The sequence below is a fragment of the Pseudoalteromonas sp. P1-26 genome (assembly GCF_001401795.1).
In the GTDB taxonomy this organism is placed as follows: domain Bacteria; phylum Pseudomonadota; class Gammaproteobacteria; order Enterobacterales; family Alteromonadaceae; genus Pseudoalteromonas.
This window is the reverse complement of sequence record NZ_LKDX01000004.1, coordinates 57672-115342: the sequence shown is the minus strand read 5'-3', so window position 1 is coordinate 115342 and position 57671 is coordinate 57672. Positions and strand designations below refer to the sequence as shown.

Sequence of the window (57671 nt, the reverse complement as noted above, 5' to 3'; positions counted from 1 at the left end):
AGCAAATGGCAAGTACCCTCGCCCATTTGCATCAAAAACAAGTAAGCCATGGTGACATTTATGCCCATAACAGCATGATCAATTCACATGGCGAGTTATTATTTGGTGACTTTGGTGCGGCAACTGACTTATCAATGCTGACACCTAATCAACAGCAGCTATTAGAAGGCATTGAAGTACGCGCCCTTGGTTATTTCATCGATGATTTACTGACTGTAGTGAGTGAAGAAAACGACATTACCAACATGCTTACTGACATAGCTCAAGAGTGCTTAGTACTCAACTCTGACAAACGCCCTCGCTTTTCTGAGCTAGTTTCGCGATTATGAGTGTAGATAATTATAAATAAAGCCTCAGTGAGGCTTTATTTTTGCTTTTTAAACGGGAACACCTGCTGCTTTAACATTCCTTCGGGCATGTAATCGCCAACTACACCATATTTATCGGGCCACTCTGCTTGACCTTTTACAGCAGTACCAAATAGATAATCTAAAAAAGAAAAATGCGCGGCATAGTTACGGTCAATGGCCGCTTTATCAGATGAATGATGCCAATGATGAAACTGAGGCGTAACCAGCAAATACTTTAGCCAACCAAACTTCACCCGAACATTAGCGTGGTTAAACACAGCCTGAAAGCCAACAATAATGACATATAGGCTAATAACATCCGATGGAAAGCCGAGCACAAAAATAGGTGTGAGCACTAAGCTACGCGTCACGAGTATTACTAAAATATGCTGACGAGAGCCTGCAAGCCAATCCATTTCTTTTGCACTGTGATGCACAGCATGAAAACGCCAAAGCAGGGGTACTTCGTGATAAGCTCTATGCACAAAATACTGCATTAAATCGGCCACTAAAATAATTAAAAATAACTGCAGTACAAATGGCAGTTGAATAATAAAGCCTTGTACAGTATCAGACACAGCCCAGCCAAATGCGTGATGCACGAACTGATTGGTAGCCAGCAATACAAAACCAATAATTAAGTGATTAACAAAGAAATGGTTTAAATCACCCTGCCACTCAGAGCGGAGAATTTTTTGTTCTTTACGGTGCGGCAGGAGCTTCTCAATTAGAATAAAAATCAGTGTGGAGCCAAGTAAATCAAGAATGAACCAATCAAGCCCCAAGTACGGCGTATTATCTCTAAAATCACCCACTTCAACATTCGGCCCACCAAATGCAATAGCAAGTAAGATCAACACCCAAGCCGTTGCACCGAGCCGCTTATTAGTATTACGAACAAAGTTCAACAACCCTAAACTGCCTGAAATAATCAATGCCACAAACATCAGCTGGCGTAAAAACTCGACACTGTAATTTTGCCTGAGCTCTGGGGTCGTTAAGTACTCTGGAAAATGAAATGCTAATACCCCTAAACAGGATAAAATCGCTAAGAAGCAAGCAATGTAGCCACTGATATTGCCTTCACCCACTTGAAACTGCTCAGCCCTAAATAGCCGATGATAAAGACGTGCCATAATATAAAAATCCATTTATCAATTTTTTGCAGCTTAACACAGAAGAATTTAGGAACAAATATCCGCTAGACCATTACTATTATGTGTACATAACCAGTTATTAGCGAATAACTGTCTAAGATTATTGAATATCCATATCCCTATGAAACGATTTAGGCTTATAAAATAATAAGCCTTTAAACTATTATTGAAATGCTTTATCAAACTTATCTTGATCTAGGTATTTATCGAATGCACCTAGAGCATTACCCACACTTGGCTCAGCCATTAACTCTTGCATTGCAACTTCACCGACAATACCGAATGCGTTTTCCATTGCCCCCTGACCGCCGACTTCAATCGCAGCCTTTGCTTGCTTTGGGCAGTCTTCGGTTAATAAACGCGTAACTAATGCACCAACATAGCGATTAGTTTCATCTATATCTTGCTCTGTCACGTTCGAGAAAGGTTTAATAATACTATGCGTCGACATCCCCAGATAAATCCACTTAGCGAGATTTTTCCGCTCTTTGCCATTTAGTGAATCAGTTAAACACACTGCAAGTTGCTGAGCTTCTTCTGATGCTGAAGCATAACTAGGCAGTAACGACATTACAAAGAGTGAAGTAGTTAATAAGATTTTTTTCATTATTTTCCTCATAAAATGGGATTAACCATAGAATTCTACTTCAGTTTTTACACCAAATGGTAAAATGAATTCTCTAAATTCAGGGTCCCCTTGCTGAGCTTTTGGATATTTAAGGTTATACATATTCTTTTTAAACATATTTAAGAATTGCTTATTTTGCAGCTTATTATCTAATACACTGACTTTCACAACATCACCCGCTTGATTAACCATCATCATAAATAAAATTTTATCATCAGATCGTCTGAAATCGTCTTTTGCTTTTGATATCACATCTTTGGGAATATTAAAATCGGGTAGGTTTTTATCTTGTGTTGATGAGCAAGACACTAACAAGAGGCATAAAGGTATTAAAAATTTATTCATCATCTGTCCCTAAAAATGTTTAAAGACAAGATACTGTGAATAAATGCTTTTATCCAGCAAAAACCAAAAAAGCCACGATAAACGTGGCTTTGTTGGATAAAGCTTAAACTTTTACTGTTCTTTTATAAGAACTGACCTAGCGCTTTAACTTGGTCTAACATGCGGTTTGAGAAACCCCACTCGTTGTCGTACCAAGCCATCACTTTAACAAGCTTACCATCTACTTTAGTTTGGGTAGAATCGAAGATTGAAGACGCAGGGTTGTGGTTAAAGTCGATAGAAACAAGCGGTAATTCGTTGTATTCAAGAATACCTTGCATTGCACCTTCTGATGCTGCTTTAACGACTTCGTTGATTTCTGCTGCAGTTGTTTCACGCTTAGCAACAAACGTTAAATCTACTAAAGAAACGTTGATTGTTGGTACACGTACTGCCATACCGTCAAGTTTACCCGCAAGTTCAGGAAGTACTAAACCAACTGCTTTAGCTGCACCTGTTTTCGTTGGGATCATTGACTGAGTTGCACTACGTGCACGGTATAAGTCTGGGTGATAAACGTCAGATAAGTTTTGATCGTTTGTGTAGGCATGAATTGTCGTCATGCTACCTTGATCAATACCTACTGTATCGTTGATTGCTTTTGCAATTGGCGCTAAACAGTTTGTTGTACATGATGCATTTGAAATGATGTTGCTGTCAGCGTTTAATACTTCGCTGTTAACACCATGAACAACTGTTGCATCCATGTCCGTGCCAGGTGCAGAAACGATTACTTTTTTAGCACCCGCTTCAATGTGTTTAGCCGCAGCGTCACGTGAAGTGAATAAACCAGTACATTCTAAAACGATATCTACGTTTAGAGCTTTCCAAGGAAGGTTTGCTGGATCACGCTCTTGTGTAAGGGTAATTTCGTCATTACCAATTAGCATAGTGTTTTCAGCAAGTGTTACTTTTTGAGAAAATTGACCGTGTACTGAGTCAAATTGAGTTAAATGCGCGTTAACATTTGCTGGTGCTAAATCGTTGATTGCAACGATTTTGATTTCGTTGTTTTGAGCTGACTCATAAAGGGCACGTAATACGTTACGACCGATACGTCCATAGCCATTAATTGCAACATTAATCATTCTAATATCTCCCGTTAATTATTTTACTTCACTTGCTTGGCGAGCAAGCGCTTCAATGGCTTGCCAGTCTTTGTTTTCAATAAGTTGTTTATCTAGCATCCAAGTACCACCTACACAAATTACGTTTTTAAGTGCCAGGTAGTTAGGTGCTGTTTCAAGGCTAATGCCGCCTGTAGGGCAAAAAGTTACTTGTGGTAAAGGGCCACCAATTGATTTCAGCATTGCAGTGCCACCTGCTGCTTCTGCAGGAAAGAACTTTAAGAACTTAAAGCCATGGCTTGCTAATTTCATTACTTCACTCGGTGTTGCTGCACCTGGTAAAAATGGAATATCAGTGTCTTTAGCCAGTGCTAATAATTCGTCGTTAACACCTGGGCTAACCATGAAGTCAGCACCGGCTTCAACAGATGCATTAAATGTCGCTTTATCAACCACAGTACCTGTGCCAACGTATGCTTCTGGTACGGCTTCTTTCATTAGCTTTACAGCTTCTGCCGCAATAGGCGTACGTAAAGTAATTTCTAGTGCTTTTAAGCCACCGTTATAAAGCGCACGTGCAAGGGGTGCTGCATCTTCAAGTTTTTCGATAACAACAACCGGTACCACAGGTGCCGATGATAAAATTTTCTCAATGCTCATTGTTTGTTCCTCATAGCCCAGTAACGGCGTATTATTATTCTAAACCAAAGGCACTTGCGCCTAGGTCTGCACTACTTACTATATTTCTGAAACCTGCGAATAACTCTCGGCCTGTACCATATGTTTGGCTTGGTTGGCTAAGTTGTAATTCACGTTTTGCTAATTCTTCATCGCTTACGTGTACTTTCAATACACCCGCTGGTGCATCAAGCGTCACTAAATCACCTTCGTGAATTTTTGCGATTACACCACCTTCAACCGCTTCTGGTGCTAAGTGGATTGCAGCAGGAACTTTACCTGATGCACCCGACATACGGCCGTCAGTCACAATCGCCACTTTGTAGCCTTGGTCTTGTAGTGTTGCCATTACTGGCGTCAATTTGTGAAGCTCAGGCATGCCTTTCGCTTTTGGACCTTGCTCTTTAATTACAGCAATAAAGTCTGTGTTTAATTCACCACGGCTATACGCTTCTTGTAACTCACCTTGTGAGCTAAATACTTTAGCTGGTGCAGAAACAACTTGATGTGACTCAGCCACTGCCGATACTTTGATAACAGCTTTACCAAGGTTACCTGTAAGAAGCTGTAAACCACCCTGCTTGCTAAACGGGTTATCAATCGGACGTAACACTTCTTCATCGTGTGATTTTTCTGGACACGCTACCCATTTAACTTTGCTTGGGCCAGTGCTGTTAGTCATGATCACTGATGAATCTTTATCTAGCATTGGCTCTGTGGTGTATGCTTCTAAGCCATCACCCACAATCGTTTTCACGTCGTTATGTAAGTAACCTTTGCTAAGTAGTTGCTTCATTAAAAAGCCCATACCGCCGGCAGCTTGGAAGTGGTTCACATCGGCTGAGCCGTTCGGGTAAATACGTGTAAGAAGTGGCACAACTTCTGATAAGTCAGCCATGTCTTTCCAAGTAAGGATTACACCCGCTGCTTTTGCAATTGCTACTAGGTGGATTGCGTGGTTTGTTGAGCCGCCTGTTGATAACAAGCCAACTAAACCATTAATAATTGTTTTTTCACTTACTACGTCTGCAAGGCAGTTAGCATCTTTTGTTTCGATTAGCTGCTTTAACATGGTTTCTACAGCATGACCTGTTAAACCATCACGTAGTTCTGTGTAAGGGTTAATGAAAGAGCTACCTGGTAAATGTAGACCCATGATTTCCATTAACATTTGATTAGAGTTTGCTGTACCGTAGAAAGTACAGGTACCTGCACTGTGATACGATGCGCTTTCTGCTTCTAAAAGCTCTTCGCGACTTACTAAGCCTTGTGCAAACTTTTGACGAACACGGGCTTTTTCTTTATTTGGGATACCCGATTGCATTGGACCGGCTGGTAAGAAATACGTTGGTAAATGACCAAATGATAAGGCACCAATTAAAAGTCCTGGGACAATCTTGTCACATACACCTAAACAGAAAACACCGTCGAACACGTCATGCGATAAAGAAACCGCAGTAGACATTGCAATCACGTCACGCGAGAACAATGAAAGCTCCATGCCATCACGGCCTTGTGTAACACCATCACACATAGCAGGTACACCACCAGCAACCTGTGCTGTAGCATCAAACTTAGTGGCAAGGCTTTTGATAATTTCTGGATAGTCTTTGTAAGGAACATGCGCAGAAAGCATATCGTTATAAGCGTTGATGATAGCTAGATTTGGTTGCTCGTCTGCTTTTAAACGAGCTTTGTCATCGCTGCTACAAGCAGCCATAACGTGTGCAATATTACCACAGCCTAAACCAGCACGAACTCTTGTTTGTTTTTTTGCGTGCGCGATTCGCTCTAAATAGGCTTGGCGGGTCTCTTTACTGCGTTCGATAACGCGTTCGGTGACTTCTTGGATACGAGGATGCAACATATAAATTCGACTCATCTCTATAGTTAGAGGATAAAGGCTCAGTAACAATTACAGACTCCACGAAAATAATTGTACTGAGCAACTTTGATTTACCCGTTCAAAGGTACGCTGACAGGCTGTCTCTCACAACCAACCTGACACCGGTGTCACTGTATTAACTCATGACTGTGACACCGGTGTCAACCTTATCTGTTAAATTTAGTTTAATTTTTTTAAATGACCAAATAATGAACAATTTTATTTTAGTAGAATATGAGTAGAATTCATGTGAAGTGCCACTATTAAAGGCCTATAGGCAAGACAAGCTTTGGGGTTTGTTTTAATTAATACCAACCCGCAATAATACTTAATCATTTTGAGGGATTAAACCTGTCGCTAACTGTGTTAAAAATTTCTCATTTAGAACAAGTAAATAACGAAATTTTTGCCTTGTTATCAACGAGGTTTTATTGCCTCAAAATAGACTACTTAATTAAGCGGATTGGTATAAAAACAGTAACTTATAGCGTTTCATTAAGTTTTTAAGCTTGAAATAAAAAAGCCCGAGAACGCGTCACTCATTCTCGGGCTACTGTGAAAAAACAAGATGAAATTTATTTAATTGCTGCTGTCGACTCACGAGTAATGAGCTTTGCTTCAAGGGTTACTTGATAAGGCGACTCTTGTGGATCACCAATATGAGTGATCAATTGCTTAACTGCTTGCTGAGTCATTTCTTCAACTGGTTGTGCAATGGTCGTTAACCCTGGCCAAATATGACGTGCAATTGGGGCATTATCAAACCCAGCAATAGAAATATCATCTGGCACTCTTAACTGCATTTGCGTAGCAAGCTTTAATACCGCCGCTGCCATGTAATCATTTGAAGCAAATACCGCTGTTGGGCGAGGGTTCAAATCTAAGATTGTACGAGCACTGTCAACACCAGAGTGATAACTGAAGTTACCTTCTTCAACTAAGCGTTCATCAAACTCAATACCATTTGACGCAAGCGCTCTTCGATAACCTTTAAAACGCTGCTCTGTCGCACTGTGATCAGGGTGACCTTTGATGAAGGCGATTTCTTTATGGCCCAGCTTAATAAGATGCTCTGTTATTTCAAACGCTCCCTGCTCGTCATTACTTCTTACCGAAATAGAATCGTCTTCAAGTACCGCAGATGCGACACGGGCATAAGGGATCTTTTTCGACTTTAAAAAGCTTACAAGTTCAGGAAAATCAGAAAATGGTGGGGTCAGTACAATGCCGTCTAATCGTGAGGTTTGAATTAATTGCTCAATGTTACTAATTAATTCTTCGCCGCGTAATTCACATGGGTGGATCAATAAATTGTAGTTAAGCTCATGACATGCCGCTAAAGCACCGGTTTGTACACGGGTAATATAGCTTTTACTCGGATTGTCATACAAGCAACCAATAATAAAACTGCGGTTTTGTGCCAAGCCACGAGCGATTGGGTTTGGTGTGTAATCAAGCTCTTTAAATACTTTAAGTACTTTTTCGCGCGTTGCATCACTCACGTTAGGCTCATTGTTAAGCACGCGAGATACTGTTTTTTTCGATACACCGGCATAGCTGGCGACACTGTTGATGGTTACTTTCTTCATCCGCTCTACATCCAACTGCTAATTACGCGTTACTTTTAACATGTATACACGCAGCAGCACCAATGAATGGAATGTTGTCTTGTGTTACAAGCGTAACGGGGATCTGTGAAGTATATTGCGACATAATGCCTTTGTCTGCAAAACGCTCAACAAATCGACTAGATAATAGACGTTGTTGCATGCGAGGTAAAATACCACCGCCAATAAATACGCCACCTAATGCGCCAAATGTCAGGGCTAAGTCCCCTGCTACGCTGCCAATCCAATCACAAAATTGATTAAGTGTTGCATCACAGACTTCACACTGACCAGTGGTTGCAAGCTCGCTGATTTGTGCAGCATCTAAATTCTTCGCTTCAACGCCTTTTACCGCAGCCATAGCACCATATAAATGCGCAATACCAGGGCCTGAGAACACAGTCTCAACAGATACATGATTTAACTGCTTTTTAAGCTCAGTGATTAACAAGCGGTCTAACTCTGTCACTGCCGCAAGGGTAATGTGCCCTGCTTCGCAGCTAAGAACAGCGCTGCCTTGTGATGTGCGAACTAAACACGCAGCACCAAAACCTGTACCTGGCCCCATAACTGCGATATTCGCATTTTCATCAGCCTGGCCTGCTTTAACAGCCATATTTTGCGAATCATCTAAATAAGGTGCTGCATAGGCAAATGCTGCAAAGTCGTTGATTACTTCAAGTTGCTCAAATGAAAACTCAGCTTTTAAATCTGCAACGTTAAAGTGCCAGCCAAGGTTTGTTAAGTGAACTTGGCCTGCTTTGATCGGGCCAGCTACTGCTAAACATGCACGGCTTGGCTTTGGAAACGAAATTTGGCTGAAGTACTGGTTTATCGCACTTTCTAAAGAGCCAAAGTCAGCACTTGGAAAAGTTAAATTGTGCTCGATAACAAACTGGTTAGTTTGTGCATTAAAGTCAGTGATTAAAGCGAAACGAGCGTTAGTGCCGCCGATATCGGCAACAAGAATAGGAGCGAATTCTGTAGTTGTCTGTGTGTTCATGATGTTTTCTCTATTTGTCTAAGCTAGTTGCCGCTTATTTTTCTAGTTTTCAATGGCAAAGCCACTGTGTCTGCTAAACTTTGGGTCATTGCCTCAAAGAAGCTATCTTTTGTATTAAAAAAATGCTGCCCAAATGAATGGGCAGCCAAATACGTTTTGACAACAAAATGATAAAACAGTGACATTATGACACCGGTGTCAGATTAGGATCAATAAAAATTTTCATTATTTGTGCATGCATACGTATTTAATGGAAAAACCTGCGTATTAAGTATCGAAAAAGCATTTATATACGCATAAAAAATACCTAGCTGTGTACAGAACAGCCACACACACGCCGCTTGTCACAAATAGCTTGAAAAAAATATTAAATAGCCGAAAATGGCAATTACTACTTCTGTTATTTGGTAACCATATGAAAGGTAAGGCGACATCTTTTGACATTGCACATTATGCGGGTGTGTCGCAGTCAACCGTCTCTCGCGCGCTGCGAAATAGCCCTTTAGTCAACGAAGAAACGCGTCGACGTGTTCATGAGGTAGCAAAACAGCTCAACTATAAAGTTGATAAAAATGCCAGTAACTTAAGAACTCAACAAAGTAGCACCCTCGCCCTTTTATTATTTGAAGATCCCACTTCGGATGAATCACAAATAAACCCTTTCTTTTTGGCGATGCTAGGCAGTATTACAAGAGCTTGTGCAAAAGAAGGCTACGACTTACTGGTATCGTTTCAGTCGAGCAGCTCTGATTGGCAAGCCGATTACGAAGACAGCCACCGTGCAGATGGCTTAATACTGCTTGGTTATGGTGATTACCTCGATTACCAACCTAAATTTAAAACCTTAATTGACCAACATACTAAGTTTGTCTGTTGGGGTGCAAGCGTCGATAACCGCCCAGATTTAACAGTCAGCTGCGATAACTACGGCGGTGGTAAATTAGCAGCAGAACATTTACTCGCAACCGGTAGAACCGACTGTGCATTTATTGGTGATGCTTCTGATCATAGCCCTGAATTTTTTGCTCGCTACCAGGGTTTTAAAGATGCTTTCTTAGCCAAAGGCGTGGCTTTAAACGAACGTAAGATGGCAAATGCTATTTCAACTGAAGAATCAGGCTATCACGCGACTCGTTCCCTCATAGCAAATAACATTCGCTTTAACTCATTGTTTGCCGCCAGTGACCTTATTGCTATTGGTGCTATTCGCGCCTTGAAAGAAGCGAAAATCAAGGTTCCTGATGATGTACATGTTGTTGGCTTTGATAACATTGCTGTTGCCAGCTTTGTAAACCCACCACTTACCACCGTACAGCAAGACACCACCCTCGCCGGACAAATGTTGGTCGATAACCTACTCAAACTTATTCGTGGTGAAAATGTAGAGAATACCCTTTTACCACCACGTTTAATTATTCGTGGTTCGAGTGTTTAATTTTTAGCGATGACAGCTTTGTTATCGCCTCCTCCTTACCCAACCAGAAACTTATTGCATTAAAATCAGTTTTTTTTCGATTTACCCAAGACTATTACTTCGAAAAAGCAGATAATTACGCCTATTATGTTGAAAACGCTTATCTGGCAAACAAAGCTTTAGATAACAACGCGCACAAAGGTGGAATTTTTTAATGGAAATTAAAGTTAATTTTCTCGACAACCTCAGGCTTGAAGCCAAGTTTGATGATTTCTCTGTCATTGCAGACCAACCTATTCGCTATAAGGGTGATGGTACTGCACCAAGTCCATTCGATTACTTCTTAGCATCTTCTGCATTGTGTGCGGCTTACTTTATTAAAGTGTATTGTAATTCACGCGATATCCCGACAGATGGTATTCGTGTTGCACAAAACAATATCGTTGATCCAGAAGACCGCTATAACCAAATTTTTCAAATTCAGGTTGAGTTACCAGAAGGCCTTTCTGAGAAAGACCGCACGGGTATTTTACGTTCTGTTGAGCGTTGTACAGTAAAACGTGTTATTCAAACTGGCCCAGAGTTTAAAATCGATACTGTTGAAAGCATCGAAGCAGACGCGCAAGCAATGTTGATGGCAAAACCAGGTGATGACAGTAATACCTTTATTTTAGGTAAAGACTTACCCCTTGAAGAAACCATCGCAAATATGACGGGCATCCTTGAAGAGTTAGGGATGAAAATCGAAATCTCTTCTTGGCGTAATATTGTGCCAAATGTATGGTCACTTCATATTCGTGATGCAGCGTCGCCAATGTGTTTTACCAATGGTAAAGGTGCAACTAAAGAAAGCGCGCTATGCTCAGCTTTGGGCGAGTTTATTGAGCGCTTAAACTGTAACTTCTTCTATAACGATCAGTTCTTAGGCGAAGACATTGCCAATAGCGAGTTTGTTCATTACCCAAATGAAAAGTGGTTTGCTCTGACTGATGATGACTCTCTACCAGAGGGCATATTAGATGATTATACCCGTGAAATTTATAATCCAGATGGTGAGCTATGTGGCTCACACTTAATCGATACTAACTCTGGTAATAAAGAACGTGGTATTTGCTCTATTCCTTATGTTCGCCAGTCAGACGGTGAAACGGTTTACTTCCCTTCAAACCTAATTGAAAACTTATTCTTAAGTAATGGTATGAGTGCTGGTAACAACTTTGCCGAAGCAAAAGTACAGTGTTTATCTGAAATCTTTGAGCGTGCAGTTAAGCGCCAAATCATAGAACAAGAAATTGTTTTACCAGACGTTCCAGAGGACGTTTTAAATAAATACCCAGGTATTGTTGCGGGTATTAATGGTCTTGAAGAACAAGGTTTCCCTGTTGTAGTAAAAGATGCCTCGCTAGGTGGTCAGTTCCCAGTGATGTGCGTAACACTCATGAACCCTAAAACAGGCGGTGTATTTGCTTCTTTTGGTGCGCACCCAAGCTTTGAAGTTGCATTAGAGCGCAGCTTAACTGAGTTATTACAAGGCAGAAGCTTCGAAGGCTTAAACGATGTACCTAAGCCAACATTCAATAGTATGGCAGTTTCTGAACCGGAAAACTTTGTAGAGCACTTCATTGATTCAACTGGCGTGATCTCATGGCGCTTCTTCAGCGCTAAGCACGATTATGATTTTGTTGAATGGGATTTCTCAGGTAGCAATGAAGAAGAAACAGCGAGCTTATTCGGTATTTTAGAAAGCTTAGGTAAAGAAGCTTACATTGCTGAGTTCTCAGATCTTGGTACTGCATGTCGTATTTTAGTGCCTGATTACTCAGAAGTTTATCCTGTGGAAGACTTGATTTGGGACAATACCAATAAATCACTTAACTTCCGCGAGGATATCTTAAACCTGCATCGTTTATCAGAAGATCAACTTGCTGATTTAGTTGAGCGCTTAGAAGAAAGTGAACTAGATAACTACATAGATATCATCACCTTAATCGGTATTGAGTTTGATGAAAACACAGTGTGGGGTCAGCTAACGATTCTTGAGCTGAAGCTACTTATTTACTTAGCACTTGGTGATTTAGAAGCAGCAATGGAGCTTGTTGAAGCATTCTTACAGTATAACGACAATACCATTGTTGAACGCGGCCTATTCTACCAAGCAATGCATGCAACATTGGAAGTCGCACTCAGCGATGACCTAGAGATTGAAGATTACATTCATAGCTTCACCCGTATGTTTGGTCAAGAAACGATGGATGCAGTCGTTGGCTCAATCAACGGCGATGTTATGTTCTATGGTTTAACAGAAACCAGCATGAAGCTTGAGGGCTTAGACAGGCACCTTCGTTTAATCGAAAGCTATAAAAAGCTACACGCTGCTCGCGCTAAAAAAGCAGGGCTATAACGAAGAAATATCAAAGCCGCACGTTTTCGTAACCTGCGGCTTTTCAACTTTACTTAACCCGTTACTTAACGAAAACGAACACCTGTAATGTCGTATTCAGCAATGAAACGGCCACCATAAGTATCTACAAACATAAACTCCATCTCTATTTTTTCTCTTCGGCCTTTGTGCTCAAGTAATTCAACAATAAAGTATTTATTAGAATTAAGGTCATAAGAGCGACCTTGTGTTTCTCGGGTAATATTAAACTTTGTAGGGTTACCTATGCTATCAAAATACTCAAACAGCACGTTTAGACCGCGCGCATAAATTCCCGAGTCTCGCTGTGAGGAATTAGGTCTTTGCTGTGCCAACAACCATGTTTTGTCTTTTTGATTTACAGCCTTAATAAACTCACTTATTAATTGTTGGTGTTCAACAAGAGGCGGCATCTTTATTTCTTTTAGTGATTCTGTGAGTTTATCGCCCGCTCCCCCGGTTCTTGCTATGTAATTCTCAAAACCGGCGTCTATCGACATATAATTTAAATAGTCAGCAAGGCCATTATTATAAACCTGTTCAAATGTTCCGTATTCTTCCGAGAGGATACTTTCAAGGCGATTATATAAAGAAAAAGCGTGCGCTGAGTCTAATTTCTTCAGTTCAGAAGTGTCTACCAATTGACCAAAAAGTAGTGCATTTAAGTCAATTGTATTTGTTTTATCATCAAACGTAATGATTTCCTTAGCCCATTCTTTATCTGCTGTGGTAATTTGCAAATAGTAACGTTGAAAAGGCGCACCATGCTCATCGTTGATGGTTATTTTTTTGGTCGAAAAGTCATAAATTTTGGCATTTTTTGTAGGGCCAGTTCTAACACTTACCTTTAAGCCTTTTGACAGTTCGGTAAATTTATCTGACTTTTCAATCACAACTTCTTGAGCAGCAAAAATAGTCGTCGGAAGTAGCAACAATAAGCTGGCAATGCATTTACTAACATTTTTCATATAAATCCCTTTCAAGTTAAAATTAGCCCAAACCTAATACAGGTACAAGCGATATCTTAAATGTATATTAAAGTGGTAACTAATTGAAGCCTAATGTGAATGTTAGGGTTTATATCGGTAATGCCCTGTAATTTTGTAAGTGAATAACCTATCTTCCATTTTAGGACCCCAGCCTATGTTATGAACAATCAGAGCTCTTAATTTATCTTTCGATAGTTCATCTGTAAGCTACAAAATGCTACATGATTTTAGCAGCGGTAGTTTCAGCTTAACTGAGCAAAAATCTCTTTATTTCATTGTTTTAAAGTAAGAAATAGTCAGCAAGCTGATATGTAAAATTAATCACACTGCTTTGGCTCCAGCAACCATATTGTATTTATGAGTAGCCATTGCTAAATTACTCACCTCTTACCACATTATGTTTTAATAAATAGATTTATTACGTTTTTTATTTACCTTATTCGCTCTAATGAGTATTTCACTCAGTCATTCAATTTCCGCTAAAGTGCTTATTGGTGTATCAAGTGAAAATGGCGAGTCATTAAAGTACTCACGCAAACAATTTAACGGTGAATTAAAATCAGCCTATAGCTGCGTTATCAATCAACTTGATAGCAACTACGACGTAATCACTGTACCGCAAGCACGGCATATTAAAATGCTGCAAAACAATGAAGTAGATATTGCCATGCCTCTTTTATTGTTACCACAGAGAGATCTATTTGCGACTCGCTCAGCAACAATTTATCAAGTTGGATATGAGTTAATCAGCCACAGTACTAACCCAGACTTGAGTATCGAGAATTTACGCAGACAGGCAAACTAAAATGGTATCGTCTATAAACGCGGAACTGGGGCACGTACCTTAATGCTTAAATATTTAGGCATTGATAAAAATGAATCGATAAGCCATGAACATCAAGTCAGTACATGGCAACAAGACGTTGATTTTGTGGCTAAGAACAGAGCTGGTATAACAGCCCTTCCTGCTGTGATTGCAAAAGATATTGAGCCTCACCGCTTTAATGGTATTACACGCATTAAAATGCCCGACCATCAATTAGGTCTTTACATGTCATCAGATTTTTCCAAAAGCTCTGAAGCAACTGTGATCAACGATGCATCAAAAACCTGTAAAGAATTTAGATAGCTATAGGTTATTTAGTTTTAAGCTCAGCTAGACGACTTTCAACTTGTAAGCGCTCTTGCTCTGTTAGTTCACCATAAAGCTTAGGGTATGGCCAGCCATAACCCCAGCGAAAGCTAGTAGGTAAAAAAGGTGTTCCACCCACTCTAACACCGGCAAGCATCAATACTGCAATTTCTTGCTCACCTACTTGTGCAACACATGCTTTTAAATCTATATCAGCTTGCTCACGTTGCTTGAAAGTACCCCCTTGCCAATATGCAAGATCATGGGCTGTACAACACGCCAACCATAAGTTTTTATGTTCTATTGTTCCATCAGGAAAAGAGCTGCAACCATCTGTAGTGAAGGGTTTAAGTTCAGCACAACTGGTAATAGAAGCATGAAAAAGTAACATCAAACCTAGGATAGCGTTAGGATAATTCGCCACAGTCCAGACCTTAAGTAACGAGATGGAAATAGTAAAAGTTTTTAATATTCAACTTGGTACGCAAACCCTTCACAACTCAGCGCTTTTTGGCAATCAGTATCTGCATGAGCACTGATATAACACTGTCCAAATACAATCGCGTTGCCACCCCTTTGCTGTACTTTACTTTTAAGAGTGTCCTGGAGTTGACTTCTAGAACCATTAATATCATCAAACGGACCCGCTTGTGGTAAATGCATATCACTTTCTAATTGGCAATAATAGCTCGAAACCTGGCCAAGAAATGTTGCTCTGTGGCTCACTAATTGGCGTTCTGTAAATACTTCAACATTGTGACCTCGGACTGAAGTTTCAACATCACCAAGCACATACTCACCCACGTTTGTATTTATTGCACAAGAACACAATAAACCAACACCCAACAAAGTAGATAAAGCCTTGAACATATTTGTACCTTCCCTGAATTAATTGTTCAGCTACAAATTACACCAAATAGTAATGGCTTTTGTTTACTGAATTAAAGTTAAGCTATCTTAACGTACCCATATAAGGAAAGCACAATTAAATTGTAAAAAAGTGCAAAACAAAAAACCGCCGAGGTTAATTCGGCGGTTTAATTATTTAAGTAGCTATTTAAAAGAAGCTTACTTAGCTAATGTTTCGGCTGCTTTTTCTGCAAAAAGGTTACCTAGTCTTATATAGTAATTACTTTTATAGTGCCATTTATCTTCAATGAATTCGACAGGCTCATCAAAGGCAACTAAATGAGCATTAGCATTTGATTTAACGAACTTTTCCTGAGCATCCCATACACTCTCAATATATGGCATCATTCGTGTTTGGGGTGTTTTACCAGAGTCTTCTATTCTGCCAAGTATGATTGGTAACTCTATATTGCCAAAAGTCATCTTCATATCATTCATCAGACTTGTTAAATTAGCTAAATAAACCTTAGATGCTTGCTCATGATAGGCATCTGCCTCACCCTGCATCCAAATGATCCCTGCTGGGACTAAAGTATCGGCTTCACCATCACCATCTATATCATTGTTAGCTAACGCAGCTCTTACGGTAGTTTGAAAGTTATCCCATTGGTTAATCTTAGTGTTGTCAGCATAGTTCTGCCCCCATGTACCAAAGCCAGATGCCCCAAGCGCAATAGATGAGCCTCCACGTGCATATTTAATAATGGCTATTTTCTTATCTGTAAGCTCAGATAAGCGTTTACCAAAACTCAATTCAGGACCAAATCTTTCAGATAAAATAATTGAATGACCTGTCGATCTAGCGCCTGTTCCAAAGCCAGGCATTAAATTAGTCCAAACACCTTTACCACCATTTAATGCATCATCAGCAACAGGGTTACCAAAAAAGAGTAAGGTATTTTCAACTGGTTTTTTATACTGCGCAGGTAAATCTTTATTAAAGCCAAATCCTTCCATATTTGATTGGCCACCCATAAAGTAAAGCAAGTAATCATCCGCTTTACTTTGCGTACTTACTGCTAATAGAGCACATAAAGCCATCCTTTTTAACATTATTTTTCCTTTTGCCAAAAGCAACATGCCCAATAAATATTGGGCATGTTAAATAAGTTTTTACTTCAATGCGTCTTCAACAACTGGGTAATGGTCCCATACATGTTTATCGCTCACTGAACGGAGTAACTTAATGTATTCAGCGTGAGTCCAAGCCAGTGGTGTGGCTGAGTTTGTACCCTCACCTAGCTGATAGCCTGCTTTATTGTTGCCTACGCCATCCCAAACTTGTTCAGGTAACATCATGCCTTCATTGGCAAATGCTTCCATACCTTTTACATAAGTGTCTTTGATCGCTTGTTGCTTCATCGCATCAAGGCTGTTGGTTGCGTTTGCAGCGGCGATTTCATAGTGACCGCGTTCACCTGTAAAAAACGGCCATACACGACCACGTTGACCAGGGGTGTTATTGCCACCTTCGGCATAGTTATTACCTGTCACTTCATCTTCACCGTAACCATCGTTACCATAGCGGCGGTAGCCTGGGAATGAACCCGAGCCATCAGCAAAATTAAAGGTGTAACGCACTTGCAGATTATCGACTAAGGTTTCGTCATCGTACTCTGGTAATGTTTTTACAATGCTTGGCGCAAGTGCATCACGAACACCATAACGTACAAGCTCTAAGAATCCACCATCAAGGATTTGCTTTTTATCAAAGCCTTCACGCCCGTTATTGGCATTAAGTGTGGTTGATGAGTTTGGATCTTTGTCTTGACCGATACGAATGAAATATTCACCATCGCTGTTTTCAGACTTAAGGTTACCTTGAGTCGTAAACATCGTACTTTCAATTTCACTATTGAACGTTTTAGCCGTTGCTAGGTAACGCTCTGCATTTTTAGTGTCGCCTGCTTTTTTAGCAATATCTGCAGCCGTTACTAGGCCTGCAACAACCGCTGCAGTTGTTGATGGTGAAAAACCATTTTGTTCTTCCCAACGCTCTTGTTGCGTTGCTGGCGGTGTAATTTGCGTGTCGTTCCAAAGAATTTTCGCAAGGCCACCATCAACTAAGAAATCAGCAGCTGGTTTTAACATTTTGCCATACCAATCTGTCAGCTCTTGATCGCTAAGTACGCCAGCTTGATGTAGTTTCCACGCTAGCATAATTGGCATTGCTGTTTGGTCAAGCTGAACACCTACCCACTCAAGCTCACCATCAACGTGAGTCTTTTGTAAGAACCAACCAGTGTCACCACCATTGCCTGGTGTGTTATCTGTTACTTGTACTTTTTCTAGATATTCAAACGCTGTCTTGGCGGTACGTGCATCACCCATGGCCATAAATGCCATTGCTACTTGATAGAAATCACGTACCCAAACCGCTTTATAACCGGTAGAACCTGTTTTAGCCGACACCGTTTCACCCCAAGGGTTAGAAAGTGACGCAATTAAAGCACCGGCATGAGTTTTATCTTCTTGCGCTTTTAATACCATGGCGCTGGTATAAAGCAACTTTCCATTATCTGCGGTGCTGTTAGTTAATGTGCTTAAAGGTTCAAGGCTTGCTAAGTAGTCTTGCCAACCAATTGCAGCACCTTCACCGTTATATGCAGCAAGCACTTTTTGGTAGCCTTGATTTAAACTTGCTTGACCTTCTTTTAAGCTTGCAGCTTCAGAATTACCAAAGCTTAAAGCTAAATCAAAGGTGGTGTTTTTTGATACTTCACCAAGCTCTGCAAGTAAGCTTACATTACCCGACTTATCACCAGTACTTTGGTAAGTCGTTGATAATGATTGCGATGCTTTTAACTCTTTTAAGCCATCACTTACACCCGTAAAGCCAACGCTTGCTTGCTTAAAAGGTTGAGCGGCTTGTAAAGATAAAAAGTTATCATCTTGCCAAGCAACTAGACCCTTATCAGTTACTTTTGCAAAATCGTCTAAACCATTGTTATCAATGTAAGGGTTCACATTAACGTAGGCTTTCACACCTTCAAGTTCAGTATTAAATACGCTACGAACAAACAATGTTTGGCCGTTTGGATCTGTAAAGATATGTTTTTCTAAAGTAAAACGACCTTGTTTATCTTTACTTACTACTTTGTAAGCAAGCGATAATGGACGACCAGCGTCGTCTTTGTATAAATAATCAATGCTTACATCGAGATCATCGTTTTCTGTAACGGTAAAGTCTTTACCAACTACAACAAATTGCATATCTTTGATTTGTGCTTGGTGAATTAAACCAAACATGGTTTCGGTGATCATGCCTTTCGCGATTGAAAACCAAACTTTTGATACTTTGCCGGTAGCAGCTGCGTCGCTGTAGTGGCCATCTTGGTATTGCTCGTAAGAGGTACCAATCCCCGTTTTACCAGAGTATGCCCAAAAAGGCTCAACACCCGGTGCGCCTGGCGCCGGCACCTGCTCAACTGCTGTATTAGCTGATTGTTCTGAACTACAAGCTGTTAAACCTAACACTAACAAGCTTGCTGTAATGAGATTAAATTTTTTCATGGTGTGTCCTTATTATTGTTGCTTAACGCGCAGTACAGCGACCGCTGCTAGTACGAATGACACTGCACCTAGCACTAACGCATAAATCGGTTGATTATCAAAAAAGTGACGTAAAATTAGGCCTAATACGCTTGCCGCTAAAAGCTGCGGAATAACAATAAAGAAGTTAAAGATACCCATGTACACACCCATTTTTTTACTTGGTACTGAGGTACTTAACATTGCGTATGGTAAAGATAGAATTGACGCCCAAGCAAACCCTACTCCAATCATTGGCCAGATCAGTAAACTTGGATCTTTGATAATAATGAAGCTGACCAGACCCAATGCACCTAGCACTAGGTTGATAGCGTGAGCCATTTTTAGTCCTACTTTTTTAACGATAACCGGAATACACAGTGCTGCAATGGCAGCAAAACCATTGTAAGCGGCAAATAATACACCAACCCAATCCGCACCGTTATTGTAGGCAAGAGAGCTTGTATCACTGCTGCCGTAGTGGAAGCTAGTTACTGCCGATGTGGTGTAAATCCACATTGCAAACAATGAGAACCAGCTAAAAAATTGTACCCAAGCCAATTGTTTCATCGTTTCTGGCATAGTGAATACATCATTCACAACTTGATAAAAGCCACCACTGGTTGCGTTTTTAGCCTTTAAAGCACCAGCAATAAATTGAATAACACCAAAGCTAATCAAACCACCAGCAAGTAAATAAAGCTCTTTTTCAAGCGATAGACCCGTAACAATACCAAGTACTACTAGACCAAGAACCGTAAAGATTGCAGCGCCTTTGTTAAAGTTTACATCACTTTGAACATCGCCCGAGTCATCGCTTTGCTCTTGTTCATGAAAGCTTTCAAGTTCTTCTGGTGAATATTCTTTAGTAGTAAAGACAGTCCAAAACACAGCAATAATTAATACTACTGCGCCAAAGTAAAACGAGAATTTTACAGAATCTGGAATTTGCCCTGCAGGTGCAGTATTGGCAATATCGAACCAGTTAGTCATCATCCAAGGTAATGCAGACGCGACAACCGCACCAACACCAATGAAGAAGCTTTGCATTGCATAACCAGTTGCACGTTGCTTTTTCGGTAAGTTATCACTGACAAGAGCACGGAATGGCTCCATAGTTACGTTAATTGACGCATCCATGATCCATAACATACCCGCCGCAATCCACAGGCTTGGTGAGTTAGGCATAATGAATAACGATAACGTTGTTAAAATAGCCCCATAGAAAAAGAACGGACGACGACGACCTAACTTATTCCATGTTTTATCACTCCAATAACCGATGATCGGCTGAACAATAAGGCCTGTAAGCGGCGCTGCAACCCAAAGAATTGGAATGTCATCAACATTGGCACCTAAGGTTTGAAAAATGCGGCTTACATTACCGTTTTGTAATGCAAAGCCAAATTGGATACCAAGGAATCCAAAACACATATTCCATATTTGCCAAAAGCTTAGCGTTGGTTTGTTATTATTCATAGTCAGCCTTTAAGGTAAATACTGCACTGCTTAAGCCGTTCAGTTGTAATTGAATTGGCGCCTTAGTAGATGCCTCAGGAATCACAATGTCGGCATGATTTTCTAGGTTATCAGTAAACGTTAAACCACTGTGGTTAAGCTTAGGTAACAACGCTTGATTAAGAGTAAGCTCAACATTTTGTTGGTTTTCTGAAAAGTTACTTACTACAAGCACTAGTTGTTGGCCTAGCTTACGCGTGAACGCAATAACTTGCTCTGAGCCTGTCAATTCAACCGCTTGCATGTCACCACCAACAATGGCAGGAAGTGTGTTTAACGACATCAACTTGGTGTAGTAAGCGCGAAGATCAGCTTGCTGCTTTGAAAGCGCACCGCCATCGAATTTACCATTATTCATCCATGCTTGATGCGCAGGTACCCCCATATAATCGAAAATGCTGGTACGCGTTGGGTCGCCAAAACCACCGTCCTCAGAGCCATCTTCACCGACAGCTTGACCAAAATAAAGTAAGGTTGGCGAGCGCGACATCAATGTAGATACCACCATCGCTGGCTTACCTTTTTCACTACTACCAGCGAAATCTGGGCTAGCAATACGTTGCTCATCATGGTTTTCTAAAAAGTGCAGCATGTGCTGTTCAATATCAGCCACTTGGCTTTGGATATCGAAAATAGTATCCGCTGATTGCTTGCCTTGCATCACAGCTTTAACCGTGTCGTAAAAACCGACTTTGTCGTAAAGGTAATCCATCTTACCTTGCTGGATATAAGGGCGGTAAAGCGTTGGGTTATATACCTCAGCCAAAATAAAGGCATCGCTTTTTTGCATCTTGATTGATGAATTTAAAAAGCTCCAAAACTCAACAGGCACCATCTCGGCCATATCATAACGGAAACCATCAACACCTTTATCTAACCAATAAAGCGCGATATCGCGGAATTTATACCAGCTATTTGGTAGATCTTTATCTTGCCAAAATGCGTAGTGCGCACGGTAATCTTTATCAGCGTAATCATCCGGTAGTGTTGGGAAGTCGTAGCTACCGTCTGGTTTCACACCGTAATTGATTTTAACTGTTTCGTACCAATCATTAATGTCAGGTTTAGCGGCACGGGCCCCATTACCCGTCCATTTTGCTGGGGTTTCGGCAAACTGATTATCAGCAAGAGGATGCGGGTTACCACCTAACACTTGGTAGCTATCGCTGGTAGGCACTTGAAATGACTGCCCTGTTACATAGTAAAAGTTATTATCGCGAGCATAGGTTTTCGTCGTGTCATCTTCAGCACCAAAATCCTTTACGCCCTCAGGCTTGGCGACTGACTCGTAATTACGCGCTACGTGATTTGGCACAATATCAATAACAACTTTCATACCGTGCTTATGAGTACGATTAATTAGCTCTACAAACTCTTCTAAGCGGCGCTCAGGGTTAATTGCTAAATCAGGATTAACATCGTAATAGTCTTTCACTGCATAAGGTGAGCCTGCACGGCCTTTTACAACATCAGGGTCATCTTGTGACAAACCGTATTCGGTATAGTCAGTTACTAAAGCATGACGCGGTACACCAGTGTACCAAACATGTGTTGTTCCTAGCTCTTTAATGCCTTGTAATGCTGCATCATTAAAATCAGCGAATTTACCTACCCCATTTTCTTCTAATGTGCCCCACGGTTTATTGGTGGTGTTAGTGTTACCAAATAATCGAGTGAATACTTGGTAAACCACAGGCTTAGAGATAGCTGCTTGGCTAGATTCTGATTGCTGCTTTTGCGTGTTCTGCTGTACTGGCGCATCGTTACCACAGGCAGTTATACCTAAAACCGAAGCCACTACTAACGCAGTTAGTTTGTATGTTGTCATCATTACTTCATTTTTCTGTAAATATCAGTTCATACTAATGTTAAGGGCTGCATACGGACAGTAAATGCATACGTATTCAGCCTATTAGTTGCAATTATTCAAGCTCTATTAAGCGTGCTTGCATAGCTTTTAAGCGGATTGGCGCTGCAAGATCAACGCGTTTTTCACTGATTAAATCGCGTCCTTTATTATTACCTTTCAGCGCTTCTTGCATGTAGCTTAAATCCCAATCAATGGCTTGTTGGTTTTTGTTAAGAATAACCAATACAGTTTGGCCATTGTGTTCTCTCACATAACTATACACGCCTTGCTTGGGTGAAAAATGCATTAAACGACCTTCGCTTAACGCTGGTTTTTCTTGACGAAGCTTAAGCAGTTTTTTCATGCTAGCTAACATCTCTTGCTGATCAGCTGAAAGCCCCTTACCTGTGAAGGCATTCGCTTTTTGACCTTTAAACCCACCCGGGAAGTCAATGCGAATATCACCGTGGTCATTACTTGGTGTGTTATCAAGTAACAGTTCTGTGCCGTAATAAATTTGTGGAATACCACGAGTTGTTAACAGCAGCGTCATGGCTAATTTTGTTTTTGCTAGGTCTTGACCAAGCTCAGTGTAAACACGGCTCATGTCATGATTATCAGCAAACACTAAAATGTTATCTGTATCAGCATATAAAAAGTCATTAGCTAGCGATTGGTACACTTTTACCCAACCTGTATTCCAGCTTTCTTCTTCGTTGAGTGCTTGGATCAGCGCTTCTTGTAATGAGAAGTCCATCACACTTGGTAAATCAGAGGTATAACCATCTTGATTGACTTTGCCACGCTGCCAATAAGATGCAATAGCCGGGTTGGTTGTCCACTCTTCGCCAACAATATTAAAGTTTGGATACTCGGTCATAATGGCTTTAGTCCAATCGGCTAAAAATGCTTTATCTGAGTATGAGTAGGTATCAACACGAATGCCGCTTAAGTTGGCATATTCAATCCACCAAATGGCATTTTGAATCAAATACGTTGATAATAACGGCTGGCGCTGATTTAGATCAGGCATAGACTCAACAAACCAACCATCGTTAAATTGACGTTTGTCGTATTGGCTTGCGTGAGGGTCTTGGATTGTTTGTCTGGCGTGACTGGTTGCATTTTTACCGTTTTCAAACTTGCCATCAAAGTTAACCCAATCAGCAGTAGGCATATCAGCCATCCACTGATGCGATGAACCAAAGTGGTTAAGTACCATGTCCATCACTAAGCCGATACCATGCTCTTTCGCTTCTGCAGATAAGGTTTTATAAAGCGAATTACTGCCCATACGCGGATCAACTTTGTAAAAGTCAGTAATGGCATAACCATGATAAGAGTAACTTGGCATGTCATTTTCAAGCACCGGTGTTAACCAAAGTTGAGTCACGCCTAAGTTCTCAAGATAATCTAGGCTATTAATAACACCTTGAATATCACCGCCATGACGGCCACCTTTAAAGCTTGGGTTTGCAGGCTCCTTCATACCAGCAACGGTGTCATTGTTTGGGTCACCATTTACAAAGCGATCAGGATTGATTAAATAAAGCGTATCTTTATTTGTAAAGCCATGACGATTGGCACTTTGTTTATCACGGGCATTTAATGGGTAAGTAAATTCTGTGCCATCTTCAGCTTTAAAGGTTAGTGTTCCCGCCTTTGCATTATCGCTAATAGTTAAATCTAAAAACGCGTAGTTAGGGTTATTCGTTGTTGTCACCCCTTTAAACTCAACACCTTTATAAGGCATCATTTGCCACGTTTTGTTAGCAATATTGTTATCGTAAAGCATGACTTGTAACGAGTCATTTTGCATGCCCACCCACCAGTTTTCTGGTGACGCAGTAATAGCAAAACTTGCTGTTGAGTTAAAAAGTGTAAATGCGGTCGTTAGCGCTAAAAATGATTGTGTTTTTTTCATAGTTAATTTTGTACTTTTTCTAAGAATTGACTGTGGCTCGGTAGCTGCTCGACAGTGCTATTAATCAAGGTTTTTAGATTGCTAAATAACTCATTTAATTGCTCGTCTGATAACGCATCAGTTAATGGATGGTGATCCTCTGCAATTAGCCCTTGCCCTATCATCACTTGCTGCCACGCAACTTCGGCAAATAGCTCATCGTCTTCTCTTACGAGCTTTCCGCTGGTTTTAAATAGCTCAATTTTCTTTTTAAGACTGCTTGGAATATCCATGCCTTTACAAAAGCGCCAAAACGCACTGTCATCACGCTCAGTAATCTTGTAATGAAGAATAATAAAGTCACGAATTCGCTCAAATTCTGTTTTACTTTGTTGATTAAATTCATCCACAAGGCTTTGTTTAATACCTTGATGAGGAAAAAACTTAATTAGACGAATGGCTGCACTTTGAATTAAATGAATACTGGTCGATTCTAATGGCTCTAAAAATCCGCTTGATAAGCCAACTGATACTACATTTTTATGCCACTGTTTTAAGCGACGACCTGTTTTAAACTTAATAACGCGGGGCTCTGTCAGTGGTTTAGCAGGTAGGTTTTCTAAGAGCTGTTGCTTTGCCGCTTCATCTGATAAGAAACGAGAAGAATACACAATGCCGTTGCCTACACGATGCTGTAATGGAATTTGCCACTGCCAACCCGAGTCTCTTGCAATTGAACGTGTATAAGGAATTGCATCAAAAGCTGATTCACTTTGCACCGCAATCGCACTATCACATGGTAACCAATGCGACCAATCTTCAAAGCCGGTATTAAGAGTTTGTTCTATTAATAAAGCACGTAAACCGGTGCAATCAATAAATAAGTCGCCGTCTATTTGCTCGCCATTTTTAAGTAGCAAAGAGCGAATATACCCGCTTTCATGACATTGGTTAACCGATTCAATTTTGCCTTCAATGCGTTTTACGCCTCGTGATTGGGCTAATTCCTTTAAAAATTCGCCATAACGAGTGGCATCAAAATGGTAGGCATAATGTAAGCCCGCCAACTGAGTGTTAGGAATGTGCTTGAGGTGAGCAAATTTATGTGCTTTTGCAGCTTGATAATTTAGTGAAAAATCCCAAAAATCAGGTGCATTATTAGCTTGATTTGCTTTTAGCCAAAAATGATAAAACTCACAAAACGGAAAATCCTTACCTATCTCACCAAATGCATGCATGTAGCTGTGGCCTTGGCTGCGCCAATTTTCAAACTCGATACCAAGCTTAATCGTGGCACCAGTAGCCTTAATAAATTCTTTTTCAGAAATGCCTAGCGCACCATTTAGATGCAAAATAGGTGGGATGCTTGCTTCGCCTACACCAACAGTGCCAATCTCTGCTGACTCTACCAGCGTGATATCAATTACTTTGCCCAGCACTTTATTAAGTAATGCAGCGGTTATCCACCCTGCAGTACCACCACCGGCAATCACGACCTTGGTTATTTTTTTTGTTTCCATAGTACACCTAACGCCAATTTCAATTCATTGAGTGTAGCTCACTGATATAAAAAAGCCCTTGTAAAACAAATCACAAGGGCAATTTTCTATCGCTGTTTTAGCTAATTACAGCTTGTAGCTGAAGCCTAACAGGAATGTACGACCGTAGTCTTGGTAGTCACGTACTTGAAGTGAGTTATCACCTTGTAGTGACGTAAACGGCTCTTCTGTGATGTTCTGTACTTGGAAAGTTACAGATAAACCGTCAAGGCTCTCTACACCGCCTTCGCTAAAGTCATAACCGACTTGAGCATCCCAAATTGTTTCGCCTTTAATGTCAACTTGTGTAGTCGCAAAACCTAAACCGTATACGTCACCTTTAAAGTCGCTACGCTTACGCATGCTAGTACGCGCTTGGAAACCGTTACGCTCAAAGTAAACTGTTAAGCTATCGATTTGGTCAGATAGACCAGGTAGCTCATAATCGTTACCATTTTGGTCAGTTAAGTCTTGCTCAACACCTGTATGGCTTGCGATTAAACCAAAACCATCAAGTGACTCGCTGAACATAGTGAATGGTAGAGTTAATGAAAGCTCGTAACCCCATAGGTCACCAGAACCACCGTTCACTTTACCTGAACCTGTACCTGTTGAAGTTTCAGGGATTTCACCAGTAGACGGGTCAGCTACACCGCTCATATCGATTTCATAAGTACCGTCAAAAATCCACTGAGTGATATCTTTATAGAATACAGCTGCAGCGAAGTAACCTTCTTCATGGAAGTAGTTTTCATAGCTTAAATCAAAACCAGTTGCTTCTTTTGGCTCAAGCTCTGGGTTACCACCTGATACGCTCCAGTAGTTACCGTTTTCATCTGGTTGCTGGTTGTAAGACGCATTAACTGATGAGTTCATTTCGTCTAAGCGAGCACGAGAAATCGTTTTTGCCGCACCAAAACGTACAGTTTGCTCTTCATCAATTGCAAACGATAAGTTGATGCTTGGCAAGAAGTGGCTGTAGTCATGGCTTACATCTGTTGGAGATACAACAACTAAACCATCCACAGTATTAGCAGCGAAGCCTTGTGAAGACTGTTCAGTTTTCACATAACGCACACCAACGTTACCTGTTACAGGGATAGAGCCCAGCTCTGCATTAATGTCAGCTTGTGCGAAGAACGCGGTTACTTCCTCTTGAACTGTCCAAGACTGTGTCTTGTGTTTTGAATCAGTTAAGCTTTCTTGAAGAAGGCTATAGTAACCATCATTCACCAGACCGTTGGTATCATAAGCAACCATGTTGCCCATACCAATGAAATCAAGGCTAGCCGTGCCTAAACGGTATTGTTCAGGGATAGATAACATACCTGGGTTTGATAAAGAGAAGTCTTTTAGTGTCATGAAATAACCTTCAGACAACTTGCTCTTTTCACGGTCACGGTATGACATACCGAATGACACACGGCTGATGTAAGCGTTATCAAGTACTTTGCTTGCAGCAAGTTTCAATGTGCTTAATTCATCATTGATTTCTGGTGCGTTGATGAAACCATCTTGTGCTGTGTTTTGATACTCAGTACCTGTTAAGCCGTATTTATCGTTAAGTGCAGCACTTGCACCCCAAGATAATGGACCACCAAGTTGAATTAAGTCATAATCGCTGTAATCAAGGTTATGGCTGAATTGTGCGCCAGTGTTACCACCGTCAAACTCATAACCAATCGTATCAGCAACACCATTTGCATCACCACGGCCTGTACCTGAGTAGCTTTCGATACTCCAGATTTGACGCTCAACTTCAGAGCGGCTTACGTCAAATTCTACTGACCAATCATCGCTAATGTCGTATTTTGCATTAAAACCAAACTGAGTTAGTTCTGCGTTACGCTCTTCGTAGTCATTACGAACAACAACACGTTGGCCTTCTGTTACTGCGCTTGTGATGAAACCAGAATCTGCGTCAACAACAGCTGAACTTGGGTCAATTGAACCTTGGCCCCATGCAAATGGCACTTCGATACCACGTAAGATTTTCTCATCAGAGAAATCTACATATAAAGCATCAAATGTCATGTTTAGGCGATCAGTCGGCGCAGCTTCAATAACAAGCATTGCTGTATCACGTTCAAGAGTCGATGAACGTACGAATGGCTTAGCACCACCTAAAATTGAGTACGTATTACCATCTTCACCTGTAAATTCAGGGTAACCCCAAGAGTTCCAACGTTTTTCTTGGTTTGGAGAGCTCATCGTGTTGTAAGCGAATGCAACACCGATTGTGTCATCTGCAAATTGGTCAATGTAAGAAACCGTACCACGGAAACCTTTATCGTCACCGTCTGGGTTTAATTTGTCAAAACCCGTTTGCTCGTATTGGCCGTTGAACATGATAACTTGTTCACCTTTACTTAAAGGTTTAACAGTTTGCATGTCGATAACGCCAGCGATACCTTCAGCATCAATGCCTGCGCTTGGAGTTTTATATACCGTTACGCCACTCATAATTTCTGATGGGTAAAGGTCAAATTCAACGCCACGGTTGTCGCCGATTGAAACTTGCTCACGACCGTTGAATGTTGTTGCACTTTCGTTTTCACTGAAACCACGAACACTTACACGGCTAGCTCGACCGTCTAGACGTTGTGCTGTTAAACCAGGAAGGCGTGCGATTGATTCTGCGATTGATGAATCAGGTAATTTACCGATATCTTCTGCTGAGATTGACTCAACAACTTCAGGAGTGAAGCGTTTAGTATTAATAGATTCTACAACACTGCCACGAAAACCTTTTACTTCGATAACTTCAACGTTATCGTTTTTTGCTTTTTGGTCTTCTTCTGCAGCATAAGCTACAAAGCTATTTAAACCTGCGGCTGTTAAAGCCAGAGTTAATATACTTGGTTTGAACATAGACATGATGTTTTCCCATTACCCAAATTGTAATGCCAACGTGTTGCAGTTATTCATTAACATAATAGCTGTAATTCGCTGACTGATTTTGTTGTCGAATTGAATATTAACGCTCTGATTATTTTCTTAACAAATTTATGCATACGTATTCAGCGTAGTCCACCACCACGAACATTAACAACATTTTTACAAAATAGAATTGTAACCATATGAATATAAATGATTTATCAATTTTATTGTGTGATTTAATAGTATTGAAACATTTTCGCTATATTTTCGCCCCAAATTTGGTTACACAAATAGGTACTAAGCCATTTATCTCGCTTAAATGGTGACTTAACGCAATTATTAAAGGTAGTAGTCTATACCAATGATAATTGGTCTTACCAATACAACCCCTGCACCATTATGGTGTAAGCCAGCTATATTATGCACCAAGCTGGCGTTCGCGATCATAATTAAAACTCAGCAAACCTAATTGGTAAATTTTATTGATAGAAATTCGAGTTGTTTACTTTTAAATCAAGTTAATAAATTTTACTGAGAACAAAGATGAATTTGGCGTGCATACGTATGCAGAGTTTTTACAGTATCTCACCCTTCACGTATGCTTTTGACATTCCGGCAACATATTGCATTAACGGTTGCCTAACAGTTTACATACACTGAGTGTCACGATGGAGAAAAACATGGCTCAAAAGCAGTGGTATAAAGGTGCGGTTATTTATCAAGTTTACCCGCGCAGTTTCCAAGACACCAATGGCGATGGCATTGGTGATATCAAAGGTATCATTGATCGTATTGATTATATTAAAAGCCTAGGTGTTGATGCTATTTGGGTTTCACCTTTCTTTAAATCACCAATGAAAGACTTTGGTTATGACATCAGTGACTATCGTGATATCGACCCATTGTTTGGTAACCTTGACGATTTTGATGAACTCATCGCACAAGCTCATCAACGTGATATTAAGATCATTATTGATCAGGTATTGAGCCATACCTCAGATCAACATCAATGGTTCCTTGATAGCCGTGAAGATAAAACCAACGACAAATCAGATTGGTACGTTTGGGCTGATGCAAAGCCTGATGGCACACAGCCAAATAACTGGTTATCAATTTTTGGTGGCCCTGCATGGCAATGGGAACCGCGTCGTGGTCAATATTACTTACATAACTTCTTTGCTGAGCAGCCAGATTTAAACTTCCATAACCCTGAAGTACGCAAAGCAGTATTAGATAATGTTGAGTTTTGGCTGAAGAAAGGCGTTGATGGCTTCCGTTTAGATGCAATTAACTTTTGCTATCACGATGCTCAATTACGTGATAATCCAGCTAAGCCACCAGAGAAACGTCAAGGCCGTGGCTTTAGCGAAGACAACCCTTATGCGTTCCAGTATCACTACTACAATAATACGCAACCTGAAAACCTTAGTTTTATGCAGGACATTCGTGCCCTACTAAACAAGTACCCTGGTACAGTTGCATTAGGAGAAATCTCATCTGAAGATTCACTCGCAACCATGGCTGAGTACACATCAGGTGGTGACAAACTTCATATGGGTTATAGCTTTGAGCTACTTACTAACGACTATAGCGCGGAATATATTCGTACTACAGTTACCACCTTAGAGCAGCGCATGACCGAAGGTTGGCCATGTTGGGCATTTAGCAACCACGACGTTGAACGTGTTGCTAGCCGTTGGAGTCAAGGTGAAAAAATTGAGCCTCAGCAATGTAAGATGCTAACAGCCCTACTTGCTTCGTTACGTGGTAGCGTTTGTATGTACCAAGGTGAAGAACTTGGTTTAGGTGAAGCTGAAGTTGCATTTGAAGACTTACAAGACCCATATGGCATTACATTTTGGCCAAACTTTAAAGGACGTGACGGGTGTCGTACACCAATGCCATGGGATGCAGCAGATGCTGAGCAAGCAGGTTTCTCAACAGTAAAACCTTGGCTACCTGTGGGCGATGCGCACAAATCAGTCGCCGTAAATACGCAAGATCAAGATAAAGATTCAATTTTGAATGCTTATCGTGAATTTATGGCATGGCGTAAAGATAAGAACGTATTGTTAGAAGGCGATATTGAATTTATCGAAACGCAAGAGCCAGTGCTTGCTTTTTATAGAACACTTAACGACACTAAAATGCTTTGTGCATTCAACTTAGGCGCACAAAGTAGTGAACTGATAATCTCTGATTCTGTGTCTTCACAGCATACTGAGATATCTCATCACACAGCTGAATTAAACAATAATACAGTCACTCTGCCCGGGTTCGGTTGCTTTTACGCAACCCTGAATTAATAATCAGTTGTTAAAAACCAAGCCCTGCAATGCAGGGCTTTTTTATTCCTAATCGTGGTATTAGTGGTTCATGGTTTTACTATTAATGTAATCTGTGAGCGCAAACAACACCCCCGACACCACAAACGTGACATGTATTAACACCTTCCAGAGTAGCTCATCTGTTGAATGGTTGTTCGAGCTAATAAAGACTTTTAAAAGCTCCACAGCCGATATAGCGACAATAGCGCTTATCAGTTTCATCTTCAGACCCGAGAAACCAACTTTACCCATCCACACAGGCCTGTCTTCATGGTTGTCTATATTCAACTTTGACACAAAATTTTCGTAGCCACTGAAAATGATGATAAGCAAAAGCCCTGCTAGTAGTGCAGTGTCAACTAAAGTCAAAATACCTACCAAAAGCTCTTGGTTTGACGCAGTGAACGTATTTAAGGCCATACTGTATAAATACATAAAGAACTTTAGCAGCAGTAATACCACAGCGACTAATAAGCCAATAAAGAATGGTGCTAATAACCAACGCGAGCGAAAGATAAAAGTCTCCACAACTTGCTCTAGTTTGGTTGGTACTTTCTTTATTTTTGAATGAGTCACTTGTTCAGACATAAGTTAGTTCACTTTTCTTTTAAAATTAGCGCGATAATACGTGTTTTGACCTTACGATTACCAGCATTAGAAGCAAAAGAATGGTTATTTTTTGCTTATCTTTACGATAAAAATTTTTCGTTATCTTTTTTTGAAATTTAGTTTATAAATTCACTCAAGCAAAGTGAGATACACATTGCGCACCATTACTGTGCAATTGAGCCGGTAATAATTACTTTTGTTGATTAGGAATAATTAAATGAAAAAAGCATTGCTAGCACTAATTTTGGCACCTGTTTTAAGTGTGTCAGCAACGAATGCAATCGCTAACGAAGCACCTGAAGCATCAGCTGAAATGATCAAAGAATACACTGAAATGTGCTTAAACTGGGCAAAAGATGATGACATCAGCAACGAAGAGTTAAAGCCATACGTATTAAAATGTTTAAACGATGAGCTTGAAGCTGAAGGCTATAAAAAAGTAAAAGACGTACAAATCTAATTTTACGCCTACTTAGAATATAGAAAAACCGGAATGACACAATGATGTGCGCTCCGGTTTTTTGTTTTTAATGACTGTAATAATCAGCTAATGCACTTAATAAAAATAATAACGAACCTACCATGAATAACACCACCCCCACTGTGGCATATTCTATAAATGCAGGTAGAAATAAGGTACTACCAAAGAAAAAAGTACATGCTGATATGATATTCACCAACGCATTAACTTTAGGTGCGAGTGTAAACTTCATCACCATTCCTTATTCTGTTAACTCAGGGATAAAGTGAAACGCTTTAACTATGCGATTCCAGCTGTTTATCTCAAGTACTACCGTCGTTAATACCACGATGTCTTTTTCGTTAAAAATAGCAGACACTTGGTTGTAAACATCGTCTTCAACATGTTTATCAATAATATTTGTTAAGGCTTCCGCCCAAGCGAGTGCTGCAGTTTCTTGTTCTGAAAATACAAGGACTTCACGCCAAGCGGCTAGTACATCGAGTCGCTGTTGACGCTCACCTTGGCTTCTCAGCTCTGCTGAATGCATATGCTGACAAAACCCACAGCCATTAATTTGCGACACTCTTAGTCTTACTAAATCAGCGAGCTTCGCGGTTATATTTGTATCTTCTGGCAGTGCGCTGAGCCCAGTTAAATGTTTAACAAGTCCTGGGTTGAGTGAATATAGCTGCTGTTGTGATAAACGTGTTTGCATTTTAAATCTCCTGTCTTGATGTTGATGACAGAATAACAACAGCCTAAAAGCAAATATTGGTAAAAAACGACATTCGCAGTGTCATACAAGCACAAAAAAGGGATTGCAATTGCAATCCCTTTTTATAATCAAGATAGATGTAAATTTACTTTTTAGCCGCCGCTTTTTTCTTAGCTGGGGCTTTCTTTTTGCTCTCTTCTACCCACTTGCCATTTTGGTAGTGAGCAGTCCAGCCTGTGGCTTTACCATCTACTTCACTCATTACATACTGCTCTTTATTTTTACGGCTGTAACGAACAACTGAAGGATTACCATCAGGGTCTTTTGCAGGTGCGTCAGCAAGGTAATAAAACTTTTCAGAAATACGGTCTCTGAAACGTTTTAATTCTTCCACTTTTGGCGCACGCGTTTCACGTGATTTAGGGAAGGTATTTGCAGCTAAGAAAATACCCGATGCACCATCACGCAGTACAAAGTAAGCTTCTGATTTTTCACATTCAAGTTCAGGTAAATGAACTGGATCTTCTTTTGGTGGCGCGGCTTCACCGTTTTTAAGTAACTTACGTGTATTTTTACACTCTTCATTACTACAACCGAAGTACTTACCAAAACGACCCGATTTTAACTGCATATCTGAGCCACATTTATCACATTCGATAATTGGGCCGTCGTAACCTTTAATTTTAAAGGTACCTTGTTCAACGATATAACCCTTACACGCTGGATTGTTACCGCACACATGTAATTTACGTGTTTCGTCGATCAGGTATGAATCCATTGCCGTTTCACAGATTGGGCAACGCTTCATTTGCATCAAAGATTCAGTTTCTACATCTTCCACATCAGCCGCAATGGCTTCATCGCCTGGCACCAAGTTCATGGTCGTAGTACAACGCTCTTTAGGTGGCAGGTTGTAACCCGTACAACCTAAGAATACACCGGTTGATGCAGTACGAATACCCATCTTACGACCACAAGTCGGACAATCGATATCAGTCTCAACCATTTGGTTTTGGCGCATACCACCGCGCTCTTCATCGCCAGAGGCAATTTCAAGCTGAGTTGAAAAGTCTGCATAGAATTTATCAAGAACTTGTGTCCAAACACGCTCACCTTCAGCAATATCATCCAGACGACCTTCCATCTTAGCGGTAAAATCAAAGTTCATCAGATCTTCGAAGTTTTCAACTAAGCGGTCTGTAACAATCTCACCCATTTTTTCGGCGAAGAAACGGCGGTTTTCAACACGTACGTAACCACGGTCTTGAATCGTTGAGATAATAGATGCATACGTAGAAGGACGGCCGATGCCGCGCTTTTCTAATTCTTTAACTAAGCTTGCTTCACTAAAACGTGCAGGTGGCTTTGTAAAATGTTGTTTAGGATCTAACTCAACAAGGGTCAGTACATCACCTTCTTTAACTGCAGGCAGTGATTGATCTTCTTCGTTCTTTTTACGAACAGCTGGCTGAACTTTAGTCCAACCATCAAAACGAAGCACGCGGCCTTTTGCTTTTAACTGATAATCACCGGCACCAACCGTTAAAGTTGTTAAGTCGTATTCTGCTGGAACCATTTGGCAGGCAACAAACTGACGCCAAATTAATTCGTAGAGTTTTTTAGCGTCCGCTTCAACACCGTCTAAATGACCAGACAACACAGTAACACTAGAAGGACGAATCGCTTCGTGCGCCTCTTGTGCATTGCCTTTAGAGCTATAACTAATCGGTGCTTTCGGTAAATACTTCTCACCAAACTGCTCTGTCACGTAATCACGACACATTTCAACCGCATCTTTCGATAAGTTAGTTGAATCGGTACGCATATAAGTAATGTGACCTGCTTCATATAAGCGTTGAGCCAGCATCATGGTCTTCTTAACACCATAACCTAGGCGTGTACTTGCTGCCTGTTGCATGGTTGAAGTAATAAATGGTGCACTTGGTTTACTCTTACTAGGTTTTTCTTCAACGCTAATGACCTTGTAGTCGGCTTTTTCAAGTTGACTAACGGCAGACATCGCCTGCTCTTCATTAACTGGCTTAAAAGGCTTGTCAGCGTGTTTGGTCACTTCTAGGCGTAAAGCTGCTTCTGTATTTTTAACATCAGCATGGATATCCCAGAACTCTTCAGGAATAAATGCTTTGATTTCGCGTTCACGTTCAACAAGTAAACGAACTGCAACAGATTGCACACGACCGGCTGATAAGCCACGTGCCACTTTAGCCCACAATAATGGCGACACCATAAAGCCCACTACACGGTCAAGGAAACGACGCGCTTGCTGTGCGTAAACCATGTCAGTGTTTAATTCACCTGGTGTTTCGAATGCTTGCTGAATCGCATTCTTAGTGATCTCGTTAAAAACAACTCGTTTATACTTTTCAGGTTCACCACCGATAATCTGCTCGAGGTGCCATGCAATGGCTTCCCCTTCTCTATCCAAATCGGTTGCGAGATAGATTTTATCGGCGTTTTCAGCAAGTTTTTTTAATTCTTGTACAACTTTCTCTTTGCCCGGTAAAACTTCGTAATGTGGTTCCCAGCCTTTTTCAGGATCTATACCCATGCGAGCAACAAGATTTTTATAATCGCGTTGCTTCTTATAGGCAGCTTTTTCTTCTGGTGACATTTTTCGAACTTCAGCAGGCGTTTTCGTCGCTGCAGTCTTCGTTTTGCCTGAACCTGAAGTTGGTAGATCACGCACATGTCCAACGCTGGACTTTACGATGAAATCGTTACCTAAGTATTTATTAATTGTTTTTGCCTTTGCTGGAGACTCTACAATTACAAGTGATTTGCCCATAGCTGCCTATTTCTGACCGAGTATTTTAAAAGTTTTTTGCCCTTATAAATGTATATCCATCACATTAAACAAATAAGTATGATTTTTTAACATTGGAGCACGAATATTTATAGGTATATCTACAAACACCAATTGTTACAAGCTTTTAATAGAAACTTTTCTTCATTGAGTGAATAATTAAACAATTTTTGTTGCTAATTTAGTCAATGTGGTGTTTTGCGGTAATTTCAAGGGGAATATATAGAACAGCAACAAAAATGCCAACCTTCTGGTTGGCATTTTTTTAAATTTAAACAATTATCTACTTAATTAGCCATCGTCACTTATTGCTATTGTAGCAGTTGATACATTGTCTTTACCTGTTGTGAATTCAACAGTTAAGAAACCATCTGTTTTATCATTTGGATCAGCTTCACGGCTAATCGTAAGGGCAACCCCAGTCGCTGTTGTTTGGCTTGTATTACCAATATCAAAACCAGATGTACCACTATAATCACCATTATCTGCACTAATTGCAACCGCGGTGCCTGAAGGCATTGGGTTGTTGTAAATATCAGAGAAATAAAGCTCAAAACTCAGCGCTGACAACTGGTTACCTGAATCAGCGGTAGTAATGTTAATTGAGCCTAAATCACAGTAGTCAGTATTCGCTGTGGCTTCTAAACGAGCAATAATAGCACCTGACTGCGTATCTGCTTGTCGATAAATTGTACTACAGTTCTCAATATCCACAGCAAGTTGCATTGCATTATCTGTAAATACAGTTGGATCGTCTTCTGTTGTTTCAGCAAGTGCTTCAGCAAAGCGGTTACGTAGCTCATCTTTTGTTACTACAAAACGACTGTATGCAAAGCTTCCTGACATAATAATCTCAAATGAGTCACGAACATCAATAAGCTCTTTGGTACATAAAGTCTCAAATGTTGCGTCTTCATCAGGATCTGTCGCGGCTGCAGAGCACTCAAGACCATTGTATTTACCATCAGCAAGTGTATGCATCTCATTTAAGTCAATATCGAAGTTTTCTTCTGTATGACCTGCATTAGTATTCGTTGCACTACATGGGTCGCTTGCATCACCTTCTTGACAGTTTTCAGCAGCTTTGGTGACCGCTGCTGTAACTGGGTCATAAATTGCAGCTAGACCGTCATAAACGCCATTTTCATTATGATCAACAGACGCTTCAGGTAAGTCATAACCACTGTAATACTCATTTTTGTCATAACGTCCATTACCATTGATGTCGATAAATGACTCTTGACCTTTTGCAGTCACAAGTACTGTTGCGCGACCACCGAGAGGTACACCATCATCATCAAACGCAGCATTTAAAATACCCGCCATACAAGGTGCTGCCACACCAAAATATAGGTCGCAGTTAATTGCACTTGTTTTTGGGTTAGTGCTATTGATTTTATTGCCCCATTTATCTTCACTAAATGGAATCGGGTTTTGTGAGCGCCACTGTGCAACGCACGCACCATCAACCGTGTTACATTCAAGTTGAGGGTTAAACTCCTCACCATCTAATGTCCCTACAGCGCCACCTTCAGTCGTTATATAAACTGAAGTCCCATCGGGTACAGGGTTGTTAAAATGATCTGCAACATAAACCGAAATATCTGTGGTATCGCCAGGGTAATTTAACGCTTCAATATTGATTGTTTCAGGCGCAGCCGTAAAGCTGTTCCCATCAGGTAAGCCAGAGCTGATTGAAACAAGATCTGATACGCTTGTTACTTGCTCATCAAGTGCAACTAACGAAAGCTCACCAGAAGGACATGAAACATTGCTATCACGGTTTGCTTCATCTTTAAGGCACTCGTCATAAAGCTCTTTCCAACAAGTTACATTATCATTTTGATTTGCAGGGATCTGGTCATCAGGAATATAACAGGCTTGTACACGCACTGCTTGTGGAACAAAACCAGAGTTTATCTGAATTCGAGCTAAACCTTCTGAGTCAGTTGACACGCTGGCATGAGAATAACCACTTGCATCTGTAACTTCAGAGAGTGAAATTCCACCATTGGTAGAGGTTAAACGAAAATCTAAACGTTTTTGCTTCGCAACGTTACCAATTGCATCGGTAAGTTTAAAAGTAAGTTGGCTTGTTTCTTGGCGTGAAACACCACCCGTTCCTTTTAGAGCAAGCACATTTTCTGTCGCTTCTACAAATTCGATTGAGCTTACTTCAGCTGCTGATACAGGCACATTCACTGATACCACTTTTGGTGTTCCACCAGTTAGTACTGTCGCTGTTACTGTATCGCCCTGTGAAGTATTACAGCCGTTGCTTCTGTATGTTGCTGTAGCAATGCCGCTAATACTCGTCGCGGTTTCATCCATTACAGATAAATCTGATTCAACACACCCTGAAGTGAACTCAACATCAAGAGGAGAAACATATAAATCACCAGCTGCATCATAAATTGTTACTGTAATAACAGTAGTCGCACCTGCAGCAAGCGGCACAAATTCGTCATCAATAACATTGCCTGAGTCATCAAGCTTGTTATATAAACCATTTGAAATTTCAACGCTTAATTCAGCTGTCGCAATTTCAAATGCTTTTGAAGAAGTCACAGACTTAGCAGTCACAGTAACCTCGCCCGCACCACTATTGGCGCCAGGCTGTAATTTTAAAATGGCAAAGCCAAAGTTGTCAGTCAGGGCTTTTCCAGATTCTGGTAATAAACCACCAAGATCTGTTGAAAGCTCAGCGATAATACCGTCGATACCGTCGCCCGAGCTTGTATCTGTCACTTTAACCATTACATCGATAAGTTCGTCAGATGAGAATTGATTTACAACTGTACACCCTGACGTTAAGTAAGTAGTTTCAAGAGATGTTGTACTGCGATTGGCATCCCAATCAGTCGCACAGCCTTGAAGTAGTTTAACATCAAGCTCAGCTTCAGCACTTTCAACTGGGGCATCATCACCATTTGAAATAAAGCCTGCGATTTTTGTGATACTGTTACCACTTTCATCTGTGTAAGTTGCAACGACTTGACCTGCACCTTTTGAGTCACCACTGCTAAGCGTTACAAATGCCTCACCATTTTCATCGGTAAGGGCTGTGCCTAGTACTGGTGTAATTTTACCTGTGTAGTTAGTGGTAAATGAAATAAGTTGCCCATCGAGTGGCGTGTCTTCATCAAGTAAAGTCGCAGTAACCGTACCTTTGTTATCTTTACTCACTGGATTATCTAGAGAGAATGGCTGACCTGAGCTATCTACGATGTTAAGGCTTAGCGTAATACTACCGCTAACACTCGAGTCATCTGTTTCAGAGCCATCTGATGTAAAACCAAACGTATCAGTATATGTCTCACTATCAATTACATATGTAGCAGTAACAATACCTGCCCCCGCAGTATCACCCGCAGTTAACGTAATTGATGCAACACCATCAGAATCAGTTAAATCTGTTCCAGAAACTGGGTCTAATAGACCTATGTCACCATCTAGACTGAAATTAATAACTGCACCTACAACGGCTTCGTCATTATTAGTCAATGTTGCCGAGATGGTTAACGGTGTGTCAGCTGTAACTGCACTCGCTTCATCTGTAGTAGATTGGTTGTAGCCTTGAACAGACACAACATAGTTTGTTTCTACGGTTGTGTCATCATCTCCATCGGATGAATCACTATCTAATGATCCTCCACCGCCACAGGCGGCTAACAATGAGATGAAAACTAAAACACTTAGCCATCGCAATAAAGGCATCGACCTCTCCCTAGTTAGCTATTTTTTACTTATGTGATTGTTTACCTAATATTAACCTAAAAATTAAACGAAGATCATAATTTTTTTCCTTTAAAGGCAACGAAATTATTTAACTATTTATCGAATTTTTCTGTATAAAAATCTTCATGCTGGTAGTCTATGGCAAAATTTATAAAAAAATAGACTGGGTGTATGTCAAAAGTACGATCTTTAAGCCTTACATCTCGTATCATGGTAGGTATGGTACTGGGTGTAATCGTTGGTTTTATCTTTCAAGCCATTTTAGCGGGTGAAGACGATTTCCTTATTCCACTAGGGTTATTCTCTTTACCAATTAAAGCATTTTTTGTTGATGGTATTTTCCATGTTGGTGGTCAAATTTTCATTGCGAGCTTAAAGATGCTTGTGGTGCCACTGGTTTTTGTATCATTAGTCTGTGGAACTTGTAGCTTAAGCGACCCTAAAAAATTAGGCCGTTTAGGCGGTAAGTCAATTTTGCTTTATTTAGCAACGACCGCAATTGCGATTACTGTTGCTATTACCTTAGCCTTATTAGTTAACCCAGGTGAAGGAATCAATTTACCTTCGGATGCTAACTACAGTGCAAAAGAAGCACCTACCCTTGCGCAAGTCATTATCGGTATGTTCCCAACAAACCCTATTGATGCTATGGCAAGTGGCAATATGCTACAGGTTATTGTTTTTGCATTATTATTCGGTGTTGCTATGGCCCTTAGCGGTAAAGCAGGCCAACGTGTTGCAAATGTTTTTGAAGACTTAAACACTGTTATTTTAAAGCTAGTTACCTTACTTATGAACATTGCACCTTATGGTGTGTTCTTCTTGATGGCAAAACTCTTTACAACCATCGACTTAAAGCTAATTAAGAGCCTTGCTTTATACTTCGGGGTGGTTGTATTTGCACTTCTGTTCCACGGTTTAGTTAACTACAGTGTCTTGTTAAAGTTATTTACCGGCCTTAACCCAATTACGTTTTTAAAGAAGATGAAAAACGCTTGCCTATTTGCATTTAGTACATCTAGCTCAAGTGCAACTATGCCTATTACCCTTGAAACTGCGAGCAAGAAGTTAGGTGCGCACAACTCAGTTGCTTCGTTTACTGTGCCTTTAGGCGCAACCATTAACATGGACGGCACAGCAATTATGCAAGGTGTTGCGACCGTGTTCATCGCACAGGTATTTTCAGTTGATTTAACAATTTCTGATTACTTAATGGTAATTTTAACCGCAACACTTGCTTCTGTGGGTACTGCGGGTGTACCTGGTGTTGGTCTTATTATGTTAGCCATGGTGTTAAACCAAGTAGGCTTACCTGTAGAAGGTATTGCTATCATCATTGGTGTTGACCGTTTACTCGATATGACACGTACCGCTGTCAACGTAACCGGTGACTGTATGGTTACCTGTGTGGTTGCAAAATCTGAAGGTGAATTTGATGAGGACGTATTTAATGACCCTAATGCCGCTAAAGATTTAGAGGACTATCATAAGTCAATTAAGTAATTACTTATCTGCAGCCCATAAAAAACCCGCTAAGTTAGCGGGTTTTTTATTGATAGTGCTTGATTATGGATTTAAGCCTTTAAAACGTGACATTAAACTAACACCCGCTTTACTTACTCCAGAACTTAAACCAACGGCTAGCTTATCGCTTAAATTCTTCTTTATACGGTATTTAACTTTATAAATTTGACGCTCTTTCGCTTGGCTCAATAAGATATCATCACTTGTGTCAATCTTATCAACTAAACCTTTATCGAACGCTTGGGTAGCAAACCAATGCTCACCGGTTGCAACAGTATCAATATCTAGAGATGGACGCTGCTCACTCACAAAGGTTTTAAATAAACCGTGAGTCTGTTCAATTTCTTCTTTGAATTTTTCACGGCCTTTATCAGTATTCTCACCAAAAATAGTTAACGTGCGTTTGTACTCACCTGCGGTGATTTGCTCAAAATCAACATCATTCTTTTTCAAGATTTTATTAAAGTTAGGAATTTGTGCAATAACGCCAATCGAGCCAACAATTGCAAAAGGTGCTGCAATAATCTCATTGGCCACACAGGCCATCATATAGCCACCACTTGCTGCTACTTTATCAATAGCAACAGTTAAATGAATTCCAGCATTACGTAAGCGTTGTAGTTGAGAGGCAGCAAGGCCATAGCCGTGTACCACACCACCACCACTTTCAAGGCGTACCAGCACGCGATCTTTTTCTTTGTCGGCAATGGTTAAAATAGCGGTAATTTCTTCTCGTAGGCTTTCTACTTCGTGGGCATCAACACTGCCATTAAAGTCAATTACATATAAACGTGATTTAGGCTCGTCGTTTTGCTGTTTTTTAGTCTCAGCTTTTTGCTGTTTTTGGTGAGCCTTGAGCTCTTTTTTTGAAAGAGTATTTTCGATAAAGCTTTGTTTTAGATCATCAAGTTGCTCACTCAAATCATCAATCGTTATCTCCCCTTTCTTCGCTTTGGGTTTCACTGCAGCGCCCATGATAATGGCAACAATCACAGCAATTGCGATGACAAATGTCAGGGTCTTTGCAAAAAATAACCCGTATTCATATAAAAATTCCAATCAAACTCTCCATTTATTATTGCATCGGCACAATTTACCACGCTTTAAAGTAAAAAAAAGCCACAAGATGTGGCTTTTTACTTAATTGGTTATTACTTAATTAGTAAGGTTTCGATTATTCAGTAACGACTTCTGTATTAGTAACCTGAAGATACTGACCACGGCTAGCTAGGAAAGTCGCGATTTGCAATTGCATTTCTGCAGTTGCCGCCGCACTTTCTTCAGCAGTTGCACCTGAATCTGCCGTTGCAGCAGGTGTTAACATTGAACTGTGATGGCCTTTAGTGAATTTAACCACATAACTCATTGCATCAGCTGTTGGACCTTGTGTTTCAGCTACCGTTGATAAACCCATTAAGTTAGCAAGAGGTAAACTACCAGCAATTGGGTTACTCGCTACCATAGGTGGAATAACCATATCAGCATTATTATTTTCACCATCACCTACTATTACGCTCATGTAGACTGGCGTACCAAGCGCCGCAACAGATGCTGCGTAGTTAGATGGGTCGCCGCTATCAAGTGCTGTTTGCGCAGCAAAGGCAAACTGAGTGATCACACTTTGAATGTTAGCTAATTTTGCTGTTTCGCCTGCCATTGTTAACGAACTTACGTACTCTTTATAAGCACATGTAACGAAAGCCGTTTGGTTAGACGCAAGTGAACCACAGTTCGATAGCGCTTCATTTTGAGTATAAGCACCAAACTCCGCTGATTCAGCTGTGCCTGCTGCAAGTAATACAGAGCCTTGTACAAATGGGCCAAATGTATTTGACTCAATTAAGAAGCTGGCGATACCACCGCCACCACTGGCAAGTGCTACGCTTTTAACGTTGAACATTGGATCAACTTGGTCAGCTAGCGGTGCATTAGTCACAGCAACAAATGCTGGAGCAACTACCGAGCCTAATGAATGGCCTAAGAATGATACATCTTGCGCATTTAAATCAGCAGCACCTGTAAAGTTAAGACCTAAGCGTAAGCCAAGTAAATCAGCAACTGATTGGCGTAAGCTATCACGCGCTACTAATAATGACTGTAAGTTCATATAGCTCAATACAGAACCTGTAGAGGCATTAAAGTCATCAGTACCGTCGCCGTCTACATCTACACCACGCTCACCATGCATAGGGTGATCGATTGCGGCTGTTGCAAAGCCTTGCATTGTTAGCTGTGCGGTAATAGCTAGCATATCTTCTTTTTTAGAAGTAATACCGTGCTGAAGGATAACAACAGGCCAGCCTGTCTCAGGCATGCTCAATGCATCTAAGCCAATATTTGCTCTAATAGCATTGATCACAGGTAAAATTGGTTTAGTAATTTGCACTGGCACATTAGCAATGCTTTGAGTTTTTGGAATTGTGTTGTACTTAGTTAAGTGTTTTGTTTGATCTAACCCTAAATCACGTAACTTACCATCACTTAACGCCATACAAAGGCCATCAGTTTCGCTAATAGGGTCTGTTGGGAATGAGTCACCGGCTGCTGCCGCATAACCAAGCACAGCTACACCACTATCACACAAACCTTGCCAATAAGTCGCTGATAAATCATCGACCGTTGTGCCTGTTGGTGTTGCTAAATACATAGGTAACATTACGCTACCCTTTTGATACTGCACACCACCAAACACAGGTGATAAACCTGTAACACCTTGTGATGCGAATACTTGCTCAACCGTAATAACAGGTTGCTCAGGAATTTGCACCATCGGCGTAGGTAGTGCACCTTGCGTTAAACTTGCAGCAAGAAGCTGTTTTACTGTACCAAGTACTTGACCTGCTGATTGCATTGTCATCGCAGCAGAATAGATAATTTCATCTTTTGTGATGGCACCACCCGATGTCACAGCATCTTCGTAGCTATTGATAACCGCTTGAAGTGACTTTTGCGAATCAGTGATAAGTGTTGTCTCTTCGCTCACTAGTGCATAAGTTGAAGATGGCTCAATTGAACGCCCTTCTGAGTCCATTAATGATGTTGTCAGAACATTAATGTAAGTGCTTCCCGCTTTAAATGGCTTAAGTGGGATAACAGCAACCGCATCACCAGAACCTTGAGTAATGAAGTCAACGCCAAAGGTTAATTCAGACACTAATTTACAAGCAATACCCGCTGGCACTTGCGAGCAAGTTTCATCTGTTTGGCTTGCACCCATTACAACTTCAAAAATACGCACAGCTCCTGGTGAAGCAGCAGAAGTCATATCAAGAGAAATACCCGCAGGAAAAGTTAAATCGATTTTAAACGGAGTTTGTGTTGACCAGCCATCAAGGGCACCAAGTGCAAGCTGAGGATCAGCATAAGCTGCACGTTCAACACTGACATTGTTGTCGTCTAATTCACCCGGCATGTTTAAAGTACCATCAAGGGTACCACTCATCAGTAAATCATTCGGTACTGAGATTACACTATTCGCTGGGTCAAATTTTACTGTCGCGGTTGGGAGAACAGGAGGATTATCATTTTTTACATCTTCTAATGTTTCTCCTCCACCACAGCCAGTAATGGCTGACGCAATGGCTAGTGAGAGTAGCAGTTTTTTCATAATTTCGCTCCGCGCAAATCTTATTGTTATTGTGTGTTCAGGGTTAAAAGTAGTTATTCTACTACCTTCATTCTAAGTTAATTTAATGTAATTAGGTTATTAATGAGACATTAGACCAGTTAAAGTTAACGTAAAGTTTCAATTTTCGCCACCTTAATTTGCAATAAATTCGATAACTTGGCTTTTTGCTATGGTAAAATGATGAAAAATCTAATCGATGGTACGTTTATGCATACTTATAAAGCCGCAGAGAATGCGCTAAAAGACAAAGTAATTTTAATAACAGGTGCTGGTGACGGCATTGGTCGTGTTGCCGCATTAACTTATGCTAAGCATGGTGCCACTGTTATTTTACTTGGAAAAACAACCAATAAACTTGAATGTGTTTATGATGAAATCGTAAATGCAGGCTATCCACAACCGGCTATTGTGCCAATGGACCTAAAAGGTGCCACAAAACAAAACTACCGTGACTTAGCTGCAACCATCGAAATGCAGTTCGGTAAGTTAGATGGTTTACTCAATAACGCTGGTATTTTAGGTTCATTGGGCCCACTTGAACATTTCTGTGTTTCTACCTTTGAAAACATCATGAAAGTGAATGTAACTGCACAAGCTATGATCACTAAATTCATGTTCCCACTGCTTCGCAAATCTGATAGCGCATCTGTTATTTTTACTTCGTCAGGTGTTGGTCGCCAAGGCCGTGAACACTGGGGGGCGTATGCAATCTCAAAATTTGCTGTTGAAGGTATGATGCAAACTTGGGCTTGTGAAGTGGGTAAAACCAATATTCGCGTAAACTGTATTAACCCAGGTGCTACCCGCACATCGATGCGTGCATCAGCATACCCTGGTGAAGATAGAGATAAGTTAGCAACACCAGAAGATTTAATGCCAACTTATTTATACTTGATGAGCGACGACTCTAAAGAGGTGAACGGCCAGTCTTTAGATGCTCAGCAAAAATAAAGCAGATTGCTAATACCTAGATACAAAAAAGCAGCTTTCGCTGCTTTTTTAATTTTCGATTAAATAAAACGTTTGATAATAAAATCAACTTTTACACGTTTAGCCTGCCCCAATAGCTTTTTAACCGGTGCAGGATAGTCATCCATCGTCTCTAAATCCTGTGGACCTGTTAAACGACGACAATGCTGCAAAATAGCTTGTTTTTCATTTTCTATTTGCTCAAGAATATGCTGCTTAGGGTCGTCAATTAAAATACCGTTTTCGATATCTAAGCCCCATGCGCGCGGATTTAAATTATGCCCACTTAATAAATGTAAGCGCTTATCTGAGCAAATCCCTTTTAAGTGAAAAGAATTACTTTCATGTTTCCAAAGGTAAACATTCAAATTACCATTACTGATGTGGCGTTTTTGTGACTTTAAAAACTTATACAAAATGGTTTCATATAAATAAGGTAATGCACCAATTTTACTAAACGGCTCACTTGGCGGCAGGTAAAAATCGTTTGCGGTTTTATCCCCTACCACAATAGTTACTTGCTTGCCTTGCTTCAATAAACGGCGTAATGAACGCATTAATGGTGCCGGAAAGTTAAAGTAAGGGGTATAAAGAACGAGTTCTTGCTCTGTGGTATCGAATAACGACTTAATTAAACGATTCAGCTTATTACTTCTGCGTCCTAAACCTAAAAATAAACGCACACCCAAGTCACCGGCACTGGCTTCTGCAGCACTTTCGTAACTTGCCGATTTAAGTTCACGCATCAATTGTTTTTGCGCGACTTTAATATCATTAAACTTTACCAGTGGACGCATATCAATACGTGGCACTGCTGCTGAGCTTAAAAGATGTGTTTCTATAAATTCGATGACCGAATTACACAAACCAGCTTGACGAACTAAAAAGTAGCGGTCTAAACGGTAACGTTCGTCTTGCTGCAGATACACATTATTTAAGCTTGCGCCGCTGTATAATAATGTGTCGTCAATCACAAAGCCTTTTAAATGCAGGACTCCGAAAAGCTCTTTGGCTTTTACTGGAACACCATGAACTTTAACATTTGATTGATACTGCTCTTGAAAATCACAATACATGCTGGCATTGCCATCAGACTTAGCCGCACCAATTAAACCACGTTGAGCACGGTGAAAATCAACGAGCACTTTTACTTCTAACTCAGGGTTAGCAAGTGATGCCTCATGTAACGCTGTTAATATTTCTCGCCCAGCTTCATCGTCTTGCAAATATAAAGCAGTAATATAAATTCTTTTTTTCGCTGCACCAATTAAACGCAATAGTTCAGTGCGATACTCTTTTGCATTGGTTAAGACTTGTACGTCTTCTGTAGTCAGCCCAAAAGCGGGCTTTTCCTGCCAAAATACCATAATTGCCTGTTCGTTTAGTTAGCTCATACCAAGAGCTAATATCAAAATTAGCTAAAACATACCAAAAAAATATTGCTTGGTCATGAATTACCGTACTTTGATCACAGAACAATTTGTAATTAGCCTGTTTTATGAGCAAAAAGAGTTATTTAAATTATAATAAGTAAGGATTATTTGACAGCTTAGCGATTTGACTAAAAAAATAATCAGGGCTTTTGTTTACATCCGCCTTGTTTTTCTTAGAATCGGGCGCATAGACATCGTATTGAAACGTTTTTAGGAAAAACCATGAGTGACGCAAAACACTGTAAACTATTAATCTTAGGTTCTGGCCCAGCTGGTTACACGGCAGCGGTATACGCAGCACGTGCCAACCTTAACCCTGTTCTTATCACTGGTATTCAGCAAGGTGGTCAATTAACGACAACCACTGAAGTTGAAAACTGGCCTGGCGATGCACACGGTTTAACAGGCCCAGCATTAATGGACCGTATGAAAGAACACGCTGAACGTTTCGAGACTGAAATTGTTTTTGATCATATTAATAAAGTTGATGTTTCAAAGCGCCCTTTCACTTTAACTGGTGACTCAGGCACTTATACGTGTGATGCATTAATTATCGCAACAGGCGCGTCGGCTAAATACTTAGGTTTAGAATCAGAGACTAACTTCCAAGGTCGTGGTGTTTCTGCTTGTGCAACCTGTGATGGTTTCTTCTACCGTGGTCAAAAAGTAGCGGTTGTAGGCGGTGGTAACACTGCTGTTGAAGAAGCACTTTACTTATCAAATATCGCTGATGAAGTTCACGTTATACATCGTCGTGACAGCTTCCGTAGTGAAAAAATCTTAGCTGATCGTTTAAAAGAAAAAGCTGAAAACGGTAACGTTGTTTTACATTACAATCGCACTCTGGATGAAGTACTTGGTGACGAAATGGGCGTAACTGGCATCCGTATTAAAGCAACTGATTCTGAAGAAACAGAAAACTTAGATCTTGCCGGTGTATTCATTGCAATTGGCCATAAGCCAAACACTGACATGTTTGAAGGTCAGCTAGAAATGAAAGACGGCTATTTAGTCGTTCAGTCTGGTTTAAACGGTAACGCAACACAAACAAGCGTACCAGGTGTATTTGCTGCAGGTGACGTGTCTGATCACATTTATCGTCAAGCAATCACATCAGCAGGTACGGGTTGTATGGCTGCACTTGATGCAGAACGCTTCTTAGATAACCTATAAAATAGTTGATCTAAAGCACTAAATACTAGGGGCTGTTGTAAACAGCCCCTTTTTTATAGCTAAATTTTTGTTAAAATCAGAGCAAATAACAACGATACGCTGATATGATCAAGCAACTGTACCAACTCTCGCCCGAGACTGTTGATTTTCCAAACCCAGAACTCGCCCTTGATGAGCCCGATGGCCTGTTGGCAATTGGCGGGGATTTATCAGTTGAGCGCATTAAAAATGCCTATAACACCGGTATTTTCCCTTGGTTTAGTGACTATGAGCCTATTATGTGGTGGTCACCTAGCATGCGTGGTGTTATTGAGCTTAATGAATTTCATGTTAGTCGCAGTTTAAAAAAGCATTTAAAGCGTTTTCCTGTGCGTGTCACTATTAATCACGCATTTGCCCACGTTATCAATGCTTGTCGTGAGCAACGTATCGATGCAGAAGGTACATGGATCACTGAGCAAATGATGCATGCCTACATTGAAGCGCACCATCAGGCTTTAGCACACAGCCTTGAAATATGGCACCAAGATGAACTCGTAGCTGGTCTCTATGGCATTATGCAAAATGGCATATTTTGTGGTGAATCAATGTTTCATCAAGTCAGTAATGGCTCAAAGCTGGCGATGTGGGCATTAGTTAATTGGCTTAAAAAACACCAAGCCCATTTTATCGATTGCCAACTAGAAAACCCTTATTTAATCACTTTAGGTGCAAAAGTTATCCCACGCAGAGAATTTTTAACTAGACTTAAATTAGCGCACAGTTATGTGCCTAAAAAAGATATGTGGCAACCACAAGAGTTGATTAATATTTATGACTGAGCACTTACCCGCTAGGCTTGGTTTAAGCCAGCAATTTGATTGCAGTTATTTACCCGACCGTCAGGAGCAACTACTTGTTATACTTGACCCAAGTTGTTATTGCCCTGATAAATTTGAACAGTTATTAGCATTGGGTTTTAGACGCAGTGGCGACCAAATCTATCGTCCACATTGCCCTATTTGTAATGCCTGTAATTCAGTGCGCGTTTTGGCCCAACAATTTACCCCTTCAAAATCGCAAAAGCGCAAATTAAATAAAGCAAATAAGGTTTTCACAGTAAGTTATAGTGAATACGAACGCGCAGAATATTACCCGTTATATTGCAAATACATCACGCAAAGGCATCAAGATGGTTCAATGTTTCCGCCTGATCAAAGTCAGTACGAAAGCTTTTTGTTTTGCCAGTGGCTACCCGTTACGTTCATAGAGTTAAGAGATGGCGATAAATTAGTTGCTGTCGCGGTAACCGATTGCATGACCAATGCCCTATCAGCGATTTATACCTTTTTTGACCCTGATTATGAGCAATACAGTATTGGTAGCATCATGATCATGGAACAAATTAAATTTGCAAAACAACAAGCAAAACAATTTGTCTATTTAGGTTACCAAATCGACGAATGCACTAAAATGAAATATAAAACCCAATTTTTGCCTGCACAAAAGCACATTGGCGACGAGTGGTTGGCGATTTAATTTACAAAATTGAGCCCTGTAGCTTTACTTATTGCTGTATTTTCGGCAAAATCTGCAGCGTTTAACTATTAAAGAGGTGTTACGCTAAACATGGCGAAAGAAGACGTAATCGAAATGCAAGGTACGGTCCTTGATACTTTACCAAATACAATGTTCCGAGTTGAGCTAGAAAATGGTCACGTTGTTGTGGCTCATATCTCTGGTAAAATGCGCAAAAACTACATCCGCATCTTAACTGGCGACAAAGTAACCGTAGAAATGACTCCTTACGATTTATCGAAAGGTCGCATCGTATTCCGTGCTCGCTAAGTTAGTGCGTTAACGAGAGATTTAGCTTTTTGCTGCTTTGAATGAGCAGGTGTGTTTATTACAAAGAGCTAAAAGCGTTTGTTAAATGGTGTTAAAACTAACTTAGTTTTAATTCCATTTAATAAACAAAAAGCCCAGCAATTGCTGGGCTTTTTGTTTTCAGCTAAAAACAACTTAAGCTGTTTCTAGGCTAGTTTCAAAGTCAAAGTGGATTTTCTTGTCTTTAACCGATACCTTAACTGAACCACCATCGGCTAGCTCACCAAACAAGATTGCATTTGCCAGCGGCTTTTTAAGCTCATCTTGGATAACACGCGCCATCGGGCGTGCACCCATCGCTTTATCGTAGCCTTTATCTGCCAACCACTCTCTTGCTTTGGATGTAAGTTCAAGGTTAACCGACTTCTTATCAAGTTGTGCTTGTAACTCAACAATGAACTTATCAACCACTTGCAAGATAATCTCTTTCTCAAGGTGATTAAACCAAATGATATTATCTAAGCGGTTTCTAAACTCAGGTGAAAACACTTTGTTGATTTCACTCATTGCATCATGAGAATGGTCTTGTTCGGTAAAGCCAATCGACTTACGTACAGTCTCTTGAACACCCGCATTCGTCGTCATCACCAATACTACATTTCTGAAATCGGCTTTACGACCGTTGTTATCAGTAAGGGTACCGTGATCCATTACTTGCAGTAGAATGTTGTAAATATCTGAATGTGCTTTTTCAATTTCGTCCAGTAGCACAACTGCATGCGGGTTTTTAATTACCGCTTCAGTTAATAAACCACCTTGCTCAAAACCTACATAGCCAGGAGGTGCACCAATTAGACGGCTGACCGCATGACGTTCAACGTATTCAGACATATCAAAGCGAATAAACTCAACACCCATACATTTAGCAAGCTGCTTAGTGACTTCTGTTTTACCAACCCCTGTTGGGCCTGCAAATAAGAACGAACCCACCGGTTTATCTTCGTTAGCAAGGCCTGAGCGCGATAAACGAATTGCTGAAGTCAATGCATCGATTGATTGGTCTTGACCAAACACCAGCATTTTCAGGTTACGGTCAAGGTTCTTAAGTGTCTCTTTATCGCTAGAAGAAACGCTTTGCTGAGGAATACGCGCCATTTTAGATACAATGAGCTCGATATCAGCCACACCGATTGTTTTCTTACGCTTAGAAACGGGCTGTAAACGCTGATTAGCACCTGCTTCATCAATAACATCAATAGCCTTGTCAGGTAAGTGACGTTCATTAATGTATTTAGCACTAAGTTCTGCTGCTGCTTTCAATGCTTTTTGAGTATAACGAATACCATGGTGCTCTTCGTAACGCTCTTTTAAACCGTTAAGAATTTTCGTGGTATCAGCCACACTTGGTTCAAGCACATCAATTTTTTGGAAACGACGCACTAGCGCACGGTCTTTTTCAAAGATATTCTTGAACTCGTTATAAGTAGTTGAGCCCATGCAGCGCAACTTACCACTCGAAAGTAGCGGTTTAATTAGGTTCGATGCATCCATTACACCACCCGATGCTGCGCCGGCACCAATGATGGTATGAATTTCATCAATAAATAAAATTGAACCTGGTTTAGCTTGTAACTCTTTAAGCAGCGATTTAAAACGTTTTTCAAAATCACCACGGTATTTGGTACCCGCTAATAATGCGCCCATATCGAGTGAGTAAACAACTGCATCGGCAATCACTTCAGGTACTTCTTTATTTACAATACGATAAGCTAGGCCTTCAGCAATGGCTGTTTTACCCACACCAGCTTCACCAACCAAGAGCGGGTTATTTTTCTTACGACGACATAACACTTGTACAGTGCGTTCAACTTCGTTGTCGCGACCCACTAATGGGTCTATATTGCCATCAATTGCTTGCTGATTTAGATTAGTCGTAAAGTTTTCAAGCTTAGTCGGCTCCTCGCCTTGCACTTCTTGCACTTCTTCATGAATGTCATCGTGGTCTTCACCGCCAATGTCGTCATCTGTTTTGGAAATGCCATGCGAAATGAAGTTAACAATATCTAAACGATTAACATCTGATTTTTTAAGTAGATAAACAGCTTGGCTTTCTTGCTCAGAAAAAATTGCCACTAGCACATTAACGCCAGTTACTTCGTTTTTGCCTGATGATTGCACGTGAAACACAGCGCGCTGTAATACACGCTGAAAACCTAACGTCGGTTGTGTTTCTCTGTCTTCTTCAAGATCAGGAATAACCGGCGTTGTTTCATCAATAAAATCTGATAATTCGACTTTTAATGCGCCCATATCAACGCCGCAGGCGTTAAGCGCTTCTCCAGCAGAAGGGTTATCGAGCAGTGCAAGTAAAAGATGCTCGACGGTCATAAATTCATGACGGCGTGTTCTCGCTTCGCGAAACGCCGCATTCAAGGTTAGTTCTAAGTCTTTGTTTAGCATTGGCAACCCCTTACTGAGATAATATTTATATACCGTTGTGACGGGCTAATTGGTTCACCCTACCTTGGTATTTATTCCTGCTCACAACTACATAGCAGTGGATGCTCGTTGTCTCGTGCGTAACGATTAACTTGTTCAGCTTTGGTATGAGCTACATCGGCGCTGTAAACACCGCAAATTGCTTTACCGTTATGATGAACTTGAAGCATCACATCTGTTGCTCTATCGCTATCCATATTAAAAAACGTCATTAGTACTTCTATCACAAAGTCCATAGGCGTGTAATCATCATTATTTAAAATGACTTTATATTTTCGCGGTGGTTGCAATTTTTGCTTTTCACTATCGCGAACTGTTTCAATAACACCAGAATCTTTCATGCCACTCATAATTAAATATAGTCTTGTCTTTAGAACTCAAGCAAACTTGAATAAAAAAATAAATAAATTGTTAAAAAATAGTCTAAAACACTTGACTGACTGGCTAAATAAACTACAGTCAAATATAGATTGATTAATCATTAGTCAGTCTAGCAAATTACACGGTTTAGAATAACTAAATTAGTCAACTTATAGAAGGATGTAGAAGTATGGCTTGTGGAAAAGTCAAATGGTTCAACAATGCCAAAGGTTTTGGCTTCATCGTAGAAGACGGCAGCGAGACTGATATATTCGCTCATTACTCAACGATTGTAATGGACGGTTATAAAACACTTAAAGCTGGTCAAGATGTAACATTCGAATTGCAACAAGGTCCAAAAGGGTTACACGCAACGAATATTGCGCCTAACGATGAAATCTCTTAGGTAAAACCTATTCGAGTATCAAGCGAGCGACCTTGTTAAGATCCTCGCTTACTCTTCTCATTTAAATATATCTTTCACTTCCCTTGAAATTCCATTTCTTTACCCCAATTGTTTAATTGTTATTAGCCCTTTAGAGCCAAGCTTGTTACACTCTTGTTGCTTAAATTTAGCTTTTTCGTCATTTTGACGTAAGGCTTTTGGCTAATTTCATAATTTGCTTATTTGAGCTATAAGAATTTTACAGTCTGTCAGCTGTGGTTATTTTAATACTATGTATTGAGTTGCAACAGCTAACAGACTGCTTGCTGTTGTTTTATCAAGGCACTTAAGCTTGGTAATTCAAGGCTATCTATTGCATTGTTGAATATGGCTAATTAAGGGTTACTGCTAGCAGTCATTACCAAACATTACGCCAACTATCTAGGAATGATGATGACATCAAAAATTATCTATACTAAAACAGATGAAGCGCCGGCTCTTGCGACGTATTCATTGTTACCAATCATCCAAGCGTATACAAACGCTGCGGGTGTTGAAGTTGAAACTCGTGATATTTCATTAGCGGGTCGTGTGATTGCAAACTTCCCTGAGTACTTAACTGAAGATCAACGTATTGATGATGCACTTGCAGAGTTAGGTGAAATGGCTAAAACACCTGAAGCTAACATTATCAAGTTACCTAATATCAGTGCTTCTATCCCTCAGCTACGTGCAGTAATCAAAGAGTTACAAGAAAAAGGTTACGCATTACCTGACTACCCTTCAGAGCCAAAAACTGATGAAGAAAAGAAAGTTAAAGCAACTTACGACAAAATCAAAGGTTCTGCTGTAAACCCGGTACTTCGTGAAGGTAACTCAGACCGTCGTGCTCCAGGTTCAGTAAAAGAGTACGCTCGCAATAATCCACACTCAATGGGTGCATGGAGCAAAGATTCTCAGTCTTACGTTGCTAGCATGGAAGAAGGTGACTTCTTCGGTTCTGAGCAATCAGTGACTATTCCAGAAGCAACTGACGTACGTATCGAGCATGTTGCTGAAAATGGTGACATTACAGTTCTTAAAGCAAGTACACCATTACTAGCGGGTGAAGTAATTGACGCGTCTCGCATGAGTGCTGCTAAGCTTCAAGCTTTCCTTGCAAAAGAAATTCAAGCAGCAAAAGACAAAGGCGTGTTGTTCTCATTACACATGAAAGCAACTATGATGAAAGTGTCTGACCCAATCATCTTCGGTCACGCTGTAAAAGTGTTCTTCAAAGACGTATTCACAAAACACGCTGATCTTTTCAAAGAACTAGATGTTGACGTAAACAACGGCTTTGGTGATGTATTCTCAAAAATCGAAAGCCTAGATGCAGCTAAGAAAGCTGAAATCGAAGCTGATATCCAAGCGGTATACGACAACAACCCTGCTATTGCAATGGTTGATTCTGACCGTGGTATCACTAACCTTCACGTACCAAGTGATGTGATCATCGATGCATCAATGCCTGCTGCAATCCGTTCTAGCGGTCAAATGTGGAATAGCGAAGGTAAATTACAAGACACTAGCTTTGTAATTCCAGATCGTTGTTACTCAGGTGTTTACCAAGCAACTATCGATTTCTGTAAAGAGAATGGTGCATTCGATCCAACAACTATGGGTAGCGTACCTAACGTTGGTCTTATGGCTCAAAAAGCTGAAGAGTACGGTTCACACGACAAAACGTTTGAAGTAGCTGCTGCTGGTACAATCCGTGTAGTTGACACAGCTGGTACAACTTTACTTGAGCATGCTGTTGAGCAAGGTGATATCTGGCGTATGTGTCAGGTAAAAGACGCACCAATCCAAGATTGGGTTAAACTTGCTGTTAACCGTGCTCGCGCAACTAACACGCCTGCAGTTTTCTGGTTAGACGAAAACCGTGCACACGATGCTGAGCTAATCAAAAAAGTAAACGCGTATTTACCACAACATGATACTGATGGTCTTGAGATCCACATCTTAGCACCAATTGAAGCGACTAAGTTCTCATTAGAGCGCATCAAAGAAGGTAAAGACACTATTTCAGTAACTGGTAACGTATTACGTGACTACCTAACTGACTTATTCCCAATTCTTGAGCTTGGTACAAGTGCTAAAATGCTTTCAATCGTACCACTTATGAATGGTGGTGGCTTATTCGAAACAGGTGCAGGTGGTTCAGCACCTAAGCACGTTCAACAGTTCGAAAAAGAAAACCACTTACGTTGGGATTCATTAGGTGAGTTCTTAGCGCTTGCAGCTTCTTTAGAGCACTTAGCAGTTAATACTGGTAATAAGAAAGCACAAGTTCTTGCTGATACGCTTGATAAAGCAACTGGTACTTTCCTAGCTGAAAACAAATCACCTTCACGTAAAGTGAAAGAGATTGATAACCGTGGTTCGCACTTCTTCCTTTCTTTATTCTGGGCACAAGAACTTGCTGCACAAAATGATGATGCGGAATTAAAAGCACAGTTCACACAAATCGCTGCTGATCTTGAGTCTCAAAAAGACCAAATCGTTACTGAATTAAACGATGCACAAGGTCCAGTAATGAGTGTTGGCGGTTACTTCCAACCAAATGATGAGTTAGCATTCAAAGCAATGCGTCCAAGCTCAACATTTAATGACATCCTAGCTAAACTGGTTTAATTCATTTAAACATAATTAATTAGCTATAAGAGAGTTACCTCAGTGTTTTTAACACCGAAGAGGTAACTCTTTTTTATTTTAGCGACTTAAAATCAATTTTTAATACCAATTCGCTTAATTAAGTGGATCTATTTTGAGGCAATAAAACCTCGTTGATAGCAAGGCAAAAATTTCGTTATTTAGTTGTGCTCGGCAATTGCTCCTGCATTGCTCTACCTTCTGCATCCATGCAGTCGTAAAACAGAAATTTTTAACGCAGATAGCGACAGGTTTAATCCCTCAAAATGATTAAGTATTATTGCGTGTTGGTATCACAGTCACTCGTAGCGCTCACTTCACTTTTAGACCACTTTAGTAAAGCCGTTTTAACACATTGGTAGTCAATCGGCTTGGCAACAAAATCATTCATTCCTGCGGCAAAACATCGTTGCTTATCTCCTTCAAGTACATTGGCCGTTAAGGCAATAATAGGAGTCGCTTTATACTCTGGCATTTCTCTTATGCGTATTGTTGCTTGCGGGCCATCAAGTATAGGCATCTGCATATCCATAAATATAATATCAAAGCAGTTTTGCAGATTATTTTCCCCACTATGTTCCTTACATAGCGCAACAGCCTGCTCGCCATCCCCTGCTATTTTTATTGAGCTTATACCAAACTCATTTAACATAGCTTCGATAACAACCTGATTAATATCATTGTCTTCGACGACCAATACATTTAACGATGAAAAGTCTACTTGTTCCTCTTCATTTTCTTGCCGAGTTTCGGTTTCAAACTCAGAGTGCTCAATAACCTGTGTTGTTTTTAGCTCAAAATAAAAACAAGAACCCTGCCCTAGATCACTTTCTACCTGCAAAGGAGCATTCATCAAAATTAGTAATTTGCTTGAGATAGCAAGGCCGAGCCCTGTACCACCGAAGCGCCTTGTAATTGAGGTATCCGCTTGAGAAAACGCTTCAAATAACTTACCGAGATTTTCTTTTGCGATACCTATTCCTGTATCAATCACACTAAATTTGATGCTCAAATCATCGCCGCCTAGCTCATTAATTTTTACGTTGAGGGTCACACAGCCTTTCTCGGTGAATTTAATTGCATTCCCAATAAGGTTTATCAACACTTGTTTTAGGCGGGCTTCATCAGCAAAGAAAACACAATGTTGATACTCTTCAGCAACAGAAATATTCAACTTAATATGCTTACTTTGGGCTTGCTCTTTAAATAAATGCTGTAACTCATCTAGTAGCGAATTTAAATGTATAGGCACAGACTCTAGCTCAATTTTAGACGCCTCAATCTTACTTATATCTAAAATGTCGTTGATGATTACCAATAATCCTGCCCCTGAAGATTGTATAATATTAAGCATCTTCATTTGTTCATGAGACAAACTGGTACGACTCAACTGCCGCGCCATTCCTAAAATGCCATTCATAGGGGTTCTAATTTCATGGCTCATATTTGCCAAAAATTCTGATTTCACCTTGGTGGTGTGTTCTGCCGTTTTCTTGGCTTGGGTAAGGTCTTGGCTTAACACCCGAAATCTATCTGCCGCAGTTGCAAGCACACCAATTTCATCGTTACGTTTTAAATCATAAATAGGAGCTGATAAATCACCAGCTAAGAAGTATTGAAAACTTGTGGTTAAACGTGTAATTGCACGCGATATATGCAGGTGGAAATAGATTGCAAGCGCGA

Annotated in this window: 44 protein-coding genes and 1 pseudogene (2 of these 45 cut by a window edge); 15 read left to right on the top strand and 30 right to left on the bottom strand. The window is 40.5% G+C overall.

The genetic code is table 11. From position 1 onward, the window contains the following. Positions 1 to 329: the final stretch of a protein kinase gene (locus tag AN394_RS03990; protein ID WP_054561632.1), read on the top strand. The gene continues 946 nt to the left of window position 1, outside the view; 329 of the gene's 1275 nt are visible here — the last part of the coding sequence; its start codon lies beyond the left edge, outside the window; it ends in the stop codon at positions 327 to 329. Between the two features lie 35 nt (positions 330 to 364). Here AN394_RS03990 and AN394_RS03985 read toward each other — a convergent pair whose 3' ends face one another. From AN394_RS03985 to glk, 8 genes are all read right to left on the bottom strand, one after another. After that, the gene (locus AN394_RS03985; RefSeq protein WP_235576236.1) at positions 365 to 1501 is read right to left on the bottom strand and encodes a sterol desaturase family protein; all 1137 of its coding nucleotides are present in this window, start codon (positions 1499 to 1501) and stop codon (positions 365 to 367) included. Positions 1502 to 1670: 169 nt separating this feature from the next. After that, positions 1671 to 2114 (bottom strand): hypothetical protein, encoded by a 444-nt coding sequence (locus tag AN394_RS03980; protein WP_082422943.1) that lies wholly within the window; start codon positions 2112 to 2114, stop codon positions 1671 to 1673. Between the two features lie 21 nt (positions 2115 to 2135). Then, complete coding sequence (locus AN394_RS03975) at positions 2136 to 2480, bottom strand: hypothetical protein (protein ID WP_054561634.1); 345 nt, start codon at positions 2478 to 2480, stop codon at positions 2136 to 2138. 122 nt (positions 2481 to 2602) lie between these two features. Then, positions 2603 to 3607 (bottom strand): type I glyceraldehyde-3-phosphate dehydrogenase, encoded by a 1005-nt coding sequence (gene gap / locus AN394_RS03970; RefSeq protein WP_054561635.1) that lies wholly within the window; start codon positions 3605 to 3607, stop codon positions 2603 to 2605. A gap of 18 nt (positions 3608 to 3625) precedes the next feature. Further along, positions 3626 to 4246, bottom strand: coding sequence for a bifunctional 4-hydroxy-2-oxoglutarate aldolase/2-dehydro-3-deoxy-phosphogluconate aldolase (locus tag AN394_RS03965; RefSeq protein WP_054551439.1), 621 nt, complete (start codon positions 4244 to 4246; stop codon positions 3626 to 3628). A 34-nt stretch (positions 4247 to 4280) separates the two neighbouring features. Beyond that, entirely contained in the window at positions 4281 to 6131 is a 1851-nt protein-coding gene (gene edd / locus AN394_RS03960) for a phosphogluconate dehydratase (RefSeq protein WP_054561636.1), read from the bottom strand. A 593-nt stretch (positions 6132 to 6724) separates the two neighbouring features. Then, on the bottom strand, positions 6725 to 7738 hold the full coding sequence (locus tag AN394_RS03955) for a LacI family DNA-binding transcriptional regulator (protein WP_054561637.1): 1014 nt from the start codon (positions 7736 to 7738) through the stop codon (positions 6725 to 6727). 22 nt (positions 7739 to 7760) lie between these two features. Continuing rightward, positions 7761 to 8759 (bottom strand): glucokinase, encoded by a 999-nt coding sequence (gene glk / locus AN394_RS03950; protein WP_055020853.1) that lies wholly within the window; start codon positions 8757 to 8759, stop codon positions 7761 to 7763. Between the two features lie 415 nt (positions 8760 to 9174). Here glk and AN394_RS03945 point away from each other — a divergent pair, with 415 nt between their 5' ends. Continuing rightward, on the top strand, positions 9175 to 10194 hold the full coding sequence (locus tag AN394_RS03945; RefSeq protein WP_054561639.1) for a LacI family DNA-binding transcriptional regulator: 1020 nt from the start codon (positions 9175 to 9177) through the stop codon (positions 10192 to 10194). A gap of 193 nt (positions 10195 to 10387) precedes the next feature. Beyond that, on the top strand, positions 10388 to 12574 hold the full coding sequence (locus tag AN394_RS03940) for an OsmC domain/YcaO domain-containing protein (protein WP_055020852.1): 2187 nt from the start codon (positions 10388 to 10390) through the stop codon (positions 12572 to 12574). 65 nt (positions 12575 to 12639) lie between these two features. Here the strand turns inward: AN394_RS03940 and AN394_RS03935 are convergent, their stop codons facing one another. Further along, positions 12640 to 13560 carry a hypothetical protein gene (locus tag AN394_RS03935; protein WP_055020851.1) on the bottom strand — a complete coding sequence of 307 codons (921 nt, stop codon included), beginning with the start codon at positions 13558 to 13560 and terminating at the stop codon, positions 12640 to 12642. 102 nt (positions 13561 to 13662) lie between these two features. Continuing rightward, positions 13663 to 13761 (bottom strand): annotated as a pseudogene (locus AN394_RS21885) (DUF1287 domain-containing protein); the annotation flags it as partial. Positions 13762 to 14029: 268 nt separating this feature from the next. Between AN394_RS21885 and AN394_RS03930 the strand changes: the two are divergent. Further along, positions 14030 to 14386 carry a hypothetical protein gene (locus AN394_RS03930; RefSeq protein WP_055020850.1) on the top strand — a complete coding sequence of 119 codons (357 nt, stop codon included), beginning with the start codon at positions 14030 to 14032 and terminating at the stop codon, positions 14384 to 14386. A 42-nt stretch (positions 14387 to 14428) separates the two neighbouring features. Continuing rightward, positions 14429 to 14710 (top strand): hypothetical protein, encoded by a 282-nt coding sequence (locus AN394_RS03925; protein ID WP_055020849.1) that lies wholly within the window; start codon positions 14429 to 14431, stop codon positions 14708 to 14710. A 7-nt stretch (positions 14711 to 14717) separates the two neighbouring features. Here the strand turns inward: AN394_RS03925 and AN394_RS03920 are convergent, their stop codons facing one another. From AN394_RS03920 to AN394_RS03880, 9 genes are all read right to left on the bottom strand, one after another. Then, positions 14718 to 15104 carry a hypothetical protein gene (locus AN394_RS03920; RefSeq protein ID WP_055020870.1) on the bottom strand — a complete coding sequence of 129 codons (387 nt, stop codon included), beginning with the start codon at positions 15102 to 15104 and terminating at the stop codon, positions 14718 to 14720. Positions 15105 to 15178: 74 nt separating this feature from the next. Further along, positions 15179 to 15583 carry a hypothetical protein gene (locus AN394_RS03915; protein WP_055020848.1) on the bottom strand — a complete coding sequence of 135 codons (405 nt, stop codon included), beginning with the start codon at positions 15581 to 15583 and terminating at the stop codon, positions 15179 to 15181. 198 nt (positions 15584 to 15781) lie between these two features. Next, on the bottom strand, positions 15782 to 16693 hold the full coding sequence (locus AN394_RS03910; protein WP_161805748.1) for a sialate O-acetylesterase: 912 nt from the start codon (positions 16691 to 16693) through the stop codon (positions 15782 to 15784). Positions 16694 to 16735: 42 nt separating this feature from the next. Next, positions 16736 to 19135 carry a glucan 1,4-alpha-glucosidase gene (locus AN394_RS03905; RefSeq protein ID WP_055020846.1) on the bottom strand — a complete coding sequence of 800 codons (2400 nt, stop codon included), beginning with the start codon at positions 19133 to 19135 and terminating at the stop codon, positions 16736 to 16738. 12 nt (positions 19136 to 19147) lie between these two features. Then, positions 19148 to 20632 (bottom strand): MFS transporter, encoded by a 1485-nt coding sequence (locus AN394_RS03900; protein WP_055020845.1) that lies wholly within the window; start codon positions 20630 to 20632, stop codon positions 19148 to 19150. Then, the gene (locus tag AN394_RS03895; protein ID WP_408002937.1) at positions 20625 to 22499 is read right to left on the bottom strand and encodes an alpha-amylase family glycosyl hydrolase; all 1875 of its coding nucleotides are present in this window, start codon (positions 22497 to 22499) and stop codon (positions 20625 to 20627) included. The genes AN394_RS03900 and AN394_RS03895 overlap by 8 nt, the downstream gene beginning before the upstream one ends. A gap of 94 nt (positions 22500 to 22593) precedes the next feature. Further along, positions 22594 to 24444, bottom strand: a complete 1851-nt coding sequence (locus AN394_RS03890) for a glycoside hydrolase family 13 protein (protein ID WP_055020843.1) — start codon at positions 24442 to 24444, stop codon at positions 22594 to 22596. A 2-nt stretch (positions 24445 to 24446) separates the two neighbouring features. Further along, a complete protein-coding gene (locus AN394_RS03885; RefSeq protein WP_055020842.1) occupies positions 24447 to 25943 on the bottom strand; it encodes a tryptophan halogenase family protein in 1497 nt (498 codons plus the stop codon). Positions 25944 to 26048: 105 nt separating this feature from the next. Further along, the gene (locus tag AN394_RS03880) at positions 26049 to 28838 is read right to left on the bottom strand and encodes a TonB-dependent receptor (RefSeq protein WP_055020841.1); all 2790 of its coding nucleotides are present in this window, start codon (positions 28836 to 28838) and stop codon (positions 26049 to 26051) included. Between the two features lie 683 nt (positions 28839 to 29521). Between AN394_RS03880 and AN394_RS03875 the strand changes: the two genes are divergently transcribed. Continuing rightward, on the top strand, positions 29522 to 31147 hold the full coding sequence (locus tag AN394_RS03875) for an alpha-glucosidase family protein (protein ID WP_055020840.1): 1626 nt from the start codon (positions 29522 to 29524) through the stop codon (positions 31145 to 31147). Positions 31148 to 31207: 60 nt separating this feature from the next. Here AN394_RS03875 and AN394_RS03870 read toward each other — a convergent pair whose 3' ends face one another. Continuing rightward, a complete protein-coding gene (locus tag AN394_RS03870; RefSeq protein WP_055020839.1) occupies positions 31208 to 31756 on the bottom strand; it encodes a TIGR00645 family protein in 549 nt (182 codons plus the stop codon). 238 nt (positions 31757 to 31994) lie between these two features. On the opposite strand from AN394_RS03870, the gene AN394_RS03865 reads away from it, so the two are divergent. Then, positions 31995 to 32237 (top strand): hypothetical protein, encoded by a 243-nt coding sequence (locus AN394_RS03865; RefSeq protein WP_054561654.1) that lies wholly within the window; start codon positions 31995 to 31997, stop codon positions 32235 to 32237. 67 nt (positions 32238 to 32304) lie between these two features. Here AN394_RS03865 and AN394_RS03860 read toward each other — a convergent pair whose 3' ends face one another. From AN394_RS03860 to AN394_RS03845, 4 genes are all read right to left on the bottom strand, one after another. Then, on the bottom strand, positions 32305 to 32490 hold the full coding sequence (locus tag AN394_RS03860; RefSeq protein WP_055020838.1) for a YrhK family protein: 186 nt from the start codon (positions 32488 to 32490) through the stop codon (positions 32305 to 32307). A 9-nt stretch (positions 32491 to 32499) separates the two neighbouring features. Next, a complete protein-coding gene (locus AN394_RS03855) occupies positions 32500 to 32955 on the bottom strand; it encodes a carboxymuconolactone decarboxylase family protein (RefSeq protein ID WP_055020837.1) in 456 nt (151 codons plus the stop codon). 145 nt (positions 32956 to 33100) lie between these two features. Next, on the bottom strand, positions 33101 to 35761 hold the full coding sequence (gene topA, locus AN394_RS03850) for a type I DNA topoisomerase (protein WP_055020836.1): 2661 nt from the start codon (positions 35759 to 35761) through the stop codon (positions 33101 to 33103). Positions 35762 to 36070: 309 nt separating this feature from the next. Further along, the gene (locus AN394_RS03845; RefSeq protein ID WP_055020835.1) at positions 36071 to 39496 is read right to left on the bottom strand and encodes a hypothetical protein; all 3426 of its coding nucleotides are present in this window, start codon (positions 39494 to 39496) and stop codon (positions 36071 to 36073) included. A 192-nt stretch (positions 39497 to 39688) separates the two neighbouring features. On the opposite strand from AN394_RS03845, the gene AN394_RS03840 reads away from it, so the two are divergent. Next, positions 39689 to 41020 carry a dicarboxylate/amino acid:cation symporter gene (locus AN394_RS03840; RefSeq protein WP_055020834.1) on the top strand — a complete coding sequence of 444 codons (1332 nt, stop codon included), beginning with the start codon at positions 39689 to 39691 and terminating at the stop codon, positions 41018 to 41020. Positions 41021 to 41083: 63 nt separating this feature from the next. On the opposite strand, the gene sohB is transcribed toward AN394_RS03840, so the two are convergent. Together sohB and AN394_RS03830 are read right to left on the bottom strand one after the other, a co-directional pair. Next, positions 41084 to 42100 carry a protease SohB gene (sohB, locus tag AN394_RS03835; RefSeq protein WP_055020833.1) on the bottom strand — a complete coding sequence of 339 codons (1017 nt, stop codon included), beginning with the start codon at positions 42098 to 42100 and terminating at the stop codon, positions 41084 to 41086. A 115-nt stretch (positions 42101 to 42215) separates the two neighbouring features. Further along, positions 42216 to 44648 (bottom strand): VolA/Pla-1 family phospholipase, encoded by a 2433-nt coding sequence (locus AN394_RS03830; RefSeq protein ID WP_055020832.1) that lies wholly within the window; start codon positions 44646 to 44648, stop codon positions 42216 to 42218. 228 nt (positions 44649 to 44876) lie between these two features. On the opposite strand from AN394_RS03830, the gene AN394_RS03825 reads away from it, so the two are divergent. Further along, complete coding sequence (locus tag AN394_RS03825; RefSeq protein ID WP_054562005.1) at positions 44877 to 45620, top strand: YciK family oxidoreductase; 744 nt, start codon at positions 44877 to 44879, stop codon at positions 45618 to 45620. 59 nt (positions 45621 to 45679) lie between these two features. Here AN394_RS03825 and pssA read toward each other — a convergent pair whose 3' ends face one another. Beyond that, positions 45680 to 47005, bottom strand: a complete 1326-nt coding sequence (gene pssA, locus AN394_RS03820; protein ID WP_055020831.1) for a CDP-diacylglycerol--serine O-phosphatidyltransferase — start codon at positions 47003 to 47005, stop codon at positions 45680 to 45682. 288 nt (positions 47006 to 47293) lie between these two features. Here pssA and trxB point away from each other — a divergent pair, with 288 nt between their 5' ends. The 4 genes from trxB (at position 47294) to infA (ending at position 50071) form a co-directional block, all read left to right on the top strand. Further along, positions 47294 to 48244, top strand: a complete 951-nt coding sequence (gene trxB, locus AN394_RS03815) for a thioredoxin-disulfide reductase (protein WP_054551466.1) — start codon at positions 47294 to 47296, stop codon at positions 48242 to 48244. A gap of 104 nt (positions 48245 to 48348) precedes the next feature. Beyond that, positions 48349 to 49065, top strand: a complete 717-nt coding sequence (gene aat / locus AN394_RS03810; RefSeq protein WP_055020830.1) for a leucyl/phenylalanyl-tRNA--protein transferase — start codon at positions 48349 to 48351, stop codon at positions 49063 to 49065. Next, positions 49058 to 49762 (top strand): arginyltransferase, encoded by a 705-nt coding sequence (locus AN394_RS03805; RefSeq protein ID WP_054551468.1) that lies wholly within the window; start codon positions 49058 to 49060, stop codon positions 49760 to 49762. The genes aat and AN394_RS03805 overlap by 8 nt, the downstream gene beginning before the upstream one ends. Before the next feature lie 90 nt (positions 49763 to 49852). Next, entirely contained in the window at positions 49853 to 50071 is a 219-nt protein-coding gene (gene infA / locus AN394_RS03800; RefSeq protein ID WP_002962494.1) for a translation initiation factor IF-1, read from the top strand. 174 nt (positions 50072 to 50245) lie between these two features. Here infA and clpA read toward each other — a convergent pair whose 3' ends face one another. Then, positions 50246 to 52510, bottom strand: a complete 2265-nt coding sequence (gene clpA / locus AN394_RS03795; protein ID WP_054561665.1) for an ATP-dependent Clp protease ATP-binding subunit ClpA — start codon at positions 52508 to 52510, stop codon at positions 50246 to 50248. Positions 52511 to 52581: 71 nt separating this feature from the next. After that, positions 52582 to 52890 (bottom strand): ATP-dependent Clp protease adapter ClpS, encoded by a 309-nt coding sequence (gene clpS / locus AN394_RS03790; protein WP_161804337.1) that lies wholly within the window; start codon positions 52888 to 52890, stop codon positions 52582 to 52584. Between the two features lie 209 nt (positions 52891 to 53099). Here clpS and cspD point away from each other — a divergent pair, with 209 nt between their 5' ends. Both cspD and AN394_RS03780 read left to right on the top strand, forming a co-directional pair. Beyond that, positions 53100 to 53315, top strand: coding sequence for a cold shock domain-containing protein CspD (gene cspD, locus AN394_RS03785; RefSeq protein ID WP_036968098.1), 216 nt, complete (start codon positions 53100 to 53102; stop codon positions 53313 to 53315). A gap of 432 nt (positions 53316 to 53747) precedes the next feature. Continuing rightward, positions 53748 to 55970 (top strand): NADP-dependent isocitrate dehydrogenase, encoded by a 2223-nt coding sequence (locus tag AN394_RS03780; RefSeq protein ID WP_055020829.1) that lies wholly within the window; start codon positions 53748 to 53750, stop codon positions 55968 to 55970. 295 nt (positions 55971 to 56265) lie between these two features. Here the strand turns inward: AN394_RS03780 and AN394_RS03775 are convergent, their stop codons facing one another. Next, positions 56266 to 57671, bottom strand: partial view of an ATP-binding protein gene (locus tag AN394_RS03775; protein WP_055020828.1) — the 3' portion only. It continues 898 nt past the right edge of the window; 1406 of the gene's 2304 nt are visible here — the last part of the coding sequence; the start codon falls outside the window, past its right edge; the stop codon is at positions 56266 to 56268.

Coding starts and splice junctions, on each gene's coding strand:
- AN394_RS03900 (WP_055020845.1), bottom strand. CDS start 20,632: ATGAATAATAACAAACCAACGCTAAGCTTTTGGCAAATATGGAATATG.
- clpS (WP_161804337.1), bottom strand. CDS start 52,890: ATGAAAGATTCTGGTGTTATTGAAACAGTTCGCGATAGTGAAAAGCAA.
- AN394_RS03905 (WP_055020846.1), bottom strand. CDS start 19,135: ATGAAAAAATTTAATCTCATTACAGCAAGCTTGTTAGTGTTAGGTTTA.
- AN394_RS03980 (WP_082422943.1), bottom strand. CDS start 2,114: ATGAAAAAAATCTTATTAACTACTTCACTCTTTGTAATGTCGTTACTG.
- AN394_RS03965 (WP_054551439.1), bottom strand. CDS start 4,246: ATGAGCATTGAGAAAATTTTATCATCGGCACCTGTGGTACCGGTTGTT.
- aat (WP_055020830.1), top strand. CDS start 48,349: ATGATCAAGCAACTGTACCAACTCTCGCCCGAGACTGTTGATTTTCCA.
- AN394_RS03855 (WP_055020837.1), bottom strand. CDS start 32,955: ATGCAAACACGTTTATCACAACAGCAGCTATATTCACTCAACCCAGGA.
- AN394_RS03985 (WP_235576236.1), bottom strand. CDS start 1,501: ATGGATTTTTATATTATGGCACGTCTTTATCATCGGCTATTTAGGGCT.
- AN394_RS03895 (WP_408002937.1), bottom strand. CDS start 22,499: ATGACAACATACAAACTAACTGCGTTAGTAGTGGCTTCGGTTTTAGGT.
- AN394_RS03845 (WP_055020835.1), bottom strand. CDS start 39,496: ATGCCTTTATTGCGATGGCTAAGTGTTTTAGTTTTCATCTCATTGTTA.
- AN394_RS03975 (WP_054561634.1), bottom strand. CDS start 2,480: ATGAATAAATTTTTAATACCTTTATGCCTCTTGTTAGTGTCTTGCTCA.
- AN394_RS03865 (WP_054561654.1), top strand. CDS start 31,995: ATGAAAAAAGCATTGCTAGCACTAATTTTGGCACCTGTTTTAAGTGTG.
- AN394_RS03945 (WP_054561639.1), top strand. CDS start 9,175: ATGAAAGGTAAGGCGACATCTTTTGACATTGCACATTATGCGGGTGTG.
- AN394_RS03925 (WP_055020849.1), top strand. CDS start 14,429: ATGCTTAAATATTTAGGCATTGATAAAAATGAATCGATAAGCCATGAA.
- trxB (WP_054551466.1), top strand. CDS start 47,294: ATGAGTGACGCAAAACACTGTAAACTATTAATCTTAGGTTCTGGCCCA.
- AN394_RS03860 (WP_055020838.1), bottom strand. CDS start 32,490: ATGAAGTTTACACTCGCACCTAAAGTTAATGCGTTGGTGAATATCATA.
- cspD (WP_036968098.1), top strand. CDS start 53,100: ATGGCTTGTGGAAAAGTCAAATGGTTCAACAATGCCAAAGGTTTTGGC.
- AN394_RS03880 (WP_055020841.1), bottom strand. CDS start 28,838: ATGTCTATGTTCAAACCAAGTATATTAACTCTGGCTTTAACAGCCGCA.
- AN394_RS03830 (WP_055020832.1), bottom strand. CDS start 44,648: ATGAAAAAACTGCTACTCTCACTAGCCATTGCGTCAGCCATTACTGGC.
- edd (WP_054561636.1), bottom strand. CDS start 6,131: ATGTTGCATCCTCGTATCCAAGAAGTCACCGAACGCGTTATCGAACGC.
- pssA (WP_055020831.1), bottom strand. CDS start 47,005: ATGGTATTTTGGCAGGAAAAGCCCGCTTTTGGGCTGACTACAGAAGAC.
- AN394_RS03940 (WP_055020852.1), top strand. CDS start 10,388: ATGGAAATTAAAGTTAATTTTCTCGACAACCTCAGGCTTGAAGCCAAG.
- infA (WP_002962494.1), top strand. CDS start 49,853: ATGGCGAAAGAAGACGTAATCGAAATGCAAGGTACGGTCCTTGATACT.
- clpA (WP_054561665.1), bottom strand. CDS start 52,510: ATGCTAAACAAAGACTTAGAACTAACCTTGAATGCGGCGTTTCGCGAA.
- AN394_RS03870 (WP_055020839.1), bottom strand. CDS start 31,756: ATGTCTGAACAAGTGACTCATTCAAAAATAAAGAAAGTACCAACCAAA.
- AN394_RS03780 (WP_055020829.1), top strand. CDS start 53,748: ATGACATCAAAAATTATCTATACTAAAACAGATGAAGCGCCGGCTCTT.
- AN394_RS03935 (WP_055020851.1), bottom strand. CDS start 13,560: ATGAAAAATGTTAGTAAATGCATTGCCAGCTTATTGTTGCTACTTCCG.
- topA (WP_055020836.1), bottom strand. CDS start 35,761: ATGGGCAAATCACTTGTAATTGTAGAGTCTCCAGCAAAGGCAAAAACA.
- AN394_RS03955 (WP_054561637.1), bottom strand. CDS start 7,738: ATGAAGAAAGTAACCATCAACAGTGTCGCCAGCTATGCCGGTGTATCG.
- AN394_RS03930 (WP_055020850.1), top strand. CDS start 14,030: ATGAGTATTTCACTCAGTCATTCAATTTCCGCTAAAGTGCTTATTGGT.
- glk (WP_055020853.1), bottom strand. CDS start 8,759: ATGAACACACAGACAACTACAGAATTCGCTCCTATTCTTGTTGCCGAT.
- AN394_RS03890 (WP_055020843.1), bottom strand. CDS start 24,444: ATGAAAAAAACACAATCATTTTTAGCGCTAACGACCGCATTTACACTT.
- AN394_RS03920 (WP_055020870.1), bottom strand. CDS start 15,104: ATGTTACTTTTTCATGCTTCTATTACCAGTTGTGCTGAACTTAAACCC.
- AN394_RS03825 (WP_054562005.1), top strand. CDS start 44,877: ATGCATACTTATAAAGCCGCAGAGAATGCGCTAAAAGACAAAGTAATT.
- gap (WP_054561635.1), bottom strand. CDS start 3,607: ATGATTAATGTTGCAATTAATGGCTATGGACGTATCGGTCGTAACGTA.
- AN394_RS03875 (WP_055020840.1), top strand. CDS start 29,522: ATGGCTCAAAAGCAGTGGTATAAAGGTGCGGTTATTTATCAAGTTTAC.
- AN394_RS03805 (WP_054551468.1), top strand. CDS start 49,058: ATGACTGAGCACTTACCCGCTAGGCTTGGTTTAAGCCAGCAATTTGAT.
- AN394_RS03885 (WP_055020842.1), bottom strand. CDS start 25,943: ATGGAAACAAAAAAAATAACCAAGGTCGTGATTGCCGGTGGTGGTACT.
- AN394_RS03915 (WP_055020848.1), bottom strand. CDS start 15,583: ATGTTCAAGGCTTTATCTACTTTGTTGGGTGTTGGTTTATTGTGTTCT.
- AN394_RS03840 (WP_055020834.1), top strand. CDS start 39,689: ATGTCAAAAGTACGATCTTTAAGCCTTACATCTCGTATCATGGTAGGT.